The sequence below is a fragment of the Kribbella sp. NPDC031520 genome (assembly GCF_055580825.1).
On record NZ_JBVIKS010000003.1, the window covers coordinates 331662 to 386012 of the forward strand.

The following is a 54351-nucleotide window of genomic DNA, read 5'->3' on the forward strand; positions in this document are numbered from 1 at the left end:
CCGATCCCGAGGTACGCCGCAGCGTAGCGGCCCTGCTGTGTCAGAGCGGCGTACCGGGCGACATCCGTGCCGTTGGGTCGCGCGATCGTATGCACGCGCACGTCGTGCGCCTCCGCCTTGGACTCCAGCTTGCGGCGGTGCTCGGCGATGCCGGCCTCGTCGACGCCGTCGTCCAGGATGATCAGCGCCGGCCGAAGTTCCTCGGGCTTGTCGAACGGGTCCGCGAACAGATCCCGAGGCGGCTGGTTGAGCACCGGGAGCAGGTGGCCCGCGTCAGCTGCCAGCGCCGGGCGGCCACTGGCCAGCCGCAGCGCCTCGACCACCCGGCGAGCAGCACGCGCAGCCAGGACAGAGCCGCCCCAGACCAGCGGCAACGCGTCCGCGAGCACCAGAGCGAGCTCCTTGGCCGGATTGGACGCCACGTCGTTGTTGGGCGAGCACTCGATCGCGACGTCGTCCAGCAACGACGCGACCGCCTTGTGGTCGACCTCCGGGCCGAGCTCCATCTGGTGCAGCGCCTGCAGTACGGCGACGGCGGCAGCCAGCTGGTCGTCCGACTGGGACGGCAGCCGGATCGCATGCCGGAGACCGGCCGAGGCGATCGCCACCGGCGAGTCCTCCGGCGCGGCGACCATCAGCCCGCACCCACGGCGTACCGCCTCACCCGCGGCCGACACCGCGTCCGTGTCCTCGGCGGCACCGCCCAGGACGACCACCAGGTCCAGCGGACCGGCCCACCCGGGCAGCCCCGGACCTGGCCAGGCGAGGAACGGAACCGGGCAGACCGGCTCCAGCACAGCCCGGACCAGCCGGGCGTCCCGGCCGGCCGCCACCACCGCGCGCGGCCGGAAGCCGTCGGACTCCACCTTGGTCAGCACGTCCTCGGACGCTTCCAGCTCCGCCCGGATCCGGGCGCCGGCCATGGCCAGCCGGCGGAGCAGGTGGTCGGCCGCCGAGAGTACGGCCGGGTCGTCCAGCCGCGTGTCGTCGAAGTAGCTCATCCACGTCCTCGCTTCGCTCCGGGCGCGGATGAGGCACGAGGAGCACAGTGCTGGATGATGAACTCGCTTCGCTCGTTCATGAGTTGCCTGCGGATTCCGTCTCTCGCGTGTCCCGGGCCTCGTCGATCAGCAGCACCGGGATGTCGTCCCGCACCGGGTAGGCCAGCGCGCAGGCGGCGTTGGTGCAGATCAGCTCGTTCGCCTCGTCGTCCACCCGGAACTCCGAGCGGCACTTCGGGCAGACCAGGATGCTCAGCAGGTCCGGGTCCAGATTGACTGCCATTCAGTTCTCCCTCGAACCGGTGATCAGGGCCAGTACTTCGTCGCGGACGCGTTCCATGCCGGCCCGGTCCGCGGCCTCGACGTTCAGCCGCAGCAACGGCTCCGTGTTCGATGCACGGACGTTGAACCACCACTGTCCCGCCGACACCGTCAACCCGTCCAGACGGTCGACGGTCACGCCGTCGACGCCAGAATAGGTGTCCTCGATCGCCGCGACGGTCGCCGCCGCGTCCGCGACCTTGTTGTTGATCTCGCCGGACGCGACGTACCGCTCGTACTCCGCGAACAACTCACTGGCGGGGCGGTCCTGCTCGCCGAGCGCGGCCAGTACGTGCAGCGCGGCCAGCATGCCGGTGTCGGCGCGCCAGAAGTCGCGGAAGTAGTAGTGCGCGGAGTGCTCGCCGCCGAACACGGCGTCGGTCTCGGCCATCTTCTGCTTGATGTTGGAGTGCCCCACCCGGGTCCGGACCGGGACACCGCCGTGCTCGGCGATCAGCTCCGGGACCGCCTTGGAGGTGATCAGGTTGTGCAGGATGGTCGAGCCCGGGTGCTTGGCCAGTTCGCGGACGGCGACCGCGCCGGTGATCGCGCTCGGCGAGATCGGGTCGCCCTTCTCGTCCACCACGAAGCAGCGGTCGGCGTCGCCGTCGAAGGCCAGGCCGAGGTCGGCGCCCACCTCGCGGACCTTGGCCTGCAGGTCGACCAGGTTCTTCGGGTCCAGCGGGTTCGCCTCGTGGTTGGGGAAGTTGCCGTCCAGCTCGAAGTACATCGGGACGATCGTCACCGGGCCGTCTGCGAAGACGGCCGGTACGGTGTGGCCGCCCATGCCGTTGCCGGCGTCGACGACCACGGTCAGCGGGCGGATGCCGCTCAGGTCGACCAGGTCGTGCAGGTGGTCGGCGTACGCCGTGAGCAGGTCCTTGCGGGTGACGTGACCGGGCGCCGAGGCGGTCGCCGGCGGCTCGATCAGCGCCTTCGCGACCAGGTCGGCGATGTCCCGCAGGCCCGAGTCGGTACCGACCGGGGCGGCGCCGGCGCGGCAGAGCTTGATGCCGTTGTACTGCGCCGGGTTGTGGCTCGCGGTGAACATCGCGCCGGGCAGGTCGAGCCGCCCGGACGCGAAGTACAGCTGGTCGGTGGACGCCAGGCCGATGTCGATCACGTCGGCGCCGGTGGAAGTGACCCCTTCGGCGAACGCGGCCGCCAGCGCCGGGCTGGACGGGCGCATGTCGTACCCGATCACCACGGCGCCGGGCCCCGCGAGCACGTCCAGCACCTCGACGAACGCGGCCCCGGTAGCCCGGGCGACCGACTCGTCCAGCTGCTCCGGCACGACCCCCCGAACGTCATAAGCCTTGAAGATCCCCGCAACATCAACCATGCAGGGACCCTATCCGGCCCACCGACCAACCTGTAGCTCAGGCCTTGTCGAACCAACCCGGGGTGCCGCGGTGGTGGACGGTCGGGAGTTGGCGGGGGCTGGTGGGGGCGGCCCACTTCGCGGCGTTCGCGATGATCTGCTGGACCTCCGGCTGGTGGTATGTCGGGTACTCCTGGTCGCCGGGGCGGAAGTAGAACACCCGGCCCTGGCCGCGGCGGTAGCAGCAGCCCGAGCGGAACACCTCGCCGCCGGAGAACGAGCTCACGAAGACCAGCTCGTCCGGCTGCGGGATGTCGAACAGCTCGCCGTACATCTCCTCGCGCTCGATCACCAGCGGGTGCGGGATGCCCTGCGCGATCGGGTGGCCGGCCGCGACCGTCCAGATCAGCTCGCGGTCGTCCTCGGCGCGCCAGTCCAGCGAGCAGGTGGTCCCCATCAGCTTGATGAAGATCTTGCTGAAGTGCGCCGAGTGCAGCGCGATCAGGCCCATCCCGGACAGTACGTGCTGCTGGACCCGGTCGACGATCGCGTCGTCGACGTCACCGTGCGCGGCGTGCCCCCACCAGGTGAGTACGTCGGTGTCCGCAAGCACCTCCTCGGTCAGGCCGTGCTCCGGGTCCTGCAGCGTGGCAGTCCGTACGACGACGTCGGCGCCGAGCCTGTCTCGCAGGGCCGCCGCGATCGTGCCGTGCATGGTGTCCGGGTAGATCTTGCGGACGGTCTCGTCGCGGCCCTCGTGGACGTTCTCGCCCCACACTGTGACGCGGATCGGATCAGTCATGGAGTACAACCTCTCGTCCCGCCTTCGCCGAGGCGTAGCAGGCGTCGATGATCTCGGTCCGCTGCAGCGCCTCGGACCCGTTCTGGCCTTCCCACTCACCGCTCAGCACGATCCGGACGAACTCGCGGACGACCGCGCGGTGCCCGAGACCCGCGCCGGTGGCCGGCTTCACCTCGGCCGGTACGCCGGCCACGTCGGTGAAGATCCGCAGCGTGTCGGTGGTGGTGTAGTTCTGGACGTCGATCTTCGCGCCGCCCTCGGTGCCGAACAGCTCGATCCCGAAGTTGTCGCCCGGCGCCCGGTAGGTCGCCCAGCTCGTCTCCAGCTGCAGCGCGCCGCCGCCTTTCAGCCGCAGGTACGCCGTGGCCAGGTCCTCGACCTCGAACGCCGAACCGAGCGTGGTGACGGTCGGCCGGTCCGGGCTGCTCGCGCTGCCCTTCCCGCGCGGGCCGAGCTCCGCGAAGGTGTCCGCCGAGACCGTCGTGACCTGCGGCTCACCCATCAGATGCAGCGCCATGTCGAGGATGTGTACGCCGAGATCGATCAGCGGGCCGCCACCGGACAGCTCTCGGTTCGTGAACCAGCCACCCATCCCTGGGATGCCGTTGCGGCGCATCCAGTGCGCCTTCGCGTAGTAGATCCGGCCGAGCTGGCCCTCGTCGATCTGGTGCTTCAGCGCGGCGACGTCACCACGCTCGCGGTGGTTGAAGACCACCTTCAGCACCCGGCCGGCCTTCTTCGAGGCCTCAACCATCGCGGTACCTTCGGCGACCGTCCGGGCCAGCGGCTTCTCGGACAGTACGTGCAGACCCTTCTCGAGTGCCACGAGGGCGATCGGGGCGTGCAGCTGCGTCGGCGTACCGATGCTGACCGCGTCCAGCCCAGGGGTCTCGAGCAGGTCCTCCCATTTCTCGTACAGGTGCGGCACGCCGTGCTTCTCGCCCAGGCTGGTCAGCGTGTCCTTCTCCAGGCCGGCCAGCGCGATCACCTCGACGTCCGGCAGCTCGGAGAACGCCTCCAGCGCGGTCCGCCCGGCGAATCCCAGTCCGACGACTCCGACCCGCAGTTTTTGATCGTTCACACTCAGGATCCTCTCCCGATGACAACGTAGGACACAACCGCTTCCCACACTACGGAACAGGTTTCAACACCGGTCAACCCGATTGTTCTAACGGATCGGTCTCGGTGGGTCAGTCGCCTTCGGGGTCGAAGTCCGGGTCGATCTGTTCGGGAGACAGCGCCAGGACGTCGGCCAGCTCGAGCACCAGGGCGGACCGGACCAGCCAGGACAGGCTGCTGCCCGACCGTTCGGCGCGGAGCTCGATCGGCCGGCGGAAGACCACGATCCGGTACGGCTCGTGCGAGGTGCCGCCGGTGGCGTGGGTGAGCGGGATCTCGGTCGCGTCGAGGTCCAGGTTCGGGACGTCCTCGATCGCGAACTCGACCCGCGCGACCACCTGCGGCAGCCGCTTCTCCAGCCGGGTCACCTCGATCGCGACGACCTCGTCGAACTGCGCCGCGGCCGACCGCTGCAACGGCAGTCCCCGCGGCGCGAACTTGCTCGGCCTGCTGATCGGGCCGAGCATGCCGCGCCCATGGCGGTCGATGTGCCTGCGATGACGGCGAGCCTCGGTCACACGCTCAGCCTAGTGGGGGTAACGTCTGTCCGTGAGCATCGCCAGGATCTGTTCGCGCGCCGGATGTCAGAAGCCTGCCGTATCGACGCTCACCTACGTGTACGCCGACTCGACCTGTGTCCTCGGTCCGTTGGCGACGTACGCCGAACCGCACTGCTACGACCTGTGCGCCGATCACGCCGACCGCCTCACCGCGCCGAACGGGTGGGAGGTCATCCGGCTCGCTCCGGACCCGGCCGCCGCCGGCCCGTCGTCGGACGACCTCGAGGCGCTGGCGAACGCGGTCCGCGAAGCTGCCCGCCCGCTCCCGCCGCGCGGCGAACCCCGCGCCGGGACGCCCGGCGCCCCGGTCGAGATCACCCGCCGAGGTCACCTCCGGATGCTGAAAGACCCCGGCGCCAACACGAACGAGGGCTAACGCAGCGCGGCACTCAAGTCGGGCTGCGCGCCCAGCTGAGCGCGGAACACCAGCGACGTCGACAACGGCCAAGCAGCAACCTGCGGTACGTCGTCCTTCTTGGGCTTCGCCGCCGGCATCAGCGTGACGCCCGCGACCACCGTCCCGCGGGTCTGCTGAACCATCAGGTACGTCGCGCGCGGCTGCGCCGGGAACGAGATCGGCGTGGTCGCACCGTTGACGACGTCCAGGGCGCGGGTGACGAGCGCCCGGCCGGCCGCGTCGCGCAGCTCGAACTTCACGCTCGCGGTCTTCCCCGGCGCCGTCACCTGCAGCACGACGGGCTGCTGATGGGCGGGCAGTACGAGGTACGCCGGGCCGGCCAGCGCGTCCGCCGACCCGATCGACGAGAACTCGGTCTGGCTCGCGTCGGTGGCCCGCATCGCCGCGGTCACCGGCTGGTCCGACGTGAGCGTGATCGCGCTCGCGTCGCCGTTCAGCACCTTGTCGAGCGAGACCGTCTTCACCGCGCCGGCGTCGACTGTCACGGTCTCCAGACCGGCCGGCTTGAACGAGCCGTTCGGTCCGTTGATCGTCAGGCCGACGGTCGCCTGCAGGTCGGTCGGGTTCGCGATCGAGAGGATCCGCAGCCCCTTGCCCGGCGCGACGGCCGGGACGAACGACATGGTGGCCGGTGCCGCCGACTGGTTCAGCCAGTCGACGCCGAGCGGTTTGCCGGCACTCGACGCGTTCGAACGGACCGCGGCCGCGACCCGGCCGCCGGTCGACTCGACGTGCAGCGCGATGTCGCGCAGGTTCGGCGCGATCTGCCGGAGGAACAGCTCGGACGTACCGCGCGCCGGAACCACGATGCCGCGGGCGGCGGGCAGGTCGGCGGCGCCGGCCCGCGAGTACACACTGACGTTCACCTCGGCGTTGATGCTGTCCAGGTTCGTCAGCACCAGCACGTCGCGCCGGTCGCTCGCGCCGGACGCTCCGACGAACCAGAAGTCCGACCCGGGCACCTGGCACGGCACGCTCGCCATCCCGCGGTTGACCTCGCCGTCGGGCGCGGTCGTCGTACTCGTGCCGACGGTGCCAGCGGCCAGCGGACCGGTTCCCTTGATCGACAGCGGTTCCGGTTTGGTCGCCACCGGGCTCGAACCGATCGTGCCGCGCTTCAGCAGCGATCCGACCGGGTCGGAGGTGGCCGGCAACGGCGCGATCGACAGCGGCTGGGCCGCGCCTTCGGCGGTCGGCGTACCGTCCGGCAGCGTCGGGGCGACCGCGTTCACGACGCTGGTCAGCTTGCCGCCCGCGGACAGCACCGGACAGGCCAGCGCCGTACGGTTCACGATCACCCGCGTCGGCTCCGTGGTGGCCGCCTCGACACGGGTGTCCGCCTTCCCCGGGTGGGTGACGATCCCGAGGCCGGCCAGGACGGCCATGGCCGCGACGACGACGCCGATCCGCAGCCGCGGGTCGGACAGCAACCGGCTCACCGCGGGTCCCTCCTCGCGTGGGTACCTTGCGGTACGGCGACCGTACGGCGGACCGTCGGCAGGCAGAAGATCAGCGCGATGATCCAGCCGATCAGCCCGAGGATGCGCCACAGCGAATGCGTCCGGTCGACGATCGGCGTCTTGCCCTCGATCTTCGACCGGTCCACCAGCCAGGACGCGTCGCCGTCGTTCGCACTGGCCCGGGTCAGACCGGGCAGCGAGTCGAGGGTCGACTGCAGCGTCGGGTCGACCGGGCCGGGCAGGTACACGTAGTCGATCGCGAGACCGGCCAGCTGCCGCCCTTCCTCACCGCTACCGCCACCGCCGAGCGTCGCCAGTACGTCGCTGATCGGCTTGGTCTGCGCCGGCGTCGGCGCCGCCTCGAGCGAACCCATCCGCGGCCCGCCGTTCTTCACCAGCGCGAACCGCGTCGGGCCGCCCGGCGCCTTGCGTACCACCAGGATCGACTGGTTGTCCGGCGGATCCTGCGACGACACCAGGTACGCCGGAAGGTCCTGGGCCGGGCCGCGCCACAACGGGCCGTCGGTACCACGTACCAGCCAGAAGCCCGCGGTCACGATCGTCGTCACCAGCGCGATCCCGAGCACACCCTGGACGAGGATCTCCCGCGACTTCCCGACCGAGTCCCAGGCGACCGCCACCGAGATGATCCAGCCGGCCGTCATCAGGAACATCAACGGGCCGGCGCCGCCGCCGAGCCGGCTCGCCACCAGCGTCCCGGCCAGACCGGCCAGTGCGGCGAACCAGCCGAGCAACTCGTACCGCTGCCGCGACTCGCGCAGCAACGCGACCAGCGCCACCACGATCAGCGGTACGGCGAACCACCACGGCGTCGGCGCACCGATCGGCGTGCCGGTCAGCAGGTGCGGCAGGCTGTCGCCCGGGCCGACCGCGGCGGTCGGCGGACCGCCCGCCTCCTGGCCCAGCTTCGACGGGTGCTCGATCAGGTCGATCGTCCACGGCAGCACCAGCAACAGACCTAGAACGACCGAGAACACCAACTGCCGGCCTTGCCGCCGCCAGCCGAGGCCAAGCACTGCGCCGAGGACCAGGATGACGGCGATCAGCAGCCCGAGCGCCGGGGTGAACGCGAACAGCACCGCCAGGCAGATCCCGGCGAACCACGCGGCCCGCCAGCTGCCCTGGACGTACACACGCCGCCGCCGGGCGACGGTGTGTACGGCGGCACCGAGCAGCGGCAGCACGATCGCCGCCACACACGTCCCGAGCCGCCCCTGCGAGATCGCACCGTTCGTGAAGACAGCCAGTCCGTACGCCGAAGCGCCCCAGGCACGCGCCACCCGGTCGACGACGAACGCGCGGAGCAGCGCCCAGGCAGCGAGACCGGCGAGCGGAACCGCGCCGAGCAGCAGGATGTTCGTCGCGCCGGCCGGGCCGAACATGACCGTCGAGAAAGCCCACATCTGCCCCAGCCACGCCGGCGGGGTCACGCCGGGCGGAGCGGACGCCGCCGCGTGCCACAGGGCCGCGATGTTCTCCTGCGCCGGCAGCAGCAGCTGGGACCGCAGTACGCCGCTACCGATCAGGCCGCGGGCCGCGACCACCGCACCGAGCGCGAGCACCACCCACGCGACCAGGAACGGCCGCCGGATCAGCTGCCGGCGCCACCGGGGCTGGTCGACCGCGACGCGTGCGGTGGACTTGGCCCGGCGGGCCGTGGTGACGACCTGTTCCTCGGGTTCGTCCGCCCACGCCTCCCGGATCCGCTCCGAGATCGTGCTGGTGGTCTCCTCCAGGTTGTGCCGCAGTGCGTGCACCGACCGGGAGAACAGGCCCTTGATGTCGTCGTACGGAACCTGGTTGAGATTGCGGCGGTGCTTGCGGGCGGTCGTCCAGCCGCCGGCCAGCAGCGTGCCGAGCAACGCGGTCCACTCGTCGATCGCGCCGGACGGCGTCTTGCCGACCACGAACCAGATCGACCGCAGCACGGTGCCGAACAGGAACCGCAGGATCAGCAGCGGCAGCAGCTTCCCAGGTGCGTTCGCGAGAACGGTGTAGTACGCATGCGCGCGGTCGAGCTGGTACGCGTGCCGCCGGGTGCCGGCCAGCGCCCGCTCACCGGTGGCCGCGGCCTGCGCGTGGTAGACGACCGCGTCCGGCGCGACGCCGACCTGGAAGCCGGCCCGGCTGGCCCGCCAGCCGAAGTCGATGTCGTCGCGGAACATCGGCAGCCGCGGGTCGAACCCGCGCAGCGCCTCCCAGACGTCGCGGCGGACCAGCATGCCGGCCGAGCTGACCGCGAGCACGTTCCGCGGCTGGTCGTGCTGGCCCTGGTCGAGTTCGCCGTTCTCGATGCCGGTGTCGCGGCGGCCGCCGAGCGACGTGGTGACGCCGACCTCGAGCAGCTCACGGTCCCGCGGCCACAGCCGCAGCTTCGGGCCCCAGACGCCGGTCTCCGGCGAGATAGTGGCCTGGAGCAACAATTTCTCCAGCGCCTTCGGGGCCGGCGCGCAGTCGTCGTGGAGCAACCACAGCCACTCGACGACGGGCATGTGACCGTCGTCGCCGTACGGGCCGACGGCGCTCGGGATCGGCGCGAAACCATGGGCTTCCAGACCGCGGGCGACCGCCGTCCCGAACCCGGTCCGCGCGGACACGCTGACGACGGGCTCGACCCCCGGCATCGCGGCCAGCAGTTCGGCGGTTTCGTCGGTGGACCCGGTGTCGACGGCGATCAGCCGGTCGGGACGTGGGTTCAGCGCCCACAGGGACTCGGACAGCCGCGGCAGCCAGGCGGCACCCTCGTGCCCGACCACCACCGCGGTGACGACATGCCGAACCCGCGGACGGCGCATGTGGCCACCAGTGTGATCGGTCGGGAAGTCGACGGAGTCGAAGAATTCCCAGCCGGCCGGAGCTTCTTGTTCCATGCGGAGCTGTGACACCTCGATGCTTGCGGACGGTCACCGTGACCGCAGGTCCCGGCGAGGACTCACCATACAGCCGTCATCGGAGTGTCCGGAAAGCCGCAGGCTCCGGCCAGGAAAAGCCGCGGGCCCCGGACGAGTGATCGTCCGGGGCCTCGCGGAAGTCTCTGCTGTTGCTGTTGTCCTCAGCCGCCGCTCAGACGGCCTTCTTCTTCAGCTTGCGGCGCTCCCGCTCGGACAGACCGCCCCAGATACCGAAGCGCTCGTCGTTCTGCAGCGCGTACTCGAGGCACTCGCCCCGGACGTCGCAGCCGAGGCACACCTTCTTGGCCTCGCGGGTGGAACCGCCCTTCTCCGGGAAGAAAGCCTCTGGATCGGTCTGGGCGCACAGCGCCCGTTCCTGCCAGTTCGGCTCCTCCTCGATCGCCTCACCGTCGACAATCACCATCAGGCTTTCTGTCACGGTACGACCTCCTCGACCCTGTTCGTTCCCCTGTACATGTGGGTTTGCGGTCCACATGCCTGACCTCGTCCGTCCTGCGCTCTGCAACGGTCCCCGATACCGAGTGTCCTAACGAACGACACGGTTGAAATTACATTCCTGCAATCCACGAAAGTCAAGCCGTGCTCTGCTATTGGGATCATCCGCAACATGGCCGCAAAAGAACGAGAGGCCTGTGGATACAGGCCTCTCGCGCCGGGTACCCGGCCTCAAACCTTGTACTGAAGGGACTTTCCGACCTAGCTCGGCAAAGGCTTGCCGATGCAGCTCACTTCCTGGTCAGGAAGGCTGGGACCACCAGCCCTGCTGCCCCTGGTTCTGCTGGTTCTGGTCGTTCTTGTCCGCGTCGACGCGCGGGTCGATGCGGGTCTCGTCGGCCGATTCGCCCTGCGGTGCAGGCTCTGCGGCACCCGGCTGCGGCTCCGCGGCCGGCTTGTCCTCGGCCGGCTGCGGCCAGGCCTGCTCCTGCGGCCAGGCCGGCTGCTGCGGCTGCTGGGCGTCCGCCTGCTCGTGGGTGCCTTCGGCAGCGCCGTGCTCCTGCTGGCCCCACTCCTGGCCGGCCGCGGGCTGCTGGCCGTACTCCTGGCCGCCCCACTGCTGCTGACCGGCGTCGGCGCCCCACTGCTGCTGCTCCTGCGGCCACTGCTGAGCCGGCTGCTCGTGGCCACCCCACTGCTGCTGCTGGTTGTCGGCGCCCCACGCCTGGGTCGGCTCGGCAGCCGCCTGACCCTCAGCGGGCCACGTCTGCTCCTGCTGACCCGCGTGCTGTGCGGAGTGCTGACCACCAGCTGCGTGCTGCTGCGCCTCGGCCTCACCAGCGGACCACGCCTGCTGCTGCTCGCCCTGGCCCCAGCTCGGCTCCTGCGGCCACTGCTGCTGGTCGCCCTGACCCGCCGCGTAGCCACCAGCGGCACCGGCCGCCGCATAGCCGCCGTACTGCTGGCCCTGGTCGTACTGACCGCCGTACTGCGCCTGCGGGTCCGGCTGGCCGTAGCCCGGCTGCTGACCGTAGCCCGGCTGGCCGTACCCAGCCTGCTGGCCACCGTACTGACCCGGAGCGCCGTGCTGGCCGGGCTGCTGGAACTGGCCCGGCTTCGGGGCCTTCACCGGCGCGGGCAGCGCCTGGAACGTCTTGAGCGCGTACAGACCGACACCGCCGTACAGCACGAGGCCGGCCAGCGAGGCGATGAAACCGACGATCTTCTCGCCCGCCGTGCCGGCGCCGTTGAACTGCGCGAACGTGGCGATCAGGCCGATCAGCAGCAACAGACCGGTGATGATCAGCGCACCCAACGCCACGAGCCGTGCGTTCGGCGTCCGCTCACCTTCGTTCACCAGCCAGACCGCACCCACCAGCGCGGCGATGAGCGCCAGCGCGTCGAGGTTCGGCGGGACGATCAGGCCGTGCACGCCGGCTGCGGCACCGACGAAGGTGCTCTCCCCGACGAACAGCGCGAACAGCGCGAACACGGTGTAGAGACCGGCGAATGCGAGCAAAAGGTACGCGACCGGCTCTCTGAGCTTCTTGGTTGCGTCGGTGACCACGAGGGCTCCTCGGATGTTGGGGGGCCGTACAACTGAGCTGTGCGGATCTGATGACGCACTGCAGCATAGTCGTGCGGTGGGCCGACGCATTGACGACTCGGGCAGACTCTTCCCATGCGATTGCCTGAACGACACCCCGAGCGTGTCACCGTGCTGGCCGGCGGCATCGGCGGCTCGGCCTTCCTGCGCGGCCTGATCAAGGCCCGGCCGGACGCCCAGATCACCGTCGTCGGGAACACCGCGGACGACATCACCCTGTTCGGCCTGCGGGTCTGCCCCGATCTGGACACCGTCATGTACACCCTCGGCGGCGGGATCTCGGAGGAGCGCAAGTGGGGCCGGGAGGACGAGACCTGGGTGATCAAGGAGGAGCTCGCGGCGTACGGCGTGGAGCCGACCTGGTTCGGGCTCGGCGACAAGGACGTGGCCACCCACCTGGTACGTACCCAGATGCTGGACGCCGGCTACAGCCTGACCGCGGTCACCGAAGCGCTGTGCGCACGCTGGGAGCTCCCCGTCCGGCTGCTGCCGATGAGCGACGACCGGATCGAGACCCACGTCGTGGTCGACGATCCGGAGCAGCCCGGCCGCCGCAAGGCCATCCACTTCCAGGAGTACTGGGTCCGCCACCAGGCCGCGATCCCGGCCCACCAGATCGTTGCGGTCGGCCAGGACAAGGCCAAGCCCGCACCCGGCGTACTCGACGCGATCGCGGACTGCGACGTACTGATCATCCCGCCGTCGAACCCGGTGGTCTCGGTCGGCACCATCCTCGGCGTACCGGGGATCCGGGAGGCGGTCCGCGAGACAGCCGCCCCGGTGATCGGGCTGTCGCCGATCATCGGTACCGGCCCGGTCCGCGGCATGGCCGACAAGGTGCTCGCCGCGGTCGGCGTCGCGTCCACCGCGTCGGCCGTCGCCCGGTACTACGGCTCCCGTACGTCCGGCGGCGTCCTCGACGGCTGGCTGATCGACACCTCGGACGCGATCCAGGCGGATTCGATCGCCGGAGCCGGAATTCACGTCCAGGCGGTGCCGTTGTGGATGACCGACGAGACCACGACCGCCGCGATGGCTGAAGCGGCACTGACCCTCGCGGAGGCCGTACGGCGATGAGGAAGCACCTGGAGATCTTCCCGGTGACCGGACTGCCCGAGGTGGCGGCCGGCGCGGACCTGGCCGCCCTGATCGCGGACGGCACCGATCTGCGCGACGGCGATGTCGTCTCGGTGACGTCGAAGATCGTCAGCAAGACGGAGGGCCGGCTCACGTACGGCACCCGGCAGGAGGCGATCGACTCCGAGCTCGTCCGGGTCGTCGCGCAGCGCGGCGACACCCGGATCGTGCAGACCCGGCACGGCCTGGTGATGGCCGCGGCCGGTACGGACACGTCGAACACGGCCCCCGGTACGGTCCTGCTGCTGCCGGTCGACCCGGACGCCTCCGCGCGGACTCTGCGGTCGGCGTTGAAGGAGCGGTACGACGTGAACGTCGGCATCGTCGTCACCGACACGCTCGGGCGTCCCTGGCGGAACGGGCAGACCGACCTGGCGATCGGCGCGGCCGGGGTCCGCGTGGTCGAGGACCTCCGCGGTACGACGGACAGCCACGGCAACGTACTCGCCGTCACCGAGCCCGCGCTCGCCGACGAGATCGCGGGTGCGAGCGAGCTGGTGAAGGGTAAGGCCGACGGCGTACCGGTCGCTGTACTGCGCGGGCTCGAGGACCTCGTACTGCCCGTGGGCGACGACGGTCCCGGTGCGCGGGCGCTGGTGCGGGACGCGGAGTTCGACCTGTTCAGCCTCGGGACCCGGGAGGCGGCACGGGCCGCCGTACTGTCCCGGCAGGCTCCCGGTGGGCCACTTGCCGTGGATCCGGAGGTTTTCGCGGAGCTGGCTCTCGACGGGGTTTCGCTGGAGCTGGGCGACGGGGTCGTCACGGTGTCCGGTGCGGAGCCGGTTGCCGTCGGCGTGATCGCCGAACGGGTCGCCGTACTGCTGCATGCGGAGGGCTACGGCGTCGCCGTGCATCCGGGGCCCGGGAATGCGGCGACGGTCACGTTCGGATCCCGTTCGAAGTAGTTTTCTAGGCAACTTCTTAGGGTCACCTCGTACACTGCGATCTCATGGCGGCGCGGTGGCCGCCCCTTCCGGGAAGACCAAACACTGTGGGTAAAGCGTCGTCGCAGAAACAGTCGCGCCGCGAAATGATCGAGAAGATGCAGCGCGAGCAGGCCGCCGGGGACCGCCGCCGCACGATCATGATCGTGGTCGGTGCGATCGTCGTCGGACTGGCGATCATCGCCTACCCGGCGATCCGCCTGGTCCAGGACTCCCGGACCAAGAACCAGGCACTCACCGACTTCGGCGTCGCCGCCGCCAAGGCGTCCTGCGACGCCCCCACGGACGACGCCGGCGGCGGCACCCAGGACCACCGCCCCGACGGCGAGAAGATCGCGTACTCGGTCTCCCCGCCGTCGTCGGGCCCGCACTACGCGGTCTGGGCCCCGTTCGACAAGAAGTTCTACGCGATGAGCGACCGCCCACCGGTGGAGAACCTGGTGCACAACCTCGAGCACGGGTACACCATCCTCTGGTACCGCGACACGCTGCCGAAGAAGGAGATCGACAAGATCGAGAAGATCGCCAAGTCGAAGCTCCCCGAAAGCTCGCTGAACAAGTTCATCGCGGCCCCGTACAAGCAGTCCGAGGGCAAGGGCTGGCCGGACGGCAAGAACCTCGCGTTCGCACACTGGAGCGGCCCCGACGCCAGCGGCAAGATCTCCTTCGGCCACCGGCAGTTCTGCTCCGAGGTCAGCGGCGAGGCCCTCAAACAGTTCATGGACAAGTACCCCGCCACCGACGCCCAAGAACCCAACGGCGGCTGAGCCCCCAGCAGTTGAGAACACCCCCGAGAGCACCTGCTTCTCGGGGGTGTTTCTGTTCGAGCAGTCAGATGTAGTTGGCGTGGGCCGACTGGACGTGGGCCACCAGGTCTTTGACCCGTTCGCCGTCGGACAGTGGGCAGACCATGGTCACGTCCTGGGTGTGGACGATGATGTGGCTGCGCAGGCCTACCGCTGCGACCAGGTGGTCCGGGTCGTCGGTGACGATGATGTTGTCGTGGGAGTCGAGCAGGCAGCTCAGGGTGGTGCTGTCGGTGCGGTTGCCGTTGGGGTCCGCGGTGTACGTGTCTGCCAACGCGGCCCACGAGCCGACGTCGAGCCAGTGCACGGGCATCGGTACGACGACCACGTCGGCGTCGACCTTGCCCTGGGAGGCGGGCTCCATGACGGCGTAGTCGATGCTGATCTTGCGGAGGTTCGGGTAGACCTCGGCGAGGGTCGCTTCGCGTTCCGGGGTGTCCCAGACGGCGGCGACGTCGCGCAGGCGGGCGGCCGACTCGGGAAGCAGCGTGTCGAGGACCTGGAGCACCGTCGACGCGCGCCACACGAACATGCCGGAGTTCCACCAGAACCGTCCGGTGGCCAGGTACTGCTCGGCGGTCTCGCGGTCGGGCTTCTCGCGGAAGCGGTCGACGACGTACGCCGAGGTGCCCTCGATCGGGGCGCCGCGTTCGATGTAGCCGAGGCCGGTGTGCGGGTGGGTCGGCTCGATGCCGAACGTGACGAGGGACCGGGCGTGCGCCTCGACCACCTCGAAGCCCTGCTCGATCGCGTCCCGGAACTCCTGCTCGGGGCTGATCAGATGGTCCGACCCGACGAACGCGACCACGGCGTCCGGGTCGTTCCGGGCGACCACGGCGGAGGCCAGGCCGATCGCGTTCGCGGTGTCGCGGCGGGCGGGTTCGCCGATGATGTTGTGCGGGCCGAGCTCGGGGAGTTCCTTGCGTACGACGTCCGTGATCGCGCCGACCGTGCAGACGTAGATGTTCTCCGGATCGACCAGGCCGAGCAGACGGTTGTACGCCACCCGCAGCAGCGACTGGCCCGCCGCCAGCGGCAGCACCTGCTTCGGCCTGTCGTCTCTGGACATCGGCCAGAGCCGGGTCCCCGAACCACCTGCCAGAATCACCACGTTTCGCATGGAGAGACCCTACCGGTCACGGACCACTGGGTGGCTGCGGAATCCGGAGGTGCTTCAGGTCGGGTGGGATCGGGGTGTCGGCCGGTTGCCAGAACAGCTCGGACTGCCCGTCGAGCGCCGTCGCGGGCGCGTCGGTCAGCCCGAAGCGGTCACGCAACCGGCCGTAGAAGTCGGTCGGCCGGAGCCGTACCAGCCGGAGCCGCTGCGGTGACCCGTACACCCCGATCCAGTCGCCCGGATCGAGTACGCCGCGCAACTGACCGTCGATGCTCACCGCCGCCTGCCCCGAATGCGGCAGCACCCGCAGGGCGATCGGCTCGTCCGGTGCGGCGACGACCGAACGGTTGAAGGTCATGTGCGGTGCGACCGGAGTGAACACGATCGCCTCGGTGTTCGGCGACAGGATCGGTCCGCCGGCCGCGAAGCTGTAGGCCGTCGAGCCGGTCGGCGTCGCCACGATCACGGCGTCGGCGGAGTACGACGCCAGCAACCGCCCGGACAGGTACACGCCCAACGCGACCTGGTGATCCCGCGCGAGCTTCTCCACCACGACGTCGTTCAGCGCGGTCACGTCCAGCGCCAGCCCCCAGCCGTCGCCCTCGGCCATCTCGTGCCGCACCGGCGGCGGAGGCAGCGCGGGCCCGTGCCCGTACCGCAGCAGGGACTCGATACCGTGCGGGATCTCCAACGGCCGCGACGCCCGCATCGTCAGCGTCATCCGTTCCTCGTACATCGCTCCGCCGTGGTGCACCGCTTCGAGGGCGGCCTCGACGTCCTTGCAGGCGACCTCGGTCAGGAACCCGACCTTGCCGAGGTCGACACCCAGGACAGCGGCGTTGTTCTTCGCCGCGATCCGCGCACCCCGCAGGAACGTACCGTCGCCGCCGAGTGTGACGACCAGGTCCGGGTCACCGGCGTGATGCAACTCCTCGGTACCGGTACGGCGTTCCTGGTGGTCCTTCCAGACGTCGATGTCCGTGCAGCCGATGCCGTGCGCGGTCGCCCAGCGCCGTACGGTCTCCGCGGTCTCCACCGCCACCGGACGCCCCTGGTGCACCACCAACCCAAGCCGTGAAATCGCCACACCACACCGTACCCGGCGGTGTCAGTCCGGGCGGGCGGCGCTGACGATCGGGTCGGTCTCGTCGTCGAACTCGCCGATCACCTCTTCGAGGAGGTCCTCCAGGGCGACCACGCCGATCGCCTGGTCGCCGCCGCAGACGACGGCGAGTTGGGAGCGTTCCTCGCGCATGGTCCGGATCGCCTTCGCCACCGGGGTGTTCTCGCCGAGCTCGAGCGCCGCCATCATCAGGTCGGACGCGCGGCTTGTCGTGTCGCCCGCGGTTGTCGCGCGGGCTGCGTCGCGGACGTGCACGATTCCGCAGATCGACGTTCCGGAGCTCACGACCGCCAAGCGCGAGTGCCCTTCGCGGCGGCTGGTCAGCTCGACCTCGCGGGCCGAGGCGGTCGACGCGACCGTGGACAGCTCCGCGATCGGCGTCATCACCTGGCCGACCGTGGTGTTCTGCAGCGCGAGCATCGCGGTCAGCAGCTCGTGCTCGGGCGCTTCGAGCGTCCCGTGCTCACGGGACGACTGGATCAGCAACCGAAGCTCGTCCGGCCCGTGCGCGTTGGCGATCTCGTTCTGCGGGGTCACCCCGATCAACCGCACGCACAGGTTCGCGATCCAGTTCAGAACGCTCAGCAGCGGCCGGAACACGTACGTGAACCCGCGGAACGGCATCGCCAGGATCAGCGCCGACCGCTCCGGGTTGCTGATCGCCCACGACTTCGGTGCCATCTCGCCGAGCAGGACGTGCAGCAGACCGATACCACCGACCGCGAGGATCAGCGCGATCACGTGCCCGACGCCCTCCGGTACGTGGGCCAGCTCGAACAGCGGATGCAGCAACTGCGCCACCGCCGGCTCGCTCAGCGAACCGAGCCCCAGCGTGCACAACGTGATCCCGAGCTGCGCGCCCGCGAGCATCAGCGACAGCTCGCTGACCCCGGCGATCGCGGCCCGCGCAGACCGGCTGCCGGACGCGGCCGCCTCCTCGAGCCGGTGCCGTTTCGACGCCACCAGCGCGAACTCGGCCGCGACGAAGAACCCGTTCAGCGCCAGCAGGACGGCGGAGATGATCAACGCCCAGGTCGTACTCATGCCACCCGCTCCATCACCACGATGCCCGGCACCCGACGCTCGATCGTCTGCACCGTGAGTCGAACGGACTCGGTCGGGATCGGCCTGCCCTCGTGGTCGATCCGCTGTGGCAGCTCCACGACCAGCGTGTCCCCGACGTCGGGGATCCGGCCGAGCCCAGCCATCACCAGCCCGGACACGGTCTCGTAGTCGTCGCTGGTCGGCAGCGGTACGCCGGTGGCCTCCTCGACCTCGTCGAGCCGCCATCTGGCCGGTACGACCCATGACCCGTCGCCGCCCTGCACCAGTCGCGTTTCCGGCAGGTCGTCCTCGTCCCGGATCTCGCCGACCAGCTCCTCGGCGATGTCCTCCAGCGACACGATGCCCGCGAACCCGCCGTACTCGTCGACGACGATCGCGAGCTGCCGGCGCGCGACCCGCAGCCGTTCGAGTACGCCGGGCAGCGGCAGCGTCGTCGGTACGGCGACCGGCGGCGACGCCAGCGATCCGACCGCGACCGTCGCGCGGTCCGCCGGGTCGAGCTCGACCACGTCGCCGATCGCGACCACACCGACCACCTCGTCGACCGATTCGCCGACCACCGGGAACCTGCTGTGCCCGGTGTCCTGCAGCTCGACCACGCGGGTCAGCGGCTGGTCGCGGTGCACGGTGACCACGTCGACCCGCGGCACCATCGCCTCGCCCGCGGTCCGCCCGCGGAAGTCCAGGCCGCGGTCGAGCAGCCGCGTCGTGTCCTCGTCCAGCAGGCCCTGTTCGTACGACGTCTCGATGATCCGATCGAGCTCCTGCGCGGTCGCGCCCTGCGGCAGCTCCTCGACCGGCTCGATGCCGACCCGGCGCAGGATCCGGTTCGACGCCGAGTCGAACAGGTGGATCACCGGGCCGGCCACCGTCAGATAGACCAAGGTCGACCGCGACAGCCGCAGGGCGATCGCCTCCGCGCGAGCGATCGCCAGGTTCTTCGGGGCCAGCTCGCCGAGCACCATCTGGATGATCGTTGCCAACAGCAACGCCAGGACGACGGAGACCGACAGGCTGACGCTCCGCGGTACGCCGGCGGCGCCGAGCAGGTGCTCGAGCCCCTCGCCCAGGTACGGCTCGGCGAAGTACCCGGCGAGCAGCGCGGTGATCGTGATGCCGACCTGCGCGCCGGACAGGACGAACGACAGCCGCGCGGTGACCTTCAGCGCTCGCGCGGCGGCAGCGTCACCGTCCTCGGCCAGCGTTCTGAGGCGACTCCGGTCGACGGCAACGTACGCGAACTCCTGGGACACGAAGTAGCCGGTAGCAACGGTCAGCACCAGGATCAGGCCCAGGCCGGCCAGGATCAGCATGCCAGAACCTTACCTACTGCGTGCTGGACGGCCTCCAGGGGACGACCTCGCCGTCGCGGACCAGTTCGCCGTACTGGCCCGGGTCCACGTGGTCGGCGAGGATCAGGTCCGCGATCGGCCGCACCGCCTCCGCAGGGGACTTCGCCTGGCTGAAGTCCTCGAACCACGGCCGCGAGGCGCGGGTGTCGACCAACCCGGGGCACACCGACGCGACCAATGTGCCGGCCGCGAGATCCGCCGTACGCCGCTCGCCCGCGATCGCCCGGACCGCCGCCACCTGGGCCACCTTGGACGGCAGGTTGATCCACTCCGGCCAGCCCTGCGCGGCGGCCGTACCGTCGTGCACCGCGGTACGCCACTCCTCGACGACCTTCTCGACATCCTCCAGCGACGCCCCGTCGAACCGGCTCCACAGCTCCTCCGGCAGCTGCGCCAGCGTCCCGAGCGAACTGGCGACCACGATCAACCGCCCACCCGGCCGCAGGATCGGCCCGAACGCCCGCAGCATGTACTGCGCCCCGAGGTTCGCCACATCCACGAACTCGTCCACCTGCTCGACAGCCGCCTTCCCCGGCTCCAGCGGCCCGACCGCGTTGGACACGACGATGTCCACGCCGCCCAGCTCCGCGGCCAGCCGACGCACGGCCTCTCCGTCGGTGACGTCCAGCACCCGACCCTCGACCCGAGCACGTCCACGGACCTGAGCTGCCGCGGCCGCGACACGTTCGGGGTTGCGGCCGGTGAGGAGGACGAGGTCCTCGGGGTTCATGCGGTTCGCGAGTTCTTCTACCAGTGCGTAGCCGATGCCTTGGTTGGCACCGGTGATCAATGCGGTTCTCATGAGGCCCAACGTAGGTCCGGCGGATGCATGACTCCAACGAAAGTTGGGCACACGTGGTATGCGTAGACGTCATGGACTTCACCGATGTCTCGCTGGTTGCGTTACGGGTGTTCCGGGAGGTGGCGGAGCGCGGTACGTTCACGGCCGCGGCGTCCGCTCTCGGGTACACGCAGTCCGCGGTCTCCCGGCAGATCGCGACCCTCGAACGTGCGGCCGGGGGCCGGTTGCTGGAGCGGCGGCGGGAAGGAGTCGAGCTGACCGCGTCCGGCCGGGTCGTACTGCGGAACGCGGCCGGGATCCTCGATCAGCTCGACGCGACCGCACGCGAGCTCGCCGGTCTGCCGGCCGCGGGCGGGACCGTGCGGCTCGGCTGGTTCCCGAGCGCCGGTGCGGTTTTGTTGCCGCGGGCAATCAGCGCGGTACGGCGTACGCACCCGGCCGTGACCGTGACGACGCGCGAGGGTTCCACGCCCGCGCTGGTCCGGGCGCTCCGGGCCGGGACGATCGACCTGGCGCTGATCGCGTCGGCGCCGCCGTTCCGCCCGCCGGACGCCGAGACGCCGGCGTTGAAGCTGGAGACGCTGGCCGAGCGGAGCCTGCGGCTGGCCGTACCTGCTGGGCATCCGTTGGCGGCGTACGACTCGGTGGAGGTCGGCGACCTGCACGGTCAGCGCTGGATCGCCGGGCCTGCTTCGAGCAACGAGCTGTGGATGGGGGTGTGGCCGGGGCTGGACGAGCGGCCGGTGATCGCGCACACGGTGCGCGACTGGTTCGCCAAGCTGCAACTGGTCGCCGCCGGCGCCGGCATCACCACGATCTCCGCCTCGATGTCCCCCGCGGTCCCACCCGGCGTCAAGGTCCTCACAGTCGAAGGAGGCCCACAAGAACTCCGCCGCACAATCCTCGCCCGCCTCCCCGGCCGGCTACCGGAACCAACAGCATCAGTAGCCGCCGCGCTACGCACAGCAGCCATCGAAGTCAGCTAATGCGTTTTACTGCCCGGTGTTCTGTGTGGGGTTCTTGTCATCCGCAGGTGCCTGCGGCGCCGGGGGCTGGACCGGCTGCGGCTGAGTCTGCGGTTGCGCCTGGGTTACCTGGGTCGGGCTGTCGTCGTTTCCGCTTTGGCGGGCCTTTTCGAACTCCTTCATGGCCTTCGCCGCGTTGCGGGTCAGTTCGGGGAGCTTCTTGGCTCCGAACAGGAGGATGACGATGACGAGGATGACGATCCATTCGCCGCCTTCGGGCAGCGCTAGCTCCGGCACCATGGGTAGCCCTTCTCTCCACTTGTTCCCCCTCCAACGTACGCCCGTCCGCGAACCGTAGGGTGGGCCATATGTCACAAGTCCTGCCCGACCTGTTCGCGGCCGCGGTCCGCCGGGACGGTGCCAAGCCGTTCCTCACCTACTACGACGACGCGAGCGGAGAGCGGATCGAGCTCAGCGCGGTCACCACCGCGAACTGGGTGGCGAAGACCGCGAACCTACTCCAGGACGAGTACGACGCCGAGTCCGGCGACACCGTCGCGATCGGCCTGCCGCCGCACTGGCTCGGCGTGGTCTGGGCGCTGTCCACCTGGTCGGCCGGCGCCGCGCTGACCAGCGGTACCGGGACGATCGCGATCACCGGCCCGGACTTCGCGATCCGCGGCGAGCGGGAGACCGTCGCCTCCGCTCTCCTGCCGCTCGGCGGCCGGTTCCGCGACCCGCTCCCGGACGGCGTCCACGACTACGGCGCCGAGGTCTACAACCACCCCGACGTCTTCTCCCCGTACGACGTGCCGACGCCCAGCTCCCCGGCGTACGACGACCTCACCCACGAGCAGCTCATCGAAGCCGCCGAACCGATCACCGACCGGATCCTCATCACCCGGACGCTGACCGACCGCGACGGCCTGGGCCTGCTGGTCGGGGTGATCTCGGGAGGTGGTTCGATCGTGCTCTGCCGCAACCTGGACGCCGCGAAGCTGGAGCGCCGGGTCGCGGACGAGAAGGTCGACCGAGTACTGGAGGGGTAGCGTGCGGCGGTTCGAAGGCAAGGTAGCGCTGGTCACGGCGGCGGCGCAGGGCATCGGCTCGGCGGTCGCGCGGCGACTCGCGGACGAAGGCGCGTCGGTCGTCGTGACCGATCTCCAGGAAGACAAGCTCGCCGAGGTCGCGAAGAGCATCGGCGACCAGGCGTTGCCGGTACGCGTCGACGTGACGAGCCGCGACGACGTCGACGCGGCGGTCGCGGCCGCGGTGGAGCGGTTCGGCCGGCTGGACGTCGTGGTGAACAACGCCGGCGGCTGCATCGTCCGGTCGGTGCCGGAGGACGCGACGGCCGAGGAGTTCCACGCGCAGCTGGACCTCACGCTGGTCGGCGCTTCGCGCTGCATCCAGGCCGCACTCCCCCAGCTGGTGAAGAACCGCGGCAACGTCGTCACGATCAGCTCGGTCAACGGCATCGCTGCCTTCGGCAACGTCGAGTACTCCGCCGCCAAGGCCGGCCAGATCGCGATGACGGTGAACTACGCCGCGCGGTACGGCGAACTCGGCGTCCGCTTCAACGTAGTTGCCCCCGGCACCATTCGGACCCCGAACTGGGACAACCAGCCGGACACCCTGGAACGCTTCGGCAAGATGTACCCATTGGGCCGCGTCGGCGAACCGGAGGACATCGCCGCCGCCGTCGCGTTCCTGGCCTCCGACGACGCGTCCTGGATCACCGGCCACACTCTGCCGGTCGAAGGCGGCGTCCTGACCGGCCCAGGTGGCCTGAACCTGGGCCCGTCCGGCTTCTTCAAGAAGGAGTACCCGGAATCCTGAACAGCTGCTCGGCCTGAGCCAGGGCCTCCGGGTCACCGGTCGTGCGATACAGGCCGCGCAGCGCATGGGCCTGTTCGAGTTTGTTGCCGAAGGCACCCCAATCCGCGGCCGCCCGGGCGAACCCGGCAGCCGCGACCGCGTTGTCGCCACGGTGCTCGGCGAGCAGCGCCTCGGCGGTCTCGACCGAGTACTCGCGCAGCGGCAGCACCGGCACGAGCCGATCCGCGAGGACCGTTCCGGCGTCGACCCGGCCGGCGGCGAGAGCCGCCCGCACCAGTGCCGGGAGCCGGGCCTCGAACTCGAGACTGCCGTCGAGATCGGTCAGCGAGGCAAGGAGCTCGAGGATTTCCAATACACCGTCGCGATCCCCGTCGCGGCCCCGTGCCGTCGCTGCGGGGGCCGCCGCGATCGCGATCAGATCCGGCCAACCCGCGGCGATCGCCAGCCGGTACGCCTCCTCGGCGCCGTCACGGGCGTCCGGTCCACCGGACTCCAGCTCCACGACGGCCAGCGCCGCGAGGACCTCGATCCGCCGCAGGGTGGTGAAGGCCGGGCCGGGGTTGTCCAGCTGAGCGCGGCACGCCGCCACGACCTCGGCCGGGCGGCCGGTCTCGATCATCAGCTGCAGCATGGTGCAACTGATCTGCTGTTCCAGTTCGACCAGTCCGCGCCGGACTGCGAAATCGCGCGCGGTGACCAGCTCGCCGAGGGCAACCGCCGGGCCCTCGATCTGCCACAGCACCCAGCCGTAGTTCAGCCAGGTCACGGCCGCGTCCCGTCCACGGCCGAGGTCGAGCAGCGCCGACAGCGCCTCCTTGACGTCGACCAGTCCACCGGTGTCGCCCTGACTCACCCGGGCCAGCCCGCGGGCCTCCAGCGCCCGGTTCGGTACGGGGTACCCGTGCTCGGCCGCCATCCGCAGCGCGCGGTCGGCCGCGTCGATGGCGTCGGCCCGCCGGCTCGCGACCAGCCGGATGCTCGCCTGTCCGGACAGCAGCTGGACCAGGTCCTCGCTCGGCCCGAGGTCCTCGAGCATCGCCACCGCCCGGTCGACCGTGGCCAGGCTCTCCGCCATGTTGCTCATCGCATATGTCGACGCACGCAGCGCGAGCGCCAGTCCGTGAACGTCGCCGGCGGCCTCGAACCCGGCGACAGCCTCGCCGTAGGCGGCCCGTGCGTCGTCGAGCCGGCCGGCCAGGAACGCCGCCCAGCCCCAGCGGGTCAGCACCACCGGACGCTCCGGGTCCCCTTCCGGCGCAAGCGCCAGGGCGGCGTCGAGCAATGTCATCGCCTGGCTGGTGTCCAGGTTCATGGCGTGCTCGGCGGCCAGCAGCAGGTGGCGACGGGCCCGGGGCCTGATCGAAGCGACTGCAGCTGTGTCGCCGAGCGCCGTGGCCAGCTCCAGGGCGGTGGTGAGGTGGTGAGCGATCAGGTTCGGCGTTTCGGTCTCATTGGCCGCGCAGCGCTGGTCCAGCCAGTCGGCGGCGGCCAGGTGCGCCGCCGATCGAGCCGCACGGGGCAACTGGCTGTAAGCGACGTCGCGGGTCAGTGCGTGCCAGAAGCTGTACTCGTGCTGGTCCAGCATCGACGACCGCCGGACCGGGCGTACCAGCTCCTTCCGGGCGAGCTCCTGCAGCGCCGCGACCACCTCGTCGGTCGACCGGCCGGACATGGCCGCCACGGCCTCGGCCCAGAAGACGCGGCCGATCACGGCAGCCTCGGCGATCAACGCCTTCTGCTCGGGATCCAGGGTGTCCAGGCGGGCCGCGATGATCGCCGCGATTCCGGCGGGCAGCTCGGCGGCGGCCTGATCCGGTCCGCAGTCGATGACGATGTGCGCGAGCTCCTCGGCGTACAGCGGATTGCCGTCCGCCCGCCGCACCAGTCGTCGCCGGGTCTCTTCGGGTACGTCGAAGTCGCCGAACCTGTCCGTCAGAACCTGGTCGGTCTCGGCGTCGGCCAGCGGGGAGAGGCTGATCGTGAGCGAGTTCTGCAGGCCACGGGCCCATCGGGGTCCGCGTTCGAGCAGTTCGGGCCGGCTGGTGATCAGGACCAGCAGCGGCAGGTCTGCGAGCCAGTCCGCGAGGTGATCCACGAAGGCGAGCAGCGCGTCCGACGCCCAGTGCAGATCTTCGAAGACCAGGACGGCGGGCGACCGGTCCGCGAACGACTCGAGGAGCTGCCGCCAGGCGGCGAAAGACTCCTCCTGCGTCACTGCGCCCGGCTGCGCGGAACTTTCGGCGCCGACCAGTGGACCGACCCGGGCCCGCAGCCAGGCCCTATCGGCGCCGTCCGGAAGGATCGCCTCCAACTTAGCCGCGGCCTGTGCGGGCGGCTCGGTGTCGAGGATCCCGGCCTGGGCCTTGACGATCTCCGCCACCGGTGCGAACGGCCCTTCGCCGTACGGGAGACAACGACCCTCGCGCCAGGTGACCGGCTCGTCGTACTGGCCGAGCCAGGCGCCGAACTCCGCGACCAGACGCGACTTGCCGATCCCGGGTTCGCCGAGCAGCGTGACGAACTGCGGTACGCGTTCCGCGACCGCCTTCTCGAAGGTGGTGCGCAGCAGGGTGAGGTCACGCTGCCGGCCGACCATCGGCGTACTCAGGTCGCGGATCACGTCCGCGCCGAACCGCGCCCGCGGCGGACCGGCCCGCCACCGCTCCACCGGGTGGCTGACGCCCTTGGCCGCAACGGGCTCCAGGGCGTCGTAGCCGAACACGCGACTCGTCGCCGTATGGGTGCCCGTCCCGACGACGACCGCGCCGATCGGTGCGGACGCCTGCAGGCGGGCGGCCAGATTGACGACCATGCCGGTGACGAACGGTTCGCCCAGCTCGGGTCGCGCGGTCACCTGGACCAGGGCTTCCCCGGTCTCGATGCCGATCCGGACCTCCAGTGGACCGTCCGGCAGCGCCGCCACCGCGTCGAGGATCGCCAGCCCCGCGCGGACCGCGCGTTCGGCGTCGTCCTCCCGGGACCGCGGCGCGCCGAACACGGCCAGGATCGCGTCGCCGGCGAACTTCTCGACCGTCCCGCCGTACCGCTCGACGGTCGTACGGAGCGTCGAGTGGTACGGCGCCAGCCAGCGGCGGACGTCCTCCGGGTCGGCCGACTCAGAAGCCGTGGTGAAACCGACCAGGTCGCAGAACAGCACCGAGACAACCTTGCGTTCCTCGGTCATGCCGTCCCCTTTTCCGGCCTGCTGGCGCCGACGGGATCAGCCCTGGGACTCGAGCGAGCGGATCCGGGCGGTCAGGGCCTTGAGCAGCGCGCCGGCGACCTCCGGGTTCTCCCGCACCACCGGCGCGAAGGCGAGCGAGGACAGCGCGAACGTGCTCAGCCCGCCCGGTCCGGCGATCACCGTCGCGGAGCGCGGCAGACCGTCGATCAGCGAGATCTCCCCGAAGTAGTCGCCCGGCCCGAGCGGGGCCCGGTCGGCGCCGTTGACCTCCACTTCGGCGGAGCCCTCCAGCACCACCTGCAGTCCGGCATCGTTGGCGCCCTGCTCGACCACGTGGTTGCCGGCCGCGACCTTGAGCGTGGTGCCACGCTCGATCAGGTCCGACAGCGTTTGCGTGGGCAACCCTTCGAAGAGATCGATCTTCGCCAGGAACTGCGGCAGGCTCTCGTAACTCATGGGATCGCACCCCTCGATCGGTGCCCGTCGCCGGGCAGCACAGTGAACTGCGGGACAGGCTACCGCCACTGTGGATCGCCGACCACGACGGCACAATTCCGGCCCCGAGGGCCGGCCGCGGTCAGTCCTTCGGCCAGGCCTGCCAGGCAGTGGCGAACATCTCGTCGACCGTGTAGGTGTTCCGCCAGCCGAGGTCGCGCGCCGCGAGGTCGCCGTTGGCCACCACGCGGGACGGGTCGCCGGGGCGGCGGGGGCCTTCGGCCGGGGTGAAATCGATGCCGGTGACCCGGCGGGCGGCGTCCATGATCTGGCGGACGGACGTACCGGTGCCGCTGCCGAGGTTGTAGACGCGTTCCAGGGTCTTGCCCGCCTCGAGGGCCCGGGCGGCGGCGACGTGTGCGCGCGCGAGGTCCGCGACATGCACGTAGTCCTTGACCGAGGTGCCGTCCGGCGTCGGGTGGTCGGTGCCGTAGATCTGCGGGACCTTGCCCTGGGTCAGCAGGTTGCACACGATCGGGAACAGGTTGTACGGGCTGGCGTCGTACACCGTCGGGTCGCCGGAGCCGACCACGTTGAAGTAGCGCAGCGACGTGTGGCGCAGCTCGGTCGCGGCGGCCTGGTCGCGGAGCAGCCACTCACCGATCAGCTTCGACTCGCCGTACGGCGACTGCGGGTCCGGCACGGTGTCCTCGGTCACCACCTCGTCGCGCGGCGTCCCGTACACCCCGGCGCTGGACGAGAAGACGAGGTTGGTCACCGACTTCTCCGCCATTGCCTCGAGCAACGACACCATCGCGGTCACGTTCTGTGTATACGTGTGCAACGGCCGCTCCACCGACACCCCGGCGTACTTGAAGCCCGCCAGGTGCACCACGCCCTCGACGCCCTCCAGCGCCGAGCGGACGGCCGTACCGTCCAGCAGGTTCGCGCGGACGAACGGCACGCCGTCCGGGACGAACTCCGCCTTCCCGCTCGACAGGTCGTCGATCACGACCACGTCGATCCCGTCGTCGCGGAACGCCCGCACCACATGCGCTCCGATGTACCCAGCACCACCAGTCACGAGCCACGTCATGTCTCAGATCCTGCCACCCGTCCGCGGGAGAACCCCCGCGGACGGGCCGAACCTGTACCAACCACCAGTCAGCTGCCGGCGGATCCCAGGACTTTGCTCTTCGGCGTCAGCAGGAACGCCCCGGCGTACAGCAGCGCGGCGATGATCAGCAGCCCGTGGAACCCGATGATCAGCGCGGCGTACTCGAGACAGCCGCCGAGCATCGCGCCGAGCAGGTTCGCGCCGAACGACGCCGTACCGTCCGCGGTGTCGGTGAACCGCTTCGCGAAGATCACGTTCGCCGCGAAGATCGGCATGAACGCGATCAGTACCGCGACCAACGCCCGCAACCCGACCGGCATCTCGAGCAGCCAGCTGTCCGGGAACACCCACGACAACGCGAGCCCGCCGAACAACACCGCGAACATCACCTTCACCGGCGGGGTCCTGAACCGCCTCGTCACCTCGACCGCCGCGAGCACCGCCACCAGCACGCCCGCGAACACGATCGCGTTCACCACCCACGTCGTACCGAACAGCAACGCAAACCCGGTGATGCTCTTCGTCTCCAGCAGCATGAAGCCCGCGCCGAGCAGGAACAGGTCCGCGTACGGACGCATCCGCCGGTACGAGGAACCGCCGCCCGCGATCCCGACGCCGACGAGGCCGGCGACCATGATCAGCCCGAGCGTGACGAGGTACAGCGACGGGATCCGGTCCGTGAACAGGTACAGGAACGGGCGGTTGTCGGTCGCCGGCGGCGGCGTGATCTCGCTGGGCCCGGCCCACTCGGACGCACACGTCTGGTCCTGCTCGGTCAGACCGACGGTGACGACAGCCTGCTGCAGACCGTCACCGATCTTGTCGACGCACGGCTTGTGCCCGAACGCCTCCTGGGCGGTCGACGCCAGCCGATCGATCAGCCAGGTCTCGCGGTAGTAGTTGTACATCGCGAACGCGCCGCCCGGGTTCAGGTGGTCGCGCGCCGACTCGAACGCCTGCTTGGTGAACAGGTAGCTCTCCAGCCGGAGCGAACTCGCACCGTTGACCAGCGTCAGCGAGTCCGGCAACGCCAGCAGGATCATGTCGTACTTCTTGTCGGTCCGGGACAGGAACGCCCGGCCGTCGTCGATGTGCGACGAGACCCGCGGGTCCTGGTACGGCCGGTCCGGGTTCAGCGCCTTGCCGAGGTCGCGGATCCGCGGGTCGATCTCGACCGCGTCCACGTGCGTCGCGCCCTTCTTCAGCGCGATCGCGACGTCCGACCCGGAGCCCGCGCCGATGATCAGTACGTTCTTCGGCTGCTTGCCGGCCGTGGCCCGCGCGTACGGCAGGCCGTACTGCGGCTCCCACTGCAGCCGCGACTCCGCCGGGATCGCCTGCTGGTGCGGTACGCCGTTCACGGTGATCGTGAGCAGCGGGACGCCTTGCCAGGTGTACTGCTTGGTCTTCACCTTGTAGTACGGCGACCAGCTGAGGTCGGGCCGGGTCGACTCGTGGAACAGGATCCCGAGCATCACGATCAGCGGCGTCAGCACGAGCGCGGCACTGACCGCAGTAGCAACCAGTCGCTTGCCGGGAGCGGTCACGGTTCGCGGGATCATCAGCACGGCGAAGACGATCGTGACGATCAGCCCCCACCAGATCGGCGGCGCCCCGAGGAACGACAGCCCGGTGAACGAGACGATCCCGATCAGGCTGCCGACCAGGTCGAACCGGTACGCCGTCAGGCGCGGCAGCTCCGCGAAACACCGGCCGACCAGCTCGGCCGGCCCGGCCAGCACCACCGCGGCCGCGACGAAGATGATCGGCAGGATCACCCAGACCGGCGGGCCGGTGGTGTTCAGGCTGGTGAAGTAGATGACGCTCGACGAGGTACCCCGGTCGACGGTGACCGGCTTCCACGCGATCACCAGGACCAGGAGCCCGAGCATGATCGGCGAGTAGTACGGAAGCCGCTTCGCCCGGCCGGACCGGAGCACGCCGATCCCGATCCCGAGGAACGAGCCGAGCAGCACGAAGTTCGAGAAGTAGCTGAGGTGGACGACGTTCGAGCCGGTCCAGCGGATCAGCGCGAGCTCGGTGAAGAGCATCAGCGCGCTGGACGCGACCAGCCGCGTCCGCACTCCGAACGGGCTCGGCCAACTGGACGTGGGGACGCGGTCAGTAGCTGAGTCGACTGCCATGCGGGGCGACGTTACCGGATATCGAAGTGGCGTGCGTCACCCCGCACCCTTCTTTACGGAGGGTCAGCGGCGCCGGGTCGGCTTGGGCAGTTCACAACCGGACAGGTTGAGGTCGATCGTGCGGTTGGCGGTCAGGCAGGTGTAGAGCCACCAGGTCTGCTCGCCGTACGCCGCACCCTGGTCGACGGTCACGTTGCCGTTCGCGTCCACCTCGCACGGGTTGTTCACCGTGCACTCCTCGCCGTCCTCGTTGCCGGTGTTGTTGATGCCGATCATCTCGCCGGTGGAGGTGCTGACGACGGGCGATCCCGACGTACCGCCGATCGTCTCGCAGCCGGGCTGCTGGTACTTGATCGAGTCCTGCCAGGTCCAGTCGCCCTCGCGGAGCTGCGGGATCGTGGCCTGCACCGAGCAGGTGTAGATCCGTTTCCAGTAACCGGACACGACGGCCATGCCGGCGCCGTCGGCCGGGCCTTGCTTGGCCAGCGTCAGCGGGGTGACGTTCAGGCGGTTCTTGATCGAGGCGTAGCTCTCGTTCACCTCGTACACGATCACGTCGGTCTTGGTCATCGTGCCGTACAGGATCTTGTCGGCGCGGACCGTGCCGGCCCGGCTGGAGTCCGGGTTCAGCAGCGTGATCGACCGGGTCGAGGACTTGTTCACCAGGACCTGGCCGGGCTGCAGGAACCCGCCTTCGTAGCAGTGGCCGTTGGTGAGTACGAGGGCCTTGTCGGTGTCGACGGATTCGGCGTACCGGACGAGGGAGGCGGAGCAGTTGCTCAGCGCGGCGATCCCGGTGAAGTCGGCACCTGGGGCGGCTTGGGCCGCGCTCGTGCCGAGCAGCGTGGTTGTTGCGACCGCGGTAACGGCCAGGACTGTGCGGAAGAGTTTCATGGGGGCGGTTTCCTCACTGGTTGTACTTGAAGGACTTCGTAACGCATCCATCGCCCGCGGACCATCACAGCTGTGTGAAGCAGGGTGAGAGCACGGGTTTTCCTGCGCTGTGTGAGGGGACTGCTACTCTTCGTCTCCGGATCCGCCCGGGTGCGAACCATCGGCACGACCGGCACGTCGTACCAAGTGATGACAAGCAACCAGGTACGGTCGGGAGCAGACCACCGGAGTGGAGAACGGAAGGACGTCATGCCGCAGGAGAAGCCAGACCTGCGCAATCTCCGCGAACCGGTCCGGTTCAAGCGGGCGCTGACACTGCTGTTGATGACGCTGGTCCTGCCCGGATCGGCACAGATCGTGGCCGGCAGCAGGAAGGCCGGCCGCTGGGTCTGGCGGGTGGTCGCCGGACTGATCGCGATCGTCGTCTTCCTGGTCGTTCTCGGCCTGGTCTGGCGATCCGGGACGATCAACTTCCTGGCCCAGCCGAAGACGCTGCGGCTGGTGCAGATCCTGCTGATCGTGCTCGCGTTCGGCTGGGCGGCGCTGTTCGTGGACGCGTACCGGATCAGCCAGCCGCTGATGCTGGAGCGCAACCACCGGCTGATCACCAGCATTCTCGACGGCGTGCTGATCTTCGTCGTGGTCGGTGCGCTGGTCTACGCGAGTGTGATCGTGAACACCCAGCGCGACTTCGTCGCCAGCGTGTTCGGCAGCGGGACCAAGTCGAAGGCCGACAAGGGCCGGTACAACGTGCTGCTGATGGGCGGCGACTCCGGCGCGGACCGGGTCGGTACCCGCCCGGACAGCATGACCGTCGCGAGCGTGGACGCGAACACCGGCCGGACCGTCCTGATCGGCCTGCCACGCAACCTGGCCAAGGTGCCGTTCCCGGCCGGTACGGCGATGGCCAAGCAGTTCCCGGACGGCTTCAAGTGGAAGGACTGCGGCGCGCAGTGCCTGCTGAACGCCGTCTACACGTACGCCGTCGGCCACAAGAGCCTGTTCCCCGGCGACCCGAACCCCGGTGAAACCGCGACCACGCAGGCGATCGAGGCGGTCACCGGGCTGAAGATCAACTACTACGTGCTGATCGACCTGGCCGGCTTCCGCGATCTACTGAACGCGGTCGGCGGGATCACCCTGGACATCGGCAAGCGGGTCCCGATCGGCGGCGAGTCGACCCCGATCAAGGGCTACATCGAGCCGGGCAAGAACGTCCACCTGGACGGCTACCACGCGCTCTGGTTCGCCCGGTCCCGGGCCGAGTCGTCGGACTACGACCGGATGGCGCGGCAGAAGTGCGTGATGGCCGCGATGCTGAACCAGCTGTCGCCGTCGGTGGTGCTGACCAAGTTCCAGGCCATCGCCTCGGCCAGTAAACACGTGGTCAAGACCAGCATCCCGGCGGGCGAACTCGGGACCTTCACGGATCTCGCGCTGGACGCGAAGAAGCTCCCGGTGTCAAGCTTCTCCGCGGTCCCGCCGTTGATCAAGACCAGCGATCCCGACTTCGCGCTGATCAAGACCAAGGTCGCGGAGGCGATCGCGAAGTCCGAATCGCTGGACAAGGGCGGCTCAGGAGGAGACGGTAAGACCTCGAACACTCCGCGTAGCACCGCCACCAGCACCCCGACCAGCCACACCACCAAAAAGCCGAGCAAGAAGCCGACGAGCTCTCCGACCACACCCGCCAACGGCGTCGACGACGTCGCATCGATCTGTAAGGCCTGACCTGATATGCCGCTGTCCCACTGGCCACCCGTGTCCGTCGTGATGCCCGTGCTGAACGAGGAACGCCATCTCGAGGAGGCGGTCGGCCGCGTCCTCGACCAGGACTACCCGGGTGAACTGGAAGTCGTCCTGGCGATCGGCCCGAGCAAGGACCGGACCGAGGAGATCGCGGAGAAGCTGGCCGAGAAGGACCACCGGATCAGCATCGTGCCGAACCCGACCGGCAAGACGCCGGCCGCGCTGAACGTCGGCATCGCGCACGCCAAGCACGACATCCTGGTCCGGGTGGACGGGCACGGCGCGCTCACCGACGGGTACATCACCCGCGCGGTCGAGGTGCTGGACGAGAGCGGCGCGGACAACGTCGGCGGCGTGATGGCCGCCGAGGGCCGGACGCCAACGGAGATGGCGGTCGCCTGCGCGTACCGCTCCCGGCTGGGGCTGGGCGCGTCGACGTTCCACCAGGGCGGCAAAGCCGGCCCGGCCGACACGGTGTACCTGGGTGTGTTCCGGCGGGCCGCGCTGGAGCGGGTCGGCGGCTTCGACGAGACCATGCACCGGGCCCAGGACTGGGAACTGAACTACCGGATCCGCAAGACCGGCGGGCTGATCTGGTTCAGCCCGGACCTGTCGGTGACGTACCGGCCGCGCTCCTCGCTGTCCGCGGTGGCCAAGCAGTTCTTCCACACCGGCCAGTGGCGCCGCGAGGTGATCCGCCGGCACCCGGAGACCGCCAGCAAGCGCTACCTGGCGCCGCCGGTCGCCGTCATCGGCCTCGCGGTCGGCACGATCCTCGGCATCATCGGCCTGGCAACGGGCGTCAGCTGGCTCGACCTCGGCTTCCTGGCCCCGCTGGGCTACGCACTCCTGCTGATGGTCGGGTCCGCGATGGAGGGCCGCTACCTGCCCTGGAAGGCGCTGTTCTGGATGCCCCTGGTCTGTGCCACCATGCACGTCTCCTGGGGCCTCGGCTTCCTGATCGGCCTCCACGAACGCCCGAAGGCCGCCTAGCCGCCCCTGGTCGACTTGATGTAGGCCTCGACGACCTCGTCGACGGAGCCGTCGAGTTTCAGCACGCCGGCGTCCAGCCACAATGCCCGGTTGCAGGTCTCCTGGACGACCTCCAGGCTGTGGCTGACCAGGAACACCGTGCCGGCCTGGTCGCGGAGCTCCTTGATCTTGCGTTCCGACCGGACCCGGAACTCGGCGTCACCGGTGGCCAGCGCCTCGTCGACGAGCAGGATGTCGTGCGTCTTCGCGGACGCGATCGCGAACTTCAGCCGCGCCTGCATACCGGTCGAGTACGTCGACATCGGCAGGTCGATGAAGTCGCCGATCCCGGAGAACTCGACAATCTCGGCGTACCGGCGCTGGGTCTCGGCCGGCGACATACCCATCGCGAGACAGCCGAGGACCACGTTCCGCTCACCGGTCAGGTCGTTCATCATCGCCGCGTTGACGCCGAGCAGCGACGGGCGGCCGCCGGTGTAGACGACGCCGGACGCGGGCGGCAGCAGGCCGGCGATCGCGCGCAGCATCGTCGACTTGCCGGAGCCGTTGCGGCCGATGACCCCGATCGCGTCGCCCTTGTAGGCGGTGAAGCTGACGTCCTTGACCGCGTGCACCTCGCGGATCGTCGGCCGGTCCTGGCGCTTGATGATCCGGCGCAGCGCGGTCGCCGCCGTACCCTTGCCGCCCTGGCCCGCGATCACCTTGTAGATGATGTCGAGGTGGTCCGCGATGACCGTCGGTTCAGCCGCGTCCATAGCGGTCCTCCGCACGCCAGAAGTACCAGAGTCCGCCGGCCAGCATCACGAACGACCAGACGATCGCGATCGTCCACGCGTGCGGGAGCTGGTTCTTCTGATGCTCGGTGAGCAACGAACGCCGGACGATGTCGATGTACGCCGAGATCGGGTTGAACGCCAGCACCTGGACCACCCAGCCCGGGGCGTGCAGCTGCGACAGCTTGTACGGCAGCGAGAAGAAGATCCCGGACGCGTACAGCCAGGTGCGCGTGATGAACGGCAGCAACTGGCTGATGTCGGTCACGAACGTCCCGATCCGCGCGAAGACCAACGTGATGCCGATGTTGAACATCACCTGCAGCAGCATCGCGGGGACGACAAGGAACCACCGCCACGCGGGACCGTCGGTGAAGCCGACGACGAGGAACAGCAGGCCCAGCGAGATCAGCATCTGGTTCAGCTCGTTCAGCACGTAGGCGAGCGGCAGGGTCGCACGCGGGAAGTGCAGGGTGCGGATCAGCGACAGGTTCAGCGCCAGCGAGCGGGACCCTTCCGTCATGCAGCGCTGGGTGAACGTGAACACGAACACCCCGCTGAGCAGGAACGCGACGTAGTTGTCGATCCCGTTCCTCGTCCCCAGCAGCACCCCGAAGGCGAGGTAGTACACCCCGGCGTTCAGCAGCGGGGTGAGGACCTGCCAGATCGAGCCGAGGCGGGCCCCGGCGTACATGGCATAGGTGCGTGCGGTGGCATAACTGACGACGAACTTACGACGGCTCCACAGCTCGCGCAGGTACGAGCTGAGCGGCGGGCGGATCGAGCTCTTGGAGAGTCCGTAGCGTTCGGCCAGTGCCGCCGGATCGGATACTCCGGTCGACCCGGTCGGCGTTGCGGCGGTCGGCATTGCAGCACAGTACTGCGGTCCGTGACGGGGTAGTGACGCAGGTCAGCCCACTAAGCGGGCTTTCAGGTTCCTGAGCTCGCTTTCAGTGATACCACCGATGCGCAGGTATGCCTCCGGCCCGCCGTACTTCCTGTCCAGATGGCGCAGGATCGCGACGATCGACTCGGCCCGGGTATCGCGGAACTCGATCATTTCCGGGTGTTTCGCGGTATCCGGTTCGGCCGCCAGTTGCTCCTCGAGCCAGCGTGCCATTCGCGACTGCGTGAGGTAGTAGTCGGCGACGATCTCGTCCTCGGGGACACCGGCGACGCTGAGGGCCAGCGCGACGACCATTCCGGTGCGGTCCTTGCCGCCGTGGCAGTGCACGACGACCGCGCCGTCCTGCTCGTCGGCGATCGCCTTCACAGCCGCGGCGAAGAGCTCGGGGCGTTGGTCGAGCATCCACGTACAGGCTTGAACGATGGTCGGTTGACCGTGGTCCGGGTCGGCCGGGTCTTGCAGGGGCTGGTGGACCGCGACCGGCGTGTTGGTGAAGGGTGTCGGGTACGCCGCGACTTCGGCGTCTCCGCGAAGGTCGAGGATTCTTCCCACGCCCGCGCGGCGCACTGCGGCAACACCTTCGTCGGTCAGGTACCCAAGACTGTCGGCGCGGATCAGCACACCTTCGCGGACAACCCGTCCGTCAGTAGTAGGCAGCCCTCCGACATCACGAACGTTGCGGCAGCCAGGCCAGTCGAGGTCCACGGTCACCGGTCCTGCGGGCGGTCGGGGTTCGGGCCCGGGTTGTACGGCGGCGGTGGGAAGGTGTCGGTGGGGCGGCGGTTGCGGTTGCGGAGGACCAGGCCGATGACCAGGAAGGTGACGCCGAGGCCGATGAAGACCAGCAGCGAGAAGACCGTACCGAGGATCGACACCACGAAGGCGAGCACCGACGACTTCGGGCCGGCGGAGTACGTCGCGCTGGTCTGGTCGTCGGTGCAGGAGATGCTGTAGTCCCCGGCCGGTACGGCCTTCGCCGACCGCGCGACGACGTACCAGCTCTCGCCGTTGATCGTGATCGTCTCCGACCCGGTCACCTTCTTCAGCGGTACGTCGTTCCCGTTCGCGTCCTGCGCCGTGCAGGGCGGGCCGGGCACCGGGATCGACGAGTAGATCGTCAGCCCGTCCTTCTTCAGGTGCACCCGCCCGTTCTCGATCGGCTGCGGCGTCCGCGGCGCCGTGACGACGATCCGCCAGGCGAAGAACCCGGCCAGGAGCACACCGATCACGAAACAGGCGATGCCGATCGCCGGCAGGACCGACTTCTTGGGCGCCCCGGGCTGCAAGCTCATAGCTGCACGGTAGCGGCTACGGAGACTGCTATGGCCGGTTAACGGCCTACGGGACGCCGAGCAGGCGCAAGCCGGCCGCGGTCGCGGCGGCGGCCACGACGACCAGGACGAACGGCGCCTTGCGCCAGGCCAGGACTCCGCCTACCAGCACCCCGGCGGGGCGGGCGATGCCGGCCGGGCCGTGGCCGGCGGTCAGGGCTGAGGTGGCTACCAGGGCTGTGAGTAGGACGATGGCGGCGGCCGCCAGCAACTGCTGGATCCGTTCCGGGACCTCGAAGCGGCTCCGGAGGGCAGGCCCCGCGAACCGCATCGAGAAGGTGCCTACGGCAAGCACTCCGATCCCGACCAGCAACAAGGGCGTGTTCGTCATCGAGCCACCTCCTCCAGTGCGGGCTTCTCCGACCGGTAGAACAGCAGGCCCACAAGGGCAAGCAGTACGGGCAGACCGGCCGGCAGGAAAGGCGTTGCGGCCAAGGCGATCACGACGCCGACGAGGGCCGCCGTACGGGTACGACGATCGCGCAGCGCGGGAAGGACCAGCGCCAGCAGGACTGCCGGGAACGCCGCGTCCAGACCGAACACGTCCGTGTCGGTGATGACGGATCCGGCCAGGCCGCCGATCACCACGCCGACGTTCCAGCAGACGAAGATGCCGATGCCACCGGCCCAGTACGCCGCTCGCTGCTGCTCGAGCTCGTTCTGCCCCATCGCGAACGCGACGTTCTCGTCGGTCATCACGTGGCTCCCGGGCCACCGCCGCCACCCGCTGCCGATCACGTCACTGAGCGCCAGCCCGAACGCGACATGCCGGCTGTTCACCAGCAACCCCGCGATCATCGCGGCGATCGGGCTGCCACCGGCCGCGACGATCCCGACGAACAGGAACTGCGACGCACCCGCGAAGACGACGACCGACAGCAGGATCGGGACCCACAACGGCAGCCCGTTGCCGACGCTGATCGCGCCGTACGACAGCCCGACGACACTGTCGGCCAGACACACCAGCGCGATGTCGCGGGCCAGGCCCCGGTCGAGTGTTCGCCAGATCGAACGCATGGGCATTATGATGAACACCATCCCGCCCGTTCGTCAACCCGAACAATCGGACCGATGGAGCGAACACTCGCATGGACAGCAGCCGAGCACCACTCGACGTGATCGCAGCCTCCCTGCGCCGGCATCGCGCCCGCGCCGGGCTCTCCCTCACCGAGGTCGCCAAACGCGCCGGCGTCGCCAAGTCCACGCTGTCCCAGCTGGAGTCCGGCACCGGCAACCCGAGCGTGGAAACCCTGTGGGCGCTGGCCGTCGCGCTCGACACCCCGTTCTCCGCGCTCCTCGACCCGCCGCGCCCGAGGGTGCAGATCATCCGCGCCGGGGAAGGCCCGGTGATCTACTCCGAACAGGCCGAGTACAGCGCCACCCTGGTCGCGTCCAGCCCGCCGAACGCCCGTCGCGACCTGTACCGGATCGTCGCCTCCCCCGGCCCCGGCCGGAAGTCCGACCCGCACATGCCGGGCGTCGTCGAACACGTCATCCTCAGCTCCGGCCGTGCCCTGGTCGGTCCCCTCGACGATCCGGTCGAACTGCGCCCCGGCGACTACATCGCCTACCCCGGGGACCTCCCGCACATCTTCCAGGCCCTCGAGGAGAACACGACCGCAACGCTCGTCTCGGAGCACGTCTAACGCCGCTTGAGCTGCCAGCCGACCGCGACCAGCGCCGTCGCACCGGCCACACCGCACACGAGGGCGATGGCGGTCGGCAGGGAGTACGCATCGCTCAAGAGTCCGGTGGAGATGGCAGTCGCGGCCACGCCCAGGTACACACAGGTCAGGAACGCGGCAGTCACCTCACCGCGCCGGGCGTCGGGTGCGAGCTGATTGACCTCCGCCTGCGAACCGAAGTACGTCAGACCCAGCCCGGCGCCGGCGAACAGAGCCGCGGCGACGATCAGTACGAGCGACTTCGCCGGGAAGGCCCCGACCAGGGCCGCCAGGCCGACGATCAGCGACACCAACCCGGCAGGCTGGGCCCGGCGCGGCGCGAGCTGCAGCCGGACCGAGATCGCCTGGACGGCACACGCGGCGGCCAGCATCATCGCGGCGATGGCGCCCAGCAAGGCCAGGTTGTGATTGTGCAGGAGTTGCGCGGTGTACGACGGTATGACGGACAGGAAGAGGCCACCGACCGCCCAAACCGTTGCACCACTCAGCCCCGCGCGGGCGAAGTCCGCCCGGATCTCGGCCGGTACGGACGGGCGCTGCGGCCGCCATCGGCCGCTGACCGGCTCGCGCGGCAGCCGGGAGACGGCGATCGCGGCGACGACAGTGAGCACCAGGCCGACACCGTAGGGAAGTTGTCGCGGGTACGGCGCCCACTCAGCGAGTGCGCCGGCGACCAAGGGGCCTGCGGCACTCCCACCGCTCTGCGCGAGAACTGTGGCGAGGGCCGCCTTGCCGTGGTCGTCGTCCGGCTCGAACTCCACGAGCGCTGCAGCTGCGGTTCCGGCCGTGGCGCCCAGCGCGACGCCGGCTGCGATCCGACCGGCGAAGAGCCACGCGGTGCTCTGTGCCACCGCGAGCAGGATCAGTCCGACGGCGCCGAGGCTCAACCCGCCGAGCAGGACCCGCGGCCGGCCGATCTGGTCCGACAGCTGCCCGAACACCAGCAGCGAAGGCACCAGTACCGCCATGTAGACGGCGAAGATCAGCGTCAGTTCGGTCCCGGAGAAACCGAACCGCTCCCGGTACACGCCGTACAGCGGCGTCGGCAGGTTTCCGTCGAACAACAACACGAACAACGCGGCAGCCGTTACCAGGAACGGCCCACGACGACTCGTTCCGATCCGTTCCACTGCACTAGTCATCACGTTCCGTGTGCCCGCCCGGCACAATCACAAACTATGCACGTTTGCGAGCATCTGTAACGTTAACCGCTCACCTCTAGACATCTCCGTACAACTCTGCGCATCATCGACGAGGAGAGCTCTCGCAGCCGAAGTACCGCCCCACTTCGCTCGGAGGTAGTGCCCGATGAGACTCAGATCCCTACTGCTCTGCGCCCTGCTCGCCCTTGCCGCCGCTTTGGTTCCCGGTAGCGCGTCGGCCGTCGGGGTGACGCCCGGAACCTACGTCAACTACACGTTCGACACGGCCTCGCTGACCTCGGTCGAGTTCCGGATGACGATCAACAACTCACCCGGTCGCGCGAACGTCTACTGGGCCAACCAGTTCGGCTTCACCGGCGGCGACGTCGGCGGGTACACCGGCATGCAGATGCATCGCGACGGCGGCGGCATGTTCCTGTACTCGCTCTGGAACTCCACCGCCTGGAAGGCCGGTGACGCCGGCACGTACTGCATCAAGTTCCAGGAGGACGGCACCGGCGGCAGCTGCCGCCTCGACAAGGCCCCGGCCCCGGGCCACACGTACGCGTTCGCCGTCGCGAGCGAAGGCAGCGGCTGGTACGGCGTGACGGTCCGCGACCTGACCGCCGGTACGTCGTTCAAACTCGGCAGTCTGCAGACCGGGTCCGGCAACACGATCAGCACGTCGGGCATGGTCAGCTGGACCGAGTACTTCGACTGGAACAACGACAACGCCACCTGCGACGACGAGCCGTACTCGAAGCTGACGATGGCCGCCCCGACCAGCGGCAGCCTGGCCGCGCACTTCACCGGTACGTCGGAGAGCACGGGCTGCGCCGCCGACAGCCAGGTCACCCTGAACGGATCGACGGCCGTCCAGGAAAACGGCATCGGAAACTCCGCCTCCGGCGACATCCGCGGCAGCGGCGGCTGCCTCGACGTTTCCGGATCCGACGGTACGACGATCCTCCTGTACAGCTGCACCGGCGGCGACAACCAGAACTGGGTACACGCCGAGAACACGACGTTCCACGCCGAGTTCGCCTGCCTGGACGCGAGCGCGACCCAAGCCGGCGCCGTGATTCTCTACAGCTGTCACGGCGGCACGAACCAGCAGTGGACACTCCCGGGCGACGGCACGATTCGCACCGGCGGCCGCTGCCTCACCGCACCAGTTGCCCTGGGCAACCCGGTGACCGTTGCTACCTGCAACAACTCGGCGGCGCAACGCTGGACGTTCTGACAACGGAAAGCGGGGCGCCCCTAACCAGGGCGCCCCGCCTTTGCCAAGCTCAGAGCTTGCGGCCGACCCCGCCGACGATGCACTCCTCGACCTGGTTCAGCGGCTTGATCCGCGGGCCGTCCGGCCACCAGTCGTCACAGAGCACCAGCCCCGGCTCGACCAGTTCCTGGTCGGGGAAGAACGTCATCAGCTCCGCACGGGTGCGGAACCGGCCACTGCCCATCGGGCTGTGGATGAACTTCTCCTCCATCTTCCGGGCGACCTCGGAGTGCTCCGGGGTCTCCGGGTCGTAGAAGTGTGAGACAACCGTGTACGACCCGGGCACCACCGCGTCGACGTACTTCTGCATGATCTGCGCGCCCTCGTCGCCGATGTAGTGGTGCAGCGTGCCGTTCTGGATCACGGCGATCGGCTCGCTGAAGTCGAGGAAACCGCGCACCTCCTTGTTGCCCAGCACCTCGTCCGGGTCGAAGATGTCGGCGCTGACGAACAGCGTGTTCTCGTTCTCCTCCAGCAGCGCGCGGCCGTGCGCGAGCACCACCGGGTCGTTGTCGATGTAGAGCACCTTGGCCTCGGGCTGGATCCGCTGCACGACCTGGTGGGTGTTCTCGGCGGTCGGCAGACCGGACCCGCAGTCCAGGTACTGCGTGATCCCCGCCTGGCCGGCCAGGAACCGGCAGGCGCGGATCAGGAAGTTCCGGTTCGACCAGGCCAGGTCCTGAGCCTGCGGCGCCGCGCTCTGGACCCGGCGCAGTACCTCGCGGTCGACCTCGAAGTTGTCCTTGCCGCCGAGGAAGGCGTCGTACACCCGGGCGATGCTGGCCCGGGTCGTGTCGACGCCGACCGGATTCGAGCTAGGCGCTTTGGTGGCATCGACCATCAGTGAACCTCGCAGAAAGAGATCGGGAAGTCTGTTCGACAGACTCTACCGAGAGTACGGCCGACTGAACACATCGTGTCGGCGCCTGCGGGTGGACATATTCACGCACCGTTATGAAATGATCAACTGCAGCACACCGAACCACTGCTGCTGGGAGGCCAGAGGTGACCGAGCCGGGGGCGTACGGCGGCCCGACCGCCCTGCGCATCATGCTCGGAGTGCACCTGCGCCGGTTGCGCGAGTCCGCGGGGGTCAGCCGGACCGACGCGGGCTGGGCGATCCGTGGCTCGGAGTCCAAGATCAGCAGGCTGGAGCTCGGCCGGGTCGGTTTCAAGGTCCGCGACGTCGACGACCTGCTGACGCTGTACAAGGTGGACGACGAGGTCGAGCGGGACCGGCTGCTGGCGCTGGCCCGGGACGCGAACAACCCGGGCTGGTGGCAACGCTACGACGACCTCACGCCGCAGTGGTTCCACTCCTACCTCGGCCTGGAGATGGCGGCCGACCTGATCCGTACGTTCGAGCTGCAGTTCGTCCCGGGTCTGCTGCAGACCCCGGAGTACGCGAAGGCCGTCATCCAGCTCGGCCGGCACGACATTCCGCTGCCGAAGGCCGAGGTGGATCGCCTTGTGTCGTTGCGAATGAGCCGCCAGGAAGTGCTGACTCGGCAACGACCCGCACGGTTGTGGGCCGTCCTGGACGAGTCGGTCCTGCGCCGTCCGATCGGCAGTCCGCAGGTCCTGCGCAACCAGCTCGAGTACCTGATCGAGGCGGCCCGGCGGCACAACGTGACGCTGCAGATCATCCCGTTCGAGCAGGGCGGGTACACCGCGACCGGCGGCGCGTTCACCCTGCTCCGGTTCAACGACCCGGACCTGCCCGACATCGTCTACATCGAACACCTGACCAGTGCCGTCTACCTCGACAAGCGCGAGGAACTCGACACGTACGTCGTCACGATGGACGCGGTCTCGATCACCGCGGCCCAGCCGCGCGAGACCGAGACCCTGATCCGGCGCGCGATCGAACGCCTCGACGAAGCAACGAACTAACGTCGCTGGGCGCCCGGACCGGCCTGGAAGGCGACCTCGCGGGGCGCGGGTTCGTGGCCGGCTTCGCATCTCATCACGACGGTGACGCGTTCGCCGCAGTCGCCGCGGTGCCGCGGCTCGATCGGCGGGCCGGCGTCGAGCGGGAGGTACTCGTCGGCCCACTGCACCATCGCGACCAGCACCGGGTAGAGGTCCATCCCTGCCTGAGTCAGTCGGTACTCCGAGCGCTCGCGCTGTCCGGGCAGGCGGTAGGGGTGCCGGCGGATCAGGCCGCGCTCGATCAGGGCGGCGAGCCGTTCGGTCAGCACCTGGCGCGGGACGCCCGCGCGGGCCCGGATGTCCTCGAAGCGGCGGACACCGACGAAGAGCTCACGCAGCACGTGAAAAGTCCACTTGTCGCCGAGGATGTCCATCGTCCGGGAGATCGTGCAGTTCTCCGTGGACCAGTTCATCGCTTCCGGAACCTGCTCGTTCAGTGCCGTGCTCATGTGAACAATGATAAGTCCGCTTGACAGACTCAGCCAAGCCAGCAAGGCTGAATCCGTGAACCAGACTCAGACGGGACCGCCACTCGTCCGTCGCGCCGGCGAACCCGACGCGGACGAGCTGGCCAGGATGCTCACCGGGCTGACCGATCTCAGCCGCTACTTCCGGTTCCAGACCGCGATCGGTACGCCGCCGCGGGCCGCGCTGCTGCTCCGGATGCTGTGCCCGGCCGGCGCCGCGTTCGTCGCGACCCGGTGCGGCACGATCGTCGGACATGCCATGTGGGCCTGGGCTCCGGGCGCGGCGACTGCCGAACTCGCGGCCGTGATCGCGGAGGACGAGCAGCGCCGCGGACTCGGGGTCCGGATGCTGTCGGTCGCCGCGGCGGACGCGATCGCGGCCGGGGCGCGGTCATTTCTGTTCGTGGTGAGCGCGGCCAACGAGCGTTCGGTCCGGATGGTACGGCGGCGCTGGCCGGACGCGACGGTCGAACGGGACGGCCCGCTGCTGATGTTCGTCGCGCCGGCCCGCCTGCCTGACCGGTTACCGGACCAGCCGGAAGAACGCGCGGATGTCGCCGACCAGCAGGTCCGGAGCCTCGAGCGCAGCGAAGTGCCCGCCGCGAGTGAACTCCGACCAGTGGACGATGTGGTGCCGGCGGTCCAGGACGCGGCGGATCGCCGGATCGGTCGGAAACACGGCGATCCCGGTCGGTACGCCGGGCCGGAGGTCGTCGGCCTTGAGGCGGTTCTCGTAGTACAGATTGGCGGAGGTCGCGCTCGTGTTGGTGAACCAGTAGATCGACACGTCGGTCAGCAGGTGATCGAGGTCGACGGCGTCCTCGGGGAGTCCACGGGCCGGATCGGTCCATTCCCAGAACTTCTCCAGGATCCACGCCAGCTGGCCGACGGGTGAATCGCTCAGCCCGAAAGAAACCGTTTGCGGACGCGTTCCCTGCAGGTCGGCGTACCCGGTCCCGACCGCCCGCAACCGCTCGGCGGCGGCCAGGCGCTCGCGTTCGGCATCGGTCACCACGTCGCCCTGCCGCAGATCCTCCGGGAACGCCAGCCCGCCGTTGATGTGGACGCCGACCACGTTTTCCGGATCCAGCTGCCCGACCATCGGCGACACGACGGATCCCGTGTCACCACCTTGCGCGCCGTACCGCTGGTAGCCCAGCCGATGCATCAGCTCGACCCATGCGCGAGCGATCCGCCGGTGGTCCCAGCCGTCCGTCAACGGAACCGAGAAACCGTGTCCCGGAACGGACGGTGCCACGACGTGGAACGCGTCGCGCGGATCTCCGCCGTACGCGGCCGGGTCGGTGAGCGGCCCGATGACATCGAGGAATTCGGCCACCGAGCCCGGCCAGCCGTGCGTCAGCAGGAGTGGCAATGCATCCGGCTCGGGCGAGCGTACCTGCAGGAAATGCACTGTCTGACCGTCGATCTCCGTCTGGTACTGCGGAAACGCGTTGAGCCGCTCTTCCCACACTCGCCAGTCGTACGTCGCCCACCGCGCGGCCACATGTTGCAGGTAGTCCACCGGCACGCCCCGCTCCCACCCACCGGGTAGTTGCCGGGGCCAACGAATCCGACGTAGCCGTTCCCGCAGGTCGAGCACATCCGATTCGGGCACCGCGATCCGGAACTCAGAGATCATGCGCGCGCTCGTGCAGCGGCTCGTACAAACCGACCTCGCCGCCACCCGGCAACCGGAACGCGGTCAGCACCCCCCACCGCTGCCGCTCGACAGGCCGCACGAACTCGACACCGCGGGCGGTGAGGTCGCTCATCGTCTGCTCGAGGTCGTCGCACATCAACAACAACTCGTGCGACGCCGCCTCGGCCGGATGAACAGCCACCTCGGCCGGCGGCAGCTTGAAGATCAGCCAGCCGTGGCCGGCATCCACCGACGGATACTCCAGCACGTCCCGGAAGAACGCCCGATCCGCCTCCGCGTCAGTGCTGTAGACGATCACATGCGCGCCGTTGATCATCTACAGCACTGTAGTCGTCCCTTAGTCCTCGACGACGATGGCCAGCGCAGGGCAGACCGCGGCGGCCTGGTGGATGCCGGCGGCCAGCTCTTCGGGCGGGTTCTCGTTCAGGAGTACGACGATGCCGTCCTCGTCGCGCTGATCGAACACCTCGGCGGCCGCGGTGACGCACTGGCCGGAGGCGACGCACTTGTCCTGGTCGACGATCACCTTCATGGGATGTCCTTTCACCACGTGACGGGAAGCGAGTAGACGCCGTACACGGCGCCGTCGTGCTTGAACGGGATCTCCTCCAGCGGTACGGCCCGCCGCAATGTCGGGATCCGCCGGTACAGCGTGCTGTACACGACCTGCAGCTCCATCCGCGCCAACGGTTGCCCGAGGCACTGATGTACGCCGAACCCGAACGCGACATGGCGGCGCGCGTCCCGGGTCAGGTCCAGGGTGTCCGGATCCGCGAACACCGACGGGTCCCGGTTGCCGATGTCGTTCGGCAGGATCACGCCGTCGCCCGCCTTCAGCACTTGGCCGTGCAGCTCGATGTCCTCGAGGACGGCGCGACGCCGGCCGTTGTGCGTGATGTTCAGGTAGCGCAGCAGTTCCTCGACCGCGCCCGCCACCAGCTTCGGGTCGTCGGTCTCCCGCAGTACTGCCAGCTGGTCCGGGTGTTCCAGCAGCGCGAGGGTGCCTAGGGCGATCATGTTCGCGGTGGTCTCGTGGCCGGCGAGGAGCAGGAGCACGCCGATCCCGGCCGCGTCCTGGCGGGTCAGCTCGCCCGCCTTCACCCGGTCGGTCAGCCCGGACAGCAGGTCGTCGCCAGGGTTCTCGAGCTTCTCGCCGACCAGGTTGTCGAGGTAATTCGCGAGGTTGCCGTGCGCGGCGGCGCGTTCCTCGGGGGTCGCCGACATCCGGATCAGGTTCTTGCTGTTCTGCTGGAAGAAGTCGTGATCCGCGTACGGGACGCCGAGCAGCCCGCAGATCACCAGCGACGGCACCGGCAACGCGAACGCCTCCACCAGGTCGACCGGCTTCGGCCCGGCCAGCAGGTCGTCGATCAGTTCGTCGACGATCTTCTGGACGCCGGGGCGCATCGCCTCGATCCGCTTGATCATGAACGGCGCGGTCACCATCCGGCGCAGCCGCGCGTGCTCAGGGTCGTCCATCAGGATGAAGCCGATCCCGGCACCGTCCTTGCGTGGCGGTGCGCCGGCCGGGCTCGGGTAGCCGGGTTTGGTGACGTCGGAGCTCAGTCGCGGATCCGCGAGCAGTGTGCGCTGGTCGTTGTACCGCGTGACCAGCCAGGCGGGCTTCCCGAAGCTGTCGACCTTGACGAGCGGTGCCTGTTCCTGCAGTTCGCGCAGTTGCGGCGGCGGATCGAACGGACAGCCTGTTGCCCGGGTCATCGGATACACAGGAGTGCTCATATGCTTCCTTCCCCAGAGAGGTTTGCTACGTGTGCACGAGGTGCTCGCGGTGCGCACGGGTCTGTTTCGGTGCGTTCCAGCCGAGGACGCCGACGATCCGGCCGTCGTCGCGGTAGTGCGCGACGAACCGTTCGTTGATGTTGCCTTCGGCAATCGTCAGGTCGGCGGCCGGGCGGCCGTGGACCTGGATCCTGGTGCCGAACTGGTCGGTCCAGAAGTACGGAATCGGCCGGTACGGTTGCTGCTCGCCGAGGATGTTCGCGGCAACGCAGATGGCTTGCTCGGTCGCGTTGGTCCGATTCTCCAGCCGCACAAGCCTTCCGTCGTACGACCACCGCGCCACATCCCCCGCCGCGTACACGCCGTCCGCGGCCCGGCAGTACTCGTCACAGACCACCCCGTTCTCCAGCCTCAGCCCGCTCCCCTCCAGCCACCCGATGGCCGGCACCGCCCCCAACGCCACAACCACCACATCCGCCGGCAACACGACGCCGTCCGCGAGCCGCACCCCGGCCACCCGCCCGTCCTCCCCGACAAGCCCGTCAACCGCAACACCCAGCCGAAGCTCCACCCCTTCAGAACTGTGCAGCTCCCCCAGCAATCCCCCAACAACAGCTCCCAGCTGAGCCTCCATAGGCACGGCTTGCGGCCCCACCAGCGTGACGGCGAGCCCGAGCTGACAGGCCGTCGCAGCAACCTCCGCCCCAAGCACCCCATCCCCCACGACCACCACCCGGCGAGATTCCATGAAGGATTCGCGGAGGGCTGCTGCGTCGTCGAGGGTTCGTAGGACGTGTACGCCCTCGAGCGGTGCGCCTGGAAGGCGACGGGGAGTGAGGCCCGTGGCGATCACCACGTGGTCGGCTGTCAGCGCGCGCCCGGTGGAGGTGCGGACTGTGTGGTCGTCGAGAGCTACCGCGGGATCACCCAGGACGAACTCGGCGTCGAGGGCTTGCAGGATCGAGCCCGGGCGGAGGTGGGTGCGGGGTTCGTCCCAGGTGCCGTGGAGGAATTGTTTGGACAGCGGTGGACGGTCGTAGGGTGGGTGCGACTCGGCACCCAGGATCGTGATCCGGTCGCGGAAACCCTTGCGGCGCAGGGTTTCCGCGGTGGTCAGACCGGCCGCGGACGCGCCGACGATCAGTACGGTCATGTTGTCACCGGGGCGGTCAACAGACCGACGATGCCGTCGATCAGCCCGTCCGCCATCTCCTGCCACGTGGCGCGTACGGTCGGTCGCCCCTCGGCGAGGGCCAGCTCGAACTCTGCCGTCATCTGGATGATCAGATGGCGCGCCATGTCGCCGCGTTCGAGCCGGACCTCCGGTGGCAGGTGGGCCAGCCGTGACGCCAGACCGTCGACGACCCGGGTCAGCGACGGCGAACTGCGTGACTCCAGCAGCTGGATCTCCCGCAGCGCCGGGTCGTTCATCAGCTGCGCACTGAACCGCGCCAGCCAACTCGGTGTACCCAGACTGCCCATGTGATCGGTCGCCGACCGCACGAGCACCGTCACCCAGTCCCGTACGTCGGGTTCCGCGCCGAGCTCGGCCAGCAGCTCCCGCCGCCGCGCCTCGACCGGCTCCGCATGCTTGCGGACGATCGCCCGGACCAGATCCGTCTTGGTCCCGAAGTGGTACCCGACCGCGGTGTTGTTGCCCTGCCCGGCGGCCTCGCTGATCTGCCGGTTCGACACCTCGTGCACGCCACGTTCGGCGAACATCCGTTCGGCCGTCGCCATGATCAGCTCGCGGGTCGCGTTCACCCGCGCGGCCCGGACCTCTTTCGCCATCATCACCAGATCACCCTTACCTCCCGCAGCCCGCCGACGAGCAGCCCCTCGACCAGGGGCAGTTCCGCGGACGGCACAGCCAGCGCCAATGTCGGCAACCGACGCAACAACACTTCCAGTACGACCTGCAACTCGGTCCGCGCGAGCGACTGCCCGATGCACGAGTGCGGCCCCGCGCCGAACGCCAGGTGCACGTTCGGACTCCGGCGCAGATCCATCGCGGCGGCATCCTCGAAGACGCGCTCGTCCCGGTTCGCCGACGCCATGCTGCACACCGCGGTCGTCCCCGCGGGCAGGACGCCGTCGGACAGCTCGAGGTCCTCGGTGACGTACCGGATCATGCCGAACCCGGCGTTGGCGTCGTACCGCAACGCCTCCTCGACCGCCGTACGAACCAGCGACGGGTCCGCGAGCAACTGCTCCCAGCGGGTGCGATCGGCGAGCAGCATCGCCATCATCTTGCCGATCATGTTCGTGGTGGTCTCGTGGCCGGCGATCAGCAACCCCATCCCGGTCGAGACGAGCGCGTCGTCGCTGAGCTGCTCGCCGGCCGAGTCGGTCCCGGTGATCAGGTCGCTCAGCAGATCGGTACCGGGATCCGCGCGCTTGGCCTCGATGTGTCCGGTCATGTAAGCGGCGAACTCGGCATGTGCGGCCTCCATGTCGGCGGCCGAGTACCGGGTCAGGTTGAGGAACGTGTCGGACCAGTACGAGAACCGCTCCCGGTCGGACGCCGGTACGCCGAGCAGCTCGCAGATCACCCACACCGGCAACGGAAACCCGAGCGCGGCCTTCAGATCGGCGGGCTGCCCGTCCGCGACCATGCCGTCGACGAGCTGGTCCGCCATCGCCTCGATCGACGGCCGCAACGCCGCCATCCGCTTGGCCGTGAACCACTTGGTGATCATCCGCCGCCAGCGCTGATGCCCGTCCCCGGACTGCGGTACGCCCGGACGCCGCCGGTCGAACACGCCCGCACCCTCGGCGGACACCCGCGCGGCGCCGTCGGCCGTACGGGCGAACCGCGCGTCGGACAGCACCTGCCGTACGTCGTCGTACCGGGTGAGCAGGGCCGCCTCGTCACCGCTCGGCAGCTGCACGTGCGCCACCGGGCACTGCTGCCGGAGCCGCTCCCACTCGGGCGGCGGTTCGATCGCGTCAACAGGCGGAATCGGATACTGGACGAGCTGATCACTATCGGTCACAGGCCATCACCTCCGGGTGGTTGTTCCTCCAGCTTGCCCTGCCTACTTGTTTAAGTCAACTGCCTGACTTAGTCTCTTGGTTGCGGAAACCAACTATCTGGAGGCTGCCGTGTCCGTTCCATCCGTGCGCACCAGGGCCGTCGTGCCGGTGCTTGCCTCGGCCGGTATCACGGTCGCGCTGATGCAGACCCTGGTGATCCCGCTCGTCCCCGAGCTGCCGCGGCTGCTGCACGCCTCGGCCTCCGGGACTGCGTGGGCGATCACCGCCACCTTGCTCGCGGCCGCGGTCGCGACGCCGATCATGGGCCGCCTCGGCGACATGTACGGCAAGCGCCGGATGCTGCTGATCAGCATCGGCATGCTCGTCACCGGCTCGGTCGTCGCCGCACTGAGCAGCACGCTGGTGCCGATGATCGCCGGCCGCGCGCTGCAGGGCCTGGCCGCCGGCGTGATCCCGCTCGGCATCAGCATCATGCGCGACGAACTGCCGTCCGAGAAGGTGGGTACGGCGGTCGCGCAGATGAGCGCGTCGCTCGGCGTCGGCGGCGCGCTCGGCCTGCCCGCGGCCGCTCTGCTGGCCGAGAACTTCAACTGGCACACACTGTTCTGGGTGTCGGCGGGTCTCGGCGCGATCGTCTTCGGCCTGGTGCTGCGTTTCGTCCCGGAGTCGTCCGTACGCTCCGGCGGCCGGTTCGACCTGCTCGGCGGACTCGGTCTCTCGGCCGGCCTGATTTCGTTGCTGCTGGCAATCTCCCAGGGCGGGAGCTGGGGCTGGACCGGCGGGCGGACGCTCGGCCTGTTCGCGCTCGCGGTCGTCGCTCTGCTCGCCTGGGGCTGGTGGGAACGCCGGACCAGCGAGCCGCTCGTCGACCTGCGAACCACCGCGCGTCCGCAGGTACTGCTGACCAACCTGGCGTCGATGGTGTTCGGGTTCGCGATGTTCGCGATGTCGCTGGTGCTGCCGCAGCTCCTGCAGATGCCCAAGGCAACGGGTTTCGGACTCGGTCAGTCGATGCTCGCGTCCGGTCTGGTGATGGGACCGTCGGGTCTGATCATGCTGGTCGCGGCGCCGTTCTCGGCGAAGATCTCGAAGACCCGCGGCCCGAAGGTCACGCTGATGCTCGGCGCGCTCGTGGTCGCCCTCGGGTACGGCGTGGGCAGCGTGCTGATGAGCTCGGTCTGGGAACTCGTCCTGGTCTCGCTGCTGATCGGCGCCGGCATCGGTCTGGCGTACGGTGCGATGCCTGCGCTGATCATGTCCGCCGTACCGGTCTCGGAGACCGCGGCCGCGAACAGCTTCAACACGTTGATGCGGTCGATCGGCACGTCGGTGTCCAGTGCGGTCGCCGGCGTCATCCTCGCGAACCTGACGATCAGCCTGGGCGGCTACACCCTGCCTTCACAGAGTGGCTTCCGGGTCGTCCTGCTGATCGGCGCCGGCGCCGCCCTCACCGCACTGGCGGTGGCGTCGTTCATACCCACCAAGCGCGCTGAGGTTCCGATCGCAGTGGAGGCGGCAGCACAGGTTTAGGACAAGAAGTCCAGCGTGCGTTGGAGGAGGAGTTTGGCAGCGGCTTCGTCGTACCCCGGCAGCGAGGAGTCGGCGAACAGGTGCTCCTTGCCGGGGTAGAGGAACAGCTCGACGGAGCTGTTGGCGGCGACCAGGGCGCGGGCGGCGTCGATGTCGCCGCCTTCCTCGACGAAGTACGGGTCCTCCTCCATCGCGTGCACCTGCGCGGGCACACCCTCCGGCCACGCCCCGAACTCCTCGGCCGGCAGGCACGAGTAAAAGAACAGCCCGCCGACCGCGCCCGGGCGGGTCTGCGTGAGCTGCTGCGCGGGTACGACGCCCAGCGAGAAGCCGGCGTACACGACGTTGGCCGGCAGATCCTGCGCCGCCTCGACGCCGCGCTCCGCGATCTTCCCGAAGCCGGTCGTCCGCGCGTACTCCATGCCCTCCTCGAGGGTCGCGTACGTGTTGCCCTCGTACAGGTCCGGCGTGTGCACGGTGTGACCCGCCTGCCGGAGCTCCTCGGCGAACGCCTTCACCCCGTCGGTCAGTCCCAGAGAGTGGTGGTACAGCACGACCTCGGCCATGATCAGCTCCAATGATCCAAATATCTCGAACAATCCGGAATGCTAGTCTATTCGAACCATGCCAAGCAATAACTCGGTCCCCGACTACGAGCTCGCGGACACTGTCGAGCTGACGACCGCGGAGCAGGTGCGGGCGATCAGCGACCCACTGCGGACGACGATTCTTGGGCTGCTGCACGAGCGGGCCGCGACCGTGACCGAACTGGCCACCGCGGTCGGGCGGCCGAAGAGTACGGTCGCGCACCACGTGAAGGTGCTGACCGACGCCGGCATCCTGCGGGTGGTCCGGACCCGGCGGGTGCGCGCGATCGAGGAGCGGTTCTACGGGCGCGCGGCGCGGATGTTCTACGTCGGCCTCGGCCGGCAGGGCGCGGACGGGCAGCTGCCGCACGACTTCAACGACTTCGAGGTCGCGGCCCAGGAGTCGAAGCCGGCGTACGACGCGGGGCAGATGCGCTCGTTCATCCGGCACGCGCGGATCCCGGAGGAGCGGGCCAGGGAGTTCTGGCAGCAGGTGGACGCGCTGATCCACGCGTTCGACCAGCTCCCGCGCGCGGGCGGTACGACGTACGGCTTCACCGTCGGCCTCTACCCGATCGGCGACTACCCGACCCTGCCGCCGGCCGAGGGCGAAGCCTGAGCCTCCTCGGCGGCGAACCGGTCCAGAATCTCGACCAACCGGTCGAGTACCTCGCGGGCCGCGGCGTACTTCTCCGCACCGAACTCCTCCTCGAGGCGGCGGTCGAGCTCGATCAGGTACCGGAAGCCGTCCGTCGCTACCGCCAGGCCGTGCTCGGAGTAGTCGACCACCTTGGCTCGGCGATCCTCCGGATCGGGCCGCATCTCCAGCAGGTTCAGCGCCACCATGTCGCGGATCACCTCACCCATCGACTGCCGCGTGATTCCCGCCCGAGCGGCCATGTCCGCCGCGCGCGCGCCGCCGGAGTGCAAGGTTCCGAAGACCGAGTTGTGGGCCATCTTCACCTCGGTGTGCCCGTCCGCATGCGCCCGCCGAACCATGTCGGTCTGCATCGCGCGGTTGGCGCGGTCGACCAGCGCGATCATCGGCTTCCGATCAGGACGAGGCACCTCAGCTCTTGACATGTTGTAAGGATACCTTCCATTATTTCGACAGGAATCCTTACGGTATCAGGGGAGGGTCCGATGGATCCCAGGGAGCTTCGCCCGGCGGTCGCCGGCCTGTTCGCACAGGGGTGTGGGCGGTCGACCCGGGTCGCGATCGAGCAGGAGTACGTCGTCGCCGCGGCCGACGGGTCCGTCGTACCGATCGACGTCGTACGGCAGGCGGTGACGGGGTCACCGGCCGCGCCGTACGTCAGCTTCGAGCCCGGCGGGCAACTCGAACTCAGCCTGCCGCCGTCGACCGACCCGGTCGGCGACCTGCGCCGGGCGACCGCCGAGCTGCGGCGCCGGCTCGACGGGATCACGCTGCGGCCGATCCCGGTCGACCCGCGGACGGACGTGCCGTTGCAGCTCACGTCGGCGCGGTACGTCGCGATGCAGCGGCACTTCGACCGGATCGGGCCGTCCGGCCGGGTCATGATGCGCCGGACCGCGTCCACGCAGATCTGCCTGGACTGGTGGCCTGGTCGCGCGGGCCTCGAGCAGTGGCGGGTGCTCAACCTCGTGGGGCCGTCGCTCGCCGCGCGGTTCAACCGCAGTACGCGGCTCGCGACCTGGCAGGCGGTCGATCCGGCGCGTACGGCATTCGACGACCGGCTGCTGCACGGCGATGACCCGGTCGCGGCGTACACGGCCTTCGCCGCGGACGCCACGGTCTTCGTCGACGGGGCGGCCGGGCACCTGAGCACGCTGTTTCCACCGGTCCGGCCGCGCGGGACGTACCTCGAAGTGCGGTTCCTCGACGCGCAGGAGCCGTACGTGGTCGAGCAGGCGGTCGCCGTACTTCAGCGGCTGATGTACGACGACGTGCACCGGCGGCACGTACTCCGGCAAACCCCTTGCACAGAAGGGATGTGGCGAGATGATCGGCGTACTGTTCATCACCGATCCGTTGCCCGGGTTGCAGGCTGACGTCGACGCGAGCATCGGCCTGATGGTCGCGACGCAGGACCTCGGCCTCGACGTCTGGACGTGCGAGCCCGAGGAGCTGGCCTTCACCGACGGCCGGGTGTGCGCCCGCGCCCGGCGGATCCGGCTACGGCCTCGGGTCGCCGGTGACGATCACCGGTGGATCGTCGACTCGTCCTGGTTCGACGAGCTCGGGACGGCGGTCGTCGACGTCGCGTCCTTCGATGTGGTGCAGCTGCGGATCGATCCGCCGGTCGACGCGCGGTACCTGCACACGACGTACCTGCTGGACCACGCCGGCACGCGGGTGATCAACCACCCGGAAGGGATCCGGGCGCTGCACGAGAAGCTGATCGCGCTGCGTTTCCCGGAGCTGTGCCCGCCGACGTACGTCGGTACGGATCCGCACGCTGTGCGGTCGTTCGTCGCCGGGGTCGGTACGGCGGTGGTGAAGCCGGTGGACGGATTCGCCGGGCACGGCGTCTGGCTGGTGCACGACGATCCGGGCGCGATCGCGCTGCTCGAGTCGGCGACGTACGGCGGGCGCCGGCAGGTGATCGCCCAGCAGTACCTGCCGGCGGTTGCGCAGGGCAACAAGCGGCTGTTCCTGCTGGACGGGGAGATCGTCGGCGCGGTCCTGCG

Annotated in this window: 55 protein-coding genes and 1 pseudogene (2 of these 56 running past the window's edge); 17 read left to right on the forward strand and 39 right to left on the reverse strand. The window is 69.4% G+C overall.

Translation table 11 applies throughout. The annotated features are described in order from the left end of the window. From ACZ5BU_RS16970 to ACZ5BU_RS16995, 6 genes are all read right to left on the reverse strand, one after another. Positions 1-1001: the 5' portion of an SIS domain-containing protein gene (locus tag ACZ5BU_RS16970; protein WP_465699844.1), read on the reverse strand. The gene continues 76 nt to the left of window position 1, outside the view; the window shows 1001 of its 1077 coding nt (coding positions 1-1001); the start codon lies at positions 999-1001; its stop codon lies beyond the left edge, outside the window. A 76-nt stretch (positions 1002-1077) separates the two neighbouring features. Beyond that, positions 1078-1284, reverse strand: coding sequence for a Trm112 family protein (locus tag ACZ5BU_RS16975; RefSeq protein ID WP_465699845.1), 207 nt, complete (start codon positions 1282-1284; stop codon positions 1078-1080). Continuing rightward, entirely contained in the window at positions 1285-2664 is a 1380-nt protein-coding gene (locus ACZ5BU_RS16980; RefSeq protein WP_465699847.1) for a phosphomannomutase/phosphoglucomutase, read from the reverse strand. A gap of 37 nt (positions 2665-2701) precedes the next feature. Further along, complete coding sequence (locus tag ACZ5BU_RS16985; RefSeq protein WP_465699848.1) at positions 2702-3445, reverse strand: ThuA domain-containing protein; 744 nt, start codon at positions 3443-3445, stop codon at positions 2702-2704. Further along, entirely contained in the window at positions 3438-4526 is a 1089-nt protein-coding gene (locus ACZ5BU_RS16990) for a Gfo/Idh/MocA family protein (RefSeq protein ID WP_465699849.1), read from the reverse strand. The genes ACZ5BU_RS16985 and ACZ5BU_RS16990 overlap by 8 nt, the downstream gene beginning before the upstream one ends. A gap of 109 nt (positions 4527-4635) precedes the next feature. Continuing rightward, positions 4636-5082 (reverse strand): metallopeptidase family protein, encoded by a 447-nt coding sequence (locus tag ACZ5BU_RS16995; protein ID WP_465699851.1) that lies wholly within the window; start codon positions 5080-5082, stop codon positions 4636-4638. Between the two features lie 31 nt (positions 5083-5113). Between ACZ5BU_RS16995 and ACZ5BU_RS17000 the strand changes: the two genes are divergently transcribed. Then, the gene (locus ACZ5BU_RS17000; RefSeq protein WP_465699853.1) at positions 5114-5500 is read left to right on the forward strand and encodes a DUF3499 domain-containing protein; all 387 of its coding nucleotides are present in this window, start codon (positions 5114-5116) and stop codon (positions 5498-5500) included. Here the strand turns inward: ACZ5BU_RS17000 and ACZ5BU_RS17005 are convergent. From ACZ5BU_RS17005 to ACZ5BU_RS17020, 4 genes are all read right to left on the reverse strand, one after another. Then, positions 5497-6981, reverse strand: a complete 1485-nt coding sequence (locus tag ACZ5BU_RS17005; protein ID WP_465699855.1) for a DUF5719 family protein — start codon at positions 6979-6981, stop codon at positions 5497-5499. The genes ACZ5BU_RS17000 and ACZ5BU_RS17005 overlap by 4 nt on opposite strands. Beyond that, positions 6978-9893, reverse strand: coding sequence for a glycosyltransferase (locus tag ACZ5BU_RS17010; protein ID WP_465699856.1), 2916 nt, complete (start codon positions 9891-9893; stop codon positions 6978-6980). The genes ACZ5BU_RS17005 and ACZ5BU_RS17010 overlap by 4 nt, the downstream gene beginning before the upstream one ends. A gap of 193 nt (positions 9894-10086) precedes the next feature. Next, the gene (locus tag ACZ5BU_RS17015; RefSeq protein WP_465701062.1) at positions 10087-10338 is read right to left on the reverse strand and encodes a WhiB family transcriptional regulator; all 252 of its coding nucleotides are present in this window, start codon (positions 10336-10338) and stop codon (positions 10087-10089) included. 333 nt (positions 10339-10671) lie between these two features. After that, complete coding sequence (locus tag ACZ5BU_RS17020) at positions 10672-11937, reverse strand: hypothetical protein (protein WP_465699857.1); 1266 nt, start codon at positions 11935-11937, stop codon at positions 10672-10674. 114 nt (positions 11938-12051) lie between these two features. Between ACZ5BU_RS17020 and cofD the strand changes: the two genes are divergently transcribed. From cofD to ACZ5BU_RS17035, 3 genes are all read left to right on the forward strand, one after another. After that, positions 12052-13053, forward strand: coding sequence for a 2-phospho-L-lactate transferase (cofD, locus tag ACZ5BU_RS17025; protein WP_465699859.1), 1002 nt, complete (start codon positions 12052-12054; stop codon positions 13051-13053). After that, positions 13050-14018, forward strand: coding sequence for a coenzyme F420-0:L-glutamate ligase (locus ACZ5BU_RS17030; protein ID WP_465699860.1), 969 nt, complete (start codon positions 13050-13052; stop codon positions 14016-14018). Before cofD ends, ACZ5BU_RS17030 begins: the two co-directional genes overlap by 4 nt. 125 nt (positions 14019-14143) lie before the next feature. Further along, entirely contained in the window at positions 14144-14824 is a 681-nt protein-coding gene (locus tag ACZ5BU_RS17035; RefSeq protein ID WP_465699861.1) for a DUF3105 domain-containing protein, read from the forward strand. A gap of 64 nt (positions 14825-14888) precedes the next feature. Here the strand turns inward: ACZ5BU_RS17035 and ACZ5BU_RS17040 are convergent, their stop codons facing one another. The 5 genes from ACZ5BU_RS17040 to ACZ5BU_RS17060 are packed head-to-tail and all read right to left on the reverse strand — an operon-like array spanning position 14889 to position 20322. Further along, a complete protein-coding gene (locus ACZ5BU_RS17040; protein WP_465699863.1) occupies positions 14889-15983 on the reverse strand; it encodes a mannose-1-phosphate guanylyltransferase in 1095 nt (364 codons plus the stop codon). Between the two features lie 16 nt (positions 15984-15999). Next, a complete protein-coding gene (locus ACZ5BU_RS17045; RefSeq protein ID WP_465699864.1) occupies positions 16000-17067 on the reverse strand; it encodes an NAD(+)/NADH kinase in 1068 nt (355 codons plus the stop codon). Positions 17068-17088: 21 nt separating this feature from the next. Continuing rightward, entirely contained in the window at positions 17089-18147 is a 1059-nt protein-coding gene (locus ACZ5BU_RS17050; RefSeq protein ID WP_465699866.1) for a hemolysin family protein, read from the reverse strand. Further along, positions 18144-19481, reverse strand: a complete 1338-nt coding sequence (locus ACZ5BU_RS17055) for a hemolysin family protein (RefSeq protein WP_465699867.1) — start codon at positions 19479-19481, stop codon at positions 18144-18146. The genes ACZ5BU_RS17050 and ACZ5BU_RS17055 overlap by 4 nt, the downstream gene beginning before the upstream one ends. 13 nt (positions 19482-19494) lie before the next feature. Continuing rightward, entirely contained in the window at positions 19495-20322 is an 828-nt protein-coding gene (locus ACZ5BU_RS17060) for an SDR family NAD(P)-dependent oxidoreductase (RefSeq protein ID WP_465699869.1), read from the reverse strand. A 71-nt stretch (positions 20323-20393) separates the two neighbouring features. Between ACZ5BU_RS17060 and ACZ5BU_RS17065 the strand changes: the two genes are divergently transcribed. After that, positions 20394-21308, forward strand: coding sequence for a LysR family transcriptional regulator (locus ACZ5BU_RS17065; protein ID WP_465699870.1), 915 nt, complete (start codon positions 20394-20396; stop codon positions 21306-21308). A gap of 6 nt (positions 21309-21314) precedes the next feature. Here ACZ5BU_RS17065 and ACZ5BU_RS17070 read toward each other — a convergent pair whose 3' ends face one another. Continuing rightward, positions 21315-21587, reverse strand: coding sequence for a twin-arginine translocase TatA/TatE family subunit (locus tag ACZ5BU_RS17070; protein ID WP_465699871.1), 273 nt, complete (start codon positions 21585-21587; stop codon positions 21315-21317). Between the two features lie 68 nt (positions 21588-21655). Between ACZ5BU_RS17070 and ACZ5BU_RS17075 the strand changes: the two genes are divergently transcribed. Together ACZ5BU_RS17075 and ACZ5BU_RS17080 are read left to right on the forward strand one after the other, a co-directional pair. After that, positions 21656-22336: a TIGR03089 family protein gene (locus ACZ5BU_RS17075; RefSeq protein ID WP_465699873.1), complete on the forward strand. Its 681-nt coding sequence runs from the start codon at positions 21656-21658 to the stop codon at positions 22334-22336. 1 nt (position 22337) lies between these two features. Then, positions 22338-23126, forward strand: coding sequence for an SDR family NAD(P)-dependent oxidoreductase (locus ACZ5BU_RS17080; RefSeq protein ID WP_465699874.1), 789 nt, complete (start codon positions 22338-22340; stop codon positions 23124-23126). Here the strand turns inward: ACZ5BU_RS17080 and ACZ5BU_RS17085 are convergent. The 5 genes from ACZ5BU_RS17085 to ACZ5BU_RS17105 form a co-directional block, all read right to left on the reverse strand. After that, complete coding sequence (locus ACZ5BU_RS17085) at positions 23101-26310, reverse strand: AAA family ATPase (protein WP_465699876.1); 3210 nt, start codon at positions 26308-26310, stop codon at positions 23101-23103. The two genes, ACZ5BU_RS17080 and ACZ5BU_RS17085, sit on opposite strands and share 26 nt — an antisense overlap. Positions 26311-26346: 36 nt before the next feature. Beyond that, a complete protein-coding gene (locus ACZ5BU_RS17090; RefSeq protein WP_465699877.1) occupies positions 26347-26766 on the reverse strand; it encodes a cyclic nucleotide-binding domain-containing protein in 420 nt (139 codons plus the stop codon). Between the two features lie 121 nt (positions 26767-26887). Beyond that, positions 26888-27841, reverse strand: a complete 954-nt coding sequence (gene galE, locus ACZ5BU_RS17095; RefSeq protein WP_465699879.1) for a UDP-glucose 4-epimerase GalE — start codon at positions 27839-27841, stop codon at positions 26888-26890. Between the two features lie 68 nt (positions 27842-27909). Beyond that, positions 27910-30006, reverse strand: a complete 2097-nt coding sequence (locus ACZ5BU_RS17100; protein WP_465699881.1) for a spermine/spermidine synthase domain-containing protein — start codon at positions 30004-30006, stop codon at positions 27910-27912. A 63-nt stretch (positions 30007-30069) separates the two neighbouring features. Further along, the gene (locus tag ACZ5BU_RS17105; protein ID WP_465699883.1) at positions 30070-30900 is read right to left on the reverse strand and encodes a S1 family peptidase; all 831 of its coding nucleotides are present in this window, start codon (positions 30898-30900) and stop codon (positions 30070-30072) included. A gap of 249 nt (positions 30901-31149) precedes the next feature. Here ACZ5BU_RS17105 and ACZ5BU_RS17110 point away from each other — a divergent pair, with 249 nt between their 5' ends. Both ACZ5BU_RS17110 and ACZ5BU_RS17115 read left to right on the forward strand, forming a co-directional pair. Beyond that, positions 31150-32631: an LCP family protein gene (locus ACZ5BU_RS17110; protein ID WP_465699885.1), complete on the forward strand. Its 1482-nt coding sequence runs from the start codon at positions 31150-31152 to the stop codon at positions 32629-32631. A gap of 6 nt (positions 32632-32637) precedes the next feature. Further along, positions 32638-33642 carry a glycosyltransferase family 2 protein gene (locus ACZ5BU_RS17115; protein ID WP_465699887.1) on the forward strand — a complete coding sequence of 335 codons (1005 nt, stop codon included), beginning with the start codon at positions 32638-32640 and terminating at the stop codon, positions 33640-33642. Here ACZ5BU_RS17115 and ACZ5BU_RS17120 read toward each other — a convergent pair. From ACZ5BU_RS17120 to ACZ5BU_RS17145, 6 genes are read right to left on the reverse strand one after another with little or no spacing between them, the layout of a single operon-like run. Next, positions 33639-34397: an ABC transporter ATP-binding protein gene (locus ACZ5BU_RS17120; RefSeq protein ID WP_465699889.1), complete on the reverse strand. Its 759-nt coding sequence runs from the start codon at positions 34395-34397 to the stop codon at positions 33639-33641. The genes ACZ5BU_RS17115 and ACZ5BU_RS17120 overlap by 4 nt on opposite strands. Next, positions 34384-35283 (reverse strand): ABC transporter permease, encoded by a 900-nt coding sequence (locus tag ACZ5BU_RS17125; RefSeq protein WP_465699891.1) that lies wholly within the window; start codon positions 35281-35283, stop codon positions 34384-34386. Before ACZ5BU_RS17125 ends, ACZ5BU_RS17120 begins: the two co-directional genes overlap by 14 nt. A 42-nt stretch (positions 35284-35325) precedes the next feature. Beyond that, positions 35326-36027 carry a tyrosine-protein phosphatase gene (locus tag ACZ5BU_RS17130; protein WP_465699893.1) on the reverse strand — a complete coding sequence of 234 codons (702 nt, stop codon included), beginning with the start codon at positions 36025-36027 and terminating at the stop codon, positions 35326-35328. A 2-nt stretch (positions 36028-36029) separates the two neighbouring features. Next, entirely contained in the window at positions 36030-36614 is a 585-nt protein-coding gene (locus ACZ5BU_RS17135) for a hypothetical protein (protein WP_465699895.1), read from the reverse strand. 46 nt (positions 36615-36660) lie between these two features. Then, on the reverse strand, positions 36661-36984 hold the full coding sequence (locus tag ACZ5BU_RS17140) for an AzlD domain-containing protein (protein ID WP_465699896.1): 324 nt from the start codon (positions 36982-36984) through the stop codon (positions 36661-36663). Next, positions 36981-37670 carry an AzlC family ABC transporter permease gene (locus ACZ5BU_RS17145; RefSeq protein WP_465699898.1) on the reverse strand — a complete coding sequence of 230 codons (690 nt, stop codon included), beginning with the start codon at positions 37668-37670 and terminating at the stop codon, positions 36981-36983. The genes ACZ5BU_RS17140 and ACZ5BU_RS17145 overlap by 4 nt, the downstream gene beginning before the upstream one ends. Positions 37671-37741: 71 nt before the next feature. Between ACZ5BU_RS17145 and ACZ5BU_RS17150 the strand changes: the two genes are divergently transcribed. Then, complete coding sequence (locus tag ACZ5BU_RS17150) at positions 37742-38299, forward strand: helix-turn-helix domain-containing protein (protein WP_465699900.1); 558 nt, start codon at positions 37742-37744, stop codon at positions 38297-38299. On the opposite strand, the gene ACZ5BU_RS17155 is transcribed toward ACZ5BU_RS17150, so the two are convergent. Beyond that, the gene (locus tag ACZ5BU_RS17155) at positions 38296-39480 is read right to left on the reverse strand and encodes an MFS transporter (protein ID WP_465699902.1); all 1185 of its coding nucleotides are present in this window, start codon (positions 39478-39480) and stop codon (positions 38296-38298) included. The two genes, ACZ5BU_RS17150 and ACZ5BU_RS17155, sit on opposite strands and share 4 nt — an antisense overlap. Before the next feature lie 166 nt (positions 39481-39646). Between ACZ5BU_RS17155 and ACZ5BU_RS17160 the strand changes: the two genes are divergently transcribed. Next, positions 39647-40723, forward strand: a complete 1077-nt coding sequence (locus ACZ5BU_RS17160) for a ricin-type beta-trefoil lectin domain protein (RefSeq protein WP_465699904.1) — start codon at positions 39647-39649, stop codon at positions 40721-40723. A gap of 49 nt (positions 40724-40772) precedes the next feature. On the opposite strand, the gene ACZ5BU_RS17165 is transcribed toward ACZ5BU_RS17160, so the two are convergent. Beyond that, positions 40773-41603, reverse strand: a complete 831-nt coding sequence (locus tag ACZ5BU_RS17165) for an SAM-dependent methyltransferase (protein WP_465699906.1) — start codon at positions 41601-41603, stop codon at positions 40773-40775. A gap of 164 nt (positions 41604-41767) precedes the next feature. Between ACZ5BU_RS17165 and ACZ5BU_RS17170 the strand changes: the two genes are divergently transcribed. Then, positions 41768-42655, forward strand: coding sequence for a helix-turn-helix domain-containing protein (locus tag ACZ5BU_RS17170; RefSeq protein ID WP_465699908.1), 888 nt, complete (start codon positions 41768-41770; stop codon positions 42653-42655). Here the strand turns inward: ACZ5BU_RS17170 and ACZ5BU_RS17175 are convergent. Next, positions 42652-43143, reverse strand: a complete 492-nt coding sequence (locus ACZ5BU_RS17175) for a winged helix-turn-helix transcriptional regulator (protein ID WP_465699910.1) — start codon at positions 43141-43143, stop codon at positions 42652-42654. The two genes, ACZ5BU_RS17170 and ACZ5BU_RS17175, sit on opposite strands and share 4 nt — an antisense overlap. Before the next feature lie 277 nt (positions 43144-43420). On the opposite strand from ACZ5BU_RS17175, the pseudogene ACZ5BU_RS17180 reads away from it, so the two are divergent. Continuing rightward, positions 43421-43546: pseudogene (locus ACZ5BU_RS17180) on the forward strand (GNAT family N-acetyltransferase); the annotation flags it as partial. Between the two features lie 138 nt (positions 43547-43684). Here the strand turns inward: ACZ5BU_RS17180 and ACZ5BU_RS17185 are convergent. The 7 genes from ACZ5BU_RS17185 to ACZ5BU_RS17215 are packed head-to-tail and all read right to left on the reverse strand — an operon-like array spanning position 43685 to position 49560. Next, complete coding sequence (locus ACZ5BU_RS17185; RefSeq protein ID WP_465699912.1) at positions 43685-44803, reverse strand: epoxide hydrolase family protein; 1119 nt, start codon at positions 44801-44803, stop codon at positions 43685-43687. Next, complete coding sequence (locus ACZ5BU_RS17190; RefSeq protein ID WP_465699914.1) at positions 44793-45140, reverse strand: VOC family protein; 348 nt, start codon at positions 45138-45140, stop codon at positions 44793-44795. Before ACZ5BU_RS17190 ends, ACZ5BU_RS17185 begins: the two co-directional genes overlap by 11 nt. A gap of 21 nt (positions 45141-45161) precedes the next feature. Continuing rightward, positions 45162-45356, reverse strand: a complete 195-nt coding sequence (locus ACZ5BU_RS17195; protein ID WP_465699916.1) for a ferredoxin — start codon at positions 45354-45356, stop codon at positions 45162-45164. 11 nt (positions 45357-45367) lie between these two features. Next, complete coding sequence (locus tag ACZ5BU_RS17200) at positions 45368-46564, reverse strand: cytochrome P450 (RefSeq protein ID WP_465699918.1); 1197 nt, start codon at positions 46562-46564, stop codon at positions 45368-45370. 25 nt (positions 46565-46589) lie between these two features. Continuing rightward, on the reverse strand, positions 46590-47717 hold the full coding sequence (locus ACZ5BU_RS17205) for an NAD(P)/FAD-dependent oxidoreductase (RefSeq protein ID WP_465699920.1): 1128 nt from the start codon (positions 47715-47717) through the stop codon (positions 46590-46592). Next, complete coding sequence (locus ACZ5BU_RS17210) at positions 47714-48358, reverse strand: TetR/AcrR family transcriptional regulator (protein ID WP_465701064.1); 645 nt, start codon at positions 48356-48358, stop codon at positions 47714-47716. The genes ACZ5BU_RS17205 and ACZ5BU_RS17210 overlap by 4 nt, the downstream gene beginning before the upstream one ends. After that, positions 48358-49560, reverse strand: a complete 1203-nt coding sequence (locus ACZ5BU_RS17215) for a cytochrome P450 (protein ID WP_465699922.1) — start codon at positions 49558-49560, stop codon at positions 48358-48360. Before ACZ5BU_RS17215 ends, ACZ5BU_RS17210 begins: the two co-directional genes overlap by 1 nt. A 109-nt stretch (positions 49561-49669) precedes the next feature. Between ACZ5BU_RS17215 and ACZ5BU_RS17220 the strand changes: the two genes are divergently transcribed. Continuing rightward, a complete protein-coding gene (locus ACZ5BU_RS17220; protein WP_465699926.1) occupies positions 49670-51091 on the forward strand; it encodes an MFS transporter in 1422 nt (473 codons plus the stop codon). Here the strand turns inward: ACZ5BU_RS17220 and ACZ5BU_RS17225 are convergent. Then, complete coding sequence (locus ACZ5BU_RS17225; protein WP_465699927.1) at positions 51088-51657, reverse strand: dienelactone hydrolase family protein; 570 nt, start codon at positions 51655-51657, stop codon at positions 51088-51090. The genes ACZ5BU_RS17220 and ACZ5BU_RS17225 overlap by 4 nt on opposite strands. A 58-nt stretch (positions 51658-51715) precedes the next feature. Between ACZ5BU_RS17225 and ACZ5BU_RS17230 the strand changes: the two genes are divergently transcribed. Next, entirely contained in the window at positions 51716-52297 is a 582-nt protein-coding gene (locus ACZ5BU_RS17230) for an ArsR/SmtB family transcription factor (RefSeq protein ID WP_465699929.1), read from the forward strand. Here the strand turns inward: ACZ5BU_RS17230 and ACZ5BU_RS17235 are convergent. After that, complete coding sequence (locus ACZ5BU_RS17235) at positions 52261-52761, reverse strand: MarR family winged helix-turn-helix transcriptional regulator (protein WP_465699931.1); 501 nt, start codon at positions 52759-52761, stop codon at positions 52261-52263. The genes ACZ5BU_RS17230 and ACZ5BU_RS17235 overlap by 37 nt on opposite strands. A 60-nt stretch (positions 52762-52821) precedes the next feature. On the opposite strand from ACZ5BU_RS17235, the gene ACZ5BU_RS17240 reads away from it, so the two are divergent. Together ACZ5BU_RS17240 and ACZ5BU_RS17245 are read left to right on the forward strand one after the other, a co-directional pair. Continuing rightward, the gene (locus ACZ5BU_RS17240; RefSeq protein WP_465699933.1) at positions 52822-53712 is read left to right on the forward strand and encodes a glutamate-cysteine ligase family protein; all 891 of its coding nucleotides are present in this window, start codon (positions 52822-52824) and stop codon (positions 53710-53712) included. Next, positions 53663-54351, forward strand: the 5' portion of a protein-coding gene (locus ACZ5BU_RS17245; RefSeq protein ID WP_465699935.1) for an ATP-grasp domain-containing protein. Its footprint extends 262 nt past the window's final position; only the first 689 of its 951 coding nucleotides appear in the window; it begins with the start codon at positions 53663-53665; its stop codon lies beyond the right edge, outside the window. The genes ACZ5BU_RS17240 and ACZ5BU_RS17245 overlap by 50 nt, the downstream gene beginning before the upstream one ends.

Excerpts from the sequence above, each read along its gene's own strand:
- ACZ5BU_RS16975 (WP_465699845.1), bottom strand. The coding sequence starts at position 1,284 with ATGGCAGTCAATCTGGACCCGGACCTGCTGAGCATCCTGGTCTGCCCG.
- ACZ5BU_RS16980 (WP_465699847.1), bottom strand. The coding sequence starts at position 2,664 with ATGGTTGATGTTGCGGGGATCTTCAAGGCTTATGACGTTCGGGGGGTC.
- ACZ5BU_RS16985 (WP_465699848.1), bottom strand. The coding sequence starts at position 3,445 with ATGACTGATCCGATCCGCGTCACAGTGTGGGGCGAGAACGTCCACGAG.
- ACZ5BU_RS17010 (WP_465699856.1), bottom strand. The coding sequence starts at position 9,893 with ATGGAACAAGAAGCTCCGGCCGGCTGGGAATTCTTCGACTCCGTCGAC.
- ACZ5BU_RS17015 (WP_465701062.1), bottom strand. The coding sequence starts at position 10,338 with ATGGTGATTGTCGACGGTGAGGCGATCGAGGAGGAGCCGAACTGGCAG.
- cofD (WP_465699859.1), top strand. The coding sequence starts at position 12,052 with ATGCGATTGCCTGAACGACACCCCGAGCGTGTCACCGTGCTGGCCGGC.
- ACZ5BU_RS17030 (WP_465699860.1), top strand. The coding sequence starts at position 13,050 with ATGAGGAAGCACCTGGAGATCTTCCCGGTGACCGGACTGCCCGAGGTG.
- ACZ5BU_RS17035 (WP_465699861.1), top strand. The coding sequence starts at position 14,144 with ATGATCGAGAAGATGCAGCGCGAGCAGGCCGCCGGGGACCGCCGCCGC.
- ACZ5BU_RS17040 (WP_465699863.1), bottom strand. The coding sequence starts at position 15,983 with ATGCGAAACGTGGTGATTCTGGCAGGTGGTTCGGGGACCCGGCTCTGG.
- ACZ5BU_RS17050 (WP_465699866.1), bottom strand. The coding sequence starts at position 18,147 with ATGAGTACGACCTGGGCGTTGATCATCTCCGCCGTCCTGCTGGCGCTG.
- ACZ5BU_RS17055 (WP_465699867.1), bottom strand. The coding sequence starts at position 19,481 with ATGCTGATCCTGGCCGGCCTGGGCCTGATCCTGGTGCTGACCGTTGCT.
- ACZ5BU_RS17060 (WP_465699869.1), bottom strand. The coding sequence starts at position 20,322 with ATGAGAACCGCATTGATCACCGGTGCCAACCAAGGCATCGGCTACGCA.
- ACZ5BU_RS17065 (WP_465699870.1), top strand. The coding sequence starts at position 20,394 with ATGGACTTCACCGATGTCTCGCTGGTTGCGTTACGGGTGTTCCGGGAG.
- ACZ5BU_RS17070 (WP_465699871.1), bottom strand. The coding sequence starts at position 21,587 with ATGGTGCCGGAGCTAGCGCTGCCCGAAGGCGGCGAATGGATCGTCATC.
- ACZ5BU_RS17075 (WP_465699873.1), top strand. The coding sequence starts at position 21,656 with ATGTCACAAGTCCTGCCCGACCTGTTCGCGGCCGCGGTCCGCCGGGAC.
- ACZ5BU_RS17085 (WP_465699876.1), bottom strand. The coding sequence starts at position 26,310 with ATGACCGAGGAACGCAAGGTTGTCTCGGTGCTGTTCTGCGACCTGGTC.
- ACZ5BU_RS17090 (WP_465699877.1), bottom strand. The coding sequence starts at position 26,766 with ATGAGTTACGAGAGCCTGCCGCAGTTCCTGGCGAAGATCGATCTCTTC.
- galE (WP_465699879.1), bottom strand. The coding sequence starts at position 27,841 with ATGACGTGGCTCGTGACTGGTGGTGCTGGGTACATCGGAGCGCATGTG.
- ACZ5BU_RS17100 (WP_465699881.1), bottom strand. The coding sequence starts at position 30,006 with ATGGCAGTCGACTCAGCTACTGACCGCGTCCCCACGTCCAGTTGGCCG.
- ACZ5BU_RS17105 (WP_465699883.1), bottom strand. The coding sequence starts at position 30,900 with ATGAAACTCTTCCGCACAGTCCTGGCCGTTACCGCGGTCGCAACAACC.
- ACZ5BU_RS17110 (WP_465699885.1), top strand. The coding sequence starts at position 31,150 with ATGCCGCAGGAGAAGCCAGACCTGCGCAATCTCCGCGAACCGGTCCGG.
- ACZ5BU_RS17115 (WP_465699887.1), top strand. The coding sequence starts at position 32,638 with ATGCCGCTGTCCCACTGGCCACCCGTGTCCGTCGTGATGCCCGTGCTG.
- ACZ5BU_RS17120 (WP_465699889.1), bottom strand. The coding sequence starts at position 34,397 with ATGGACGCGGCTGAACCGACGGTCATCGCGGACCACCTCGACATCATC.
- ACZ5BU_RS17125 (WP_465699891.1), bottom strand. The coding sequence starts at position 35,283 with ATGCCGACCGCCGCAACGCCGACCGGGTCGACCGGAGTATCCGATCCG.
- ACZ5BU_RS17135 (WP_465699895.1), bottom strand. The coding sequence starts at position 36,614 with ATGAGCTTGCAGCCCGGGGCGCCCAAGAAGTCGGTCCTGCCGGCGATC.
- ACZ5BU_RS17140 (WP_465699896.1), bottom strand. The coding sequence starts at position 36,984 with ATGACGAACACGCCCTTGTTGCTGGTCGGGATCGGAGTGCTTGCCGTA.
- ACZ5BU_RS17145 (WP_465699898.1), bottom strand. The coding sequence starts at position 37,670 with ATGCGTTCGATCTGGCGAACACTCGACCGGGGCCTGGCCCGCGACATC.
- ACZ5BU_RS17150 (WP_465699900.1), top strand. The coding sequence starts at position 37,742 with ATGGACAGCAGCCGAGCACCACTCGACGTGATCGCAGCCTCCCTGCGC.
- ACZ5BU_RS17155 (WP_465699902.1), bottom strand. The coding sequence starts at position 39,480 with ATGACTAGTGCAGTGGAACGGATCGGAACGAGTCGTCGTGGGCCGTTC.
- ACZ5BU_RS17160 (WP_465699904.1), top strand. The coding sequence starts at position 39,647 with ATGAGACTCAGATCCCTACTGCTCTGCGCCCTGCTCGCCCTTGCCGCC.
- ACZ5BU_RS17165 (WP_465699906.1), bottom strand. The coding sequence starts at position 41,603 with ATGGTCGATGCCACCAAAGCGCCTAGCTCGAATCCGGTCGGCGTCGAC.
- ACZ5BU_RS17175 (WP_465699910.1), bottom strand. The coding sequence starts at position 43,143 with ATGAGCACGGCACTGAACGAGCAGGTTCCGGAAGCGATGAACTGGTCC.
- ACZ5BU_RS17185 (WP_465699912.1), bottom strand. The coding sequence starts at position 44,803 with ATGATCTCTGAGTTCCGGATCGCGGTGCCCGAATCGGATGTGCTCGAC.
- ACZ5BU_RS17190 (WP_465699914.1), bottom strand. The coding sequence starts at position 45,140 with ATGATCAACGGCGCGCATGTGATCGTCTACAGCACTGACGCGGAGGCG.
- ACZ5BU_RS17195 (WP_465699916.1), bottom strand. The coding sequence starts at position 45,356 with ATGAAGGTGATCGTCGACCAGGACAAGTGCGTCGCCTCCGGCCAGTGC.
- ACZ5BU_RS17200 (WP_465699918.1), bottom strand. The coding sequence starts at position 46,564 with ATGAGCACTCCTGTGTATCCGATGACCCGGGCAACAGGCTGTCCGTTC.
- ACZ5BU_RS17205 (WP_465699920.1), bottom strand. The coding sequence starts at position 47,717 with ATGACCGTACTGATCGTCGGCGCGTCCGCGGCCGGTCTGACCACCGCG.
- ACZ5BU_RS17210 (WP_465701064.1), bottom strand. The coding sequence starts at position 48,358 with ATGATGGCGAAAGAGGTCCGGGCCGCGCGGGTGAACGCGACCCGCGAG.
- ACZ5BU_RS17225 (WP_465699927.1), bottom strand. The coding sequence starts at position 51,657 with ATGGCCGAGGTCGTGCTGTACCACCACTCTCTGGGACTGACCGACGGG.
- ACZ5BU_RS17230 (WP_465699929.1), top strand. The coding sequence starts at position 51,716 with ATGCCAAGCAATAACTCGGTCCCCGACTACGAGCTCGCGGACACTGTC.
- ACZ5BU_RS17235 (WP_465699931.1), bottom strand. The coding sequence starts at position 52,761 with ATGTCAAGAGCTGAGGTGCCTCGTCCTGATCGGAAGCCGATGATCGCG.
- ACZ5BU_RS17240 (WP_465699933.1), top strand. The coding sequence starts at position 52,822 with ATGGATCCCAGGGAGCTTCGCCCGGCGGTCGCCGGCCTGTTCGCACAG.